The sequence below is a fragment of the Mycolicibacterium sp. XJ1819 genome (assembly GCF_053483675.1).
On record NZ_JBEFST010000007.1, the window covers coordinates 57189 to 111842 of the forward strand.

At 69.6% G+C, this 54654-nt stretch carries 60 protein-coding genes (2 of these 60 running past the window's edge); 27 read left to right on the top strand and 33 right to left on the bottom strand.

The genetic code is table 11. The features are described 5' to 3' along the window. The 4 genes in view from hrpA to ABQE89_RS09155 are tightly spaced (at most 28 nt apart) and all read left to right on the top strand, a layout consistent with a single transcriptional unit that may run on beyond the window. Positions 1-1332, top strand: partial view of an ATP-dependent RNA helicase HrpA gene (hrpA, locus tag ABQE89_RS09140; protein WP_448415999.1) — the 3' portion only. 2589 nt of this gene lie to the left of the window's left edge; only the last 1332 of its 3921 coding nucleotides appear in the window; the start codon falls outside the window, past its left edge; its stop codon occupies positions 1330-1332. Positions 1333-1353: 21 nt separating this feature from the next. Next, a complete protein-coding gene (locus ABQE89_RS09145; RefSeq protein WP_448416000.1) occupies positions 1354-2139 on the top strand; it encodes a glutaminyl-peptide cyclotransferase in 786 nt (261 codons plus the stop codon). A 28-nt stretch (positions 2140-2167) separates the two neighbouring features. After that, the gene (locus ABQE89_RS09150; RefSeq protein ID WP_448416001.1) at positions 2168-2368 is read left to right on the top strand and encodes a pyridoxamine 5'-phosphate oxidase family protein; all 201 of its coding nucleotides are present in this window, start codon (positions 2168-2170) and stop codon (positions 2366-2368) included. Positions 2369-2373: 5 nt separating this feature from the next. After that, positions 2374-3489: an FAD-dependent oxidoreductase gene (locus ABQE89_RS09155; protein WP_448416002.1), complete on the top strand. Its 1116-nt coding sequence runs from the start codon at positions 2374-2376 to the stop codon at positions 3487-3489. On the opposite strand, the gene lipE is transcribed toward ABQE89_RS09155, so the two are convergent. The 4 genes from lipE to ABQE89_RS09175 all read right to left on the bottom strand — a co-directional run bounded on the left by lipE (position 3486) and on the right by ABQE89_RS09175 (position 6168). After that, the gene (gene lipE, locus ABQE89_RS09160; RefSeq protein WP_448416003.1) at positions 3486-4733 is read right to left on the bottom strand and encodes a lipase LipE; all 1248 of its coding nucleotides are present in this window, start codon (positions 4731-4733) and stop codon (positions 3486-3488) included. The genes ABQE89_RS09155 and lipE overlap by 4 nt on opposite strands. Beyond that, positions 4730-5215: a peroxynitrite isomerase gene (locus tag ABQE89_RS09165; protein ID WP_448416004.1), complete on the bottom strand. Its 486-nt coding sequence runs from the start codon at positions 5213-5215 to the stop codon at positions 4730-4732. Before ABQE89_RS09165 ends, lipE begins: the two co-directional genes overlap by 4 nt. A 37-nt stretch (positions 5216-5252) precedes the next feature. Next, positions 5253-5687 carry an Rv1352/Rv1906c domain-containing protein gene (locus tag ABQE89_RS09170; protein WP_448416006.1) on the bottom strand — a complete coding sequence of 145 codons (435 nt, stop codon included), beginning with the start codon at positions 5685-5687 and terminating at the stop codon, positions 5253-5255. 82 nt (positions 5688-5769) lie between these two features. Then, complete coding sequence (locus ABQE89_RS09175; RefSeq protein WP_448416007.1) at positions 5770-6168, bottom strand: heme-binding protein; 399 nt, start codon at positions 6166-6168, stop codon at positions 5770-5772. 327 nt (positions 6169-6495) lie between these two features. Here ABQE89_RS09175 and ABQE89_RS09180 point away from each other — a divergent pair, with 327 nt between their 5' ends. Continuing rightward, complete coding sequence (locus ABQE89_RS09180) at positions 6496-7341, top strand: rhomboid family intramembrane serine protease (RefSeq protein WP_448416008.1); 846 nt, start codon at positions 6496-6498, stop codon at positions 7339-7341. Positions 7342-7343: 2 nt separating this feature from the next. On the opposite strand, the gene ABQE89_RS09185 is transcribed toward ABQE89_RS09180, so the two are convergent. After that, positions 7344-9221, bottom strand: coding sequence for a potassium transporter Kup (locus tag ABQE89_RS09185; RefSeq protein ID WP_448416009.1), 1878 nt, complete (start codon positions 9219-9221; stop codon positions 7344-7346). A gap of 94 nt (positions 9222-9315) precedes the next feature. Here ABQE89_RS09185 and ABQE89_RS09190 point away from each other — a divergent pair, with 94 nt between their 5' ends. Next, positions 9316-10095 carry a hypothetical protein gene (locus tag ABQE89_RS09190; protein ID WP_448416010.1) on the top strand — a complete coding sequence of 260 codons (780 nt, stop codon included), beginning with the start codon at positions 9316-9318 and terminating at the stop codon, positions 10093-10095. On the opposite strand, the gene ABQE89_RS09195 is transcribed toward ABQE89_RS09190, so the two are convergent. Further along, complete coding sequence (locus tag ABQE89_RS09195) at positions 10092-10751, bottom strand: O-methyltransferase (protein WP_448416011.1); 660 nt, start codon at positions 10749-10751, stop codon at positions 10092-10094. The genes ABQE89_RS09190 and ABQE89_RS09195 overlap by 4 nt on opposite strands. A gap of 66 nt (positions 10752-10817) precedes the next feature. On the opposite strand from ABQE89_RS09195, the gene ABQE89_RS09200 reads away from it, so the two are divergent. The 7 genes from ABQE89_RS09200 to ABQE89_RS09230 all read left to right on the top strand — a co-directional run bounded on the left by ABQE89_RS09200 (position 10818) and on the right by ABQE89_RS09230 (position 16589). Then, complete coding sequence (locus ABQE89_RS09200; protein ID WP_448416012.1) at positions 10818-11774, top strand: DUF4129 domain-containing protein; 957 nt, start codon at positions 10818-10820, stop codon at positions 11772-11774. Beyond that, positions 11771-12256, top strand: a complete 486-nt coding sequence (locus tag ABQE89_RS09205; protein WP_448416014.1) for a hypothetical protein — start codon at positions 11771-11773, stop codon at positions 12254-12256. The genes ABQE89_RS09200 and ABQE89_RS09205 overlap by 4 nt, the downstream gene beginning before the upstream one ends. Positions 12257-12270: 14 nt before the next feature. After that, positions 12271-13233, top strand: coding sequence for an AAA family ATPase (locus tag ABQE89_RS09210; protein ID WP_448416160.1), 963 nt, complete (start codon positions 12271-12273; stop codon positions 13231-13233). A 6-nt stretch (positions 13234-13239) separates the two neighbouring features. Beyond that, positions 13240-14487, top strand: a complete 1248-nt coding sequence (locus tag ABQE89_RS09215; RefSeq protein ID WP_448416016.1) for a DUF58 domain-containing protein — start codon at positions 13240-13242, stop codon at positions 14485-14487. Then, complete coding sequence (locus ABQE89_RS09220; protein ID WP_448416017.1) at positions 14484-14912, top strand: hypothetical protein; 429 nt, start codon at positions 14484-14486, stop codon at positions 14910-14912. The genes ABQE89_RS09215 and ABQE89_RS09220 overlap by 4 nt, the downstream gene beginning before the upstream one ends. A 94-nt stretch (positions 14913-15006) precedes the next feature. Then, complete coding sequence (locus tag ABQE89_RS09225; protein ID WP_448416019.1) at positions 15007-16302, top strand: MFS transporter; 1296 nt, start codon at positions 15007-15009, stop codon at positions 16300-16302. After that, the gene (locus tag ABQE89_RS09230) at positions 16299-16589 is read left to right on the top strand and encodes a hypothetical protein (protein WP_448416020.1); all 291 of its coding nucleotides are present in this window, start codon (positions 16299-16301) and stop codon (positions 16587-16589) included. The genes ABQE89_RS09225 and ABQE89_RS09230 overlap by 4 nt, the downstream gene beginning before the upstream one ends. A 4-nt stretch (positions 16590-16593) precedes the next feature. On the opposite strand, the gene ABQE89_RS09235 is transcribed toward ABQE89_RS09230, so the two are convergent. After that, positions 16594-16929, bottom strand: a complete 336-nt coding sequence (locus ABQE89_RS09235; RefSeq protein WP_448416022.1) for an aminopeptidase — start codon at positions 16927-16929, stop codon at positions 16594-16596. A gap of 134 nt (positions 16930-17063) precedes the next feature. Here ABQE89_RS09235 and ABQE89_RS09240 point away from each other — a divergent pair, with 134 nt between their 5' ends. Then, positions 17064-17963, top strand: coding sequence for a DMT family transporter (locus ABQE89_RS09240; RefSeq protein ID WP_448416161.1), 900 nt, complete (start codon positions 17064-17066; stop codon positions 17961-17963). Positions 17964-17969: 6 nt separating this feature from the next. Here ABQE89_RS09240 and ABQE89_RS09245 read toward each other — a convergent pair whose 3' ends face one another. The 7 genes from ABQE89_RS09245 to ABQE89_RS09275 form a co-directional block, all read right to left on the bottom strand. Then, positions 17970-18779, bottom strand: a complete 810-nt coding sequence (locus ABQE89_RS09245) for an ANTAR domain-containing protein (RefSeq protein WP_448416023.1) — start codon at positions 18777-18779, stop codon at positions 17970-17972. A 10-nt stretch (positions 18780-18789) separates the two neighbouring features. Continuing rightward, positions 18790-19101: an STAS domain-containing protein gene (locus ABQE89_RS09250; RefSeq protein ID WP_448416024.1), complete on the bottom strand. Its 312-nt coding sequence runs from the start codon at positions 19099-19101 to the stop codon at positions 18790-18792. Positions 19102-19211: 110 nt separating this feature from the next. Continuing rightward, positions 19212-21443: a SpoIIE family protein phosphatase gene (locus ABQE89_RS09255; RefSeq protein WP_448416025.1), complete on the bottom strand. Its 2232-nt coding sequence runs from the start codon at positions 21441-21443 to the stop codon at positions 19212-19214. Further along, a complete protein-coding gene (locus ABQE89_RS09260) occupies positions 21440-22036 on the bottom strand; it encodes a SpoIIE family protein phosphatase (protein ID WP_448416026.1) in 597 nt (198 codons plus the stop codon). The genes ABQE89_RS09255 and ABQE89_RS09260 overlap by 4 nt, the downstream gene beginning before the upstream one ends. A gap of 19 nt (positions 22037-22055) precedes the next feature. Continuing rightward, positions 22056-22466 carry an ATP-binding protein gene (locus tag ABQE89_RS09265; RefSeq protein ID WP_448416027.1) on the bottom strand — a complete coding sequence of 137 codons (411 nt, stop codon included), beginning with the start codon at positions 22464-22466 and terminating at the stop codon, positions 22056-22058. Continuing rightward, complete coding sequence (locus ABQE89_RS09270) at positions 22456-22830, bottom strand: STAS domain-containing protein (protein ID WP_448416028.1); 375 nt, start codon at positions 22828-22830, stop codon at positions 22456-22458. The genes ABQE89_RS09265 and ABQE89_RS09270 overlap by 11 nt, the downstream gene beginning before the upstream one ends. A gap of 32 nt (positions 22831-22862) precedes the next feature. Then, positions 22863-23780, bottom strand: a complete 918-nt coding sequence (locus ABQE89_RS09275) for an STAS domain-containing protein (protein WP_448416029.1) — start codon at positions 23778-23780, stop codon at positions 22863-22865. A gap of 146 nt (positions 23781-23926) precedes the next feature. Here ABQE89_RS09275 and ABQE89_RS09280 point away from each other — a divergent pair, with 146 nt between their 5' ends. From ABQE89_RS09280 to ABQE89_RS09300, 5 genes are all read left to right on the top strand, one after another. Then, the gene (locus ABQE89_RS09280; protein ID WP_448416030.1) at positions 23927-24298 is read left to right on the top strand and encodes an STAS domain-containing protein; all 372 of its coding nucleotides are present in this window, start codon (positions 23927-23929) and stop codon (positions 24296-24298) included. Between the two features lie 85 nt (positions 24299-24383). Next, positions 24384-24650, top strand: a complete 267-nt coding sequence (locus tag ABQE89_RS09285) for a hypothetical protein (RefSeq protein ID WP_448416031.1) — start codon at positions 24384-24386, stop codon at positions 24648-24650. Between the two features lie 37 nt (positions 24651-24687). Further along, on the top strand, positions 24688-26286 hold the full coding sequence (locus ABQE89_RS09290; protein ID WP_448416032.1) for a S53 family peptidase: 1599 nt from the start codon (positions 24688-24690) through the stop codon (positions 26284-26286). Further along, positions 26283-27479, top strand: a complete 1197-nt coding sequence (locus ABQE89_RS09295; RefSeq protein WP_448416033.1) for a zinc ribbon domain-containing protein — start codon at positions 26283-26285, stop codon at positions 27477-27479. The genes ABQE89_RS09290 and ABQE89_RS09295 overlap by 4 nt, the downstream gene beginning before the upstream one ends. After that, complete coding sequence (locus ABQE89_RS09300) at positions 27476-28180, top strand: hypothetical protein (protein WP_448416034.1); 705 nt, start codon at positions 27476-27478, stop codon at positions 28178-28180. Before ABQE89_RS09295 ends, ABQE89_RS09300 begins: the two co-directional genes overlap by 4 nt. 55 nt (positions 28181-28235) lie before the next feature. Here ABQE89_RS09300 and ABQE89_RS09305 read toward each other — a convergent pair whose 3' ends face one another. The 6 genes from ABQE89_RS09305 to ABQE89_RS09330 form a co-directional block, all read right to left on the bottom strand. Next, a complete protein-coding gene (locus ABQE89_RS09305; protein WP_448416035.1) occupies positions 28236-30377 on the bottom strand; it encodes an elongation factor G-like protein EF-G2 in 2142 nt (713 codons plus the stop codon). Between the two features lie 97 nt (positions 30378-30474). Continuing rightward, a complete protein-coding gene (locus ABQE89_RS09310; RefSeq protein ID WP_448416036.1) occupies positions 30475-30894 on the bottom strand; it encodes a TIGR03668 family PPOX class F420-dependent oxidoreductase in 420 nt (139 codons plus the stop codon). 22 nt (positions 30895-30916) lie between these two features. Further along, positions 30917-31480 carry a hypothetical protein gene (locus ABQE89_RS09315; RefSeq protein ID WP_448416037.1) on the bottom strand — a complete coding sequence of 188 codons (564 nt, stop codon included), beginning with the start codon at positions 31478-31480 and terminating at the stop codon, positions 30917-30919. Between the two features lie 40 nt (positions 31481-31520). Next, the gene (gene pyrE / locus ABQE89_RS09320; RefSeq protein WP_448416038.1) at positions 31521-32099 is read right to left on the bottom strand and encodes an orotate phosphoribosyltransferase; all 579 of its coding nucleotides are present in this window, start codon (positions 32097-32099) and stop codon (positions 31521-31523) included. A gap of 15 nt (positions 32100-32114) precedes the next feature. Further along, entirely contained in the window at positions 32115-32915 is an 801-nt protein-coding gene (locus tag ABQE89_RS09325) for a HugZ family pyridoxamine 5'-phosphate oxidase (protein WP_448416039.1), read from the bottom strand. Positions 32916-32970: 55 nt separating this feature from the next. After that, positions 32971-33360, bottom strand: coding sequence for a hypothetical protein (locus ABQE89_RS09330; protein ID WP_448416162.1), 390 nt, complete (start codon positions 33358-33360; stop codon positions 32971-32973). A 189-nt stretch (positions 33361-33549) separates the two neighbouring features. On the opposite strand from ABQE89_RS09330, the gene treS reads away from it, so the two are divergent. Beyond that, positions 33550-35367, top strand: coding sequence for a maltose alpha-D-glucosyltransferase (gene treS, locus ABQE89_RS09335; protein ID WP_448416040.1), 1818 nt, complete (start codon positions 33550-33552; stop codon positions 35365-35367). Then, a complete protein-coding gene (locus ABQE89_RS09340; RefSeq protein WP_448416041.1) occupies positions 35364-36758 on the top strand; it encodes a maltokinase N-terminal cap-like domain-containing protein in 1395 nt (464 codons plus the stop codon). Before treS ends, ABQE89_RS09340 begins: the two co-directional genes overlap by 4 nt. 8 nt (positions 36759-36766) lie before the next feature. On the opposite strand, the gene ABQE89_RS09345 is transcribed toward ABQE89_RS09340, so the two are convergent. Continuing rightward, positions 36767-37327: a TetR/AcrR family transcriptional regulator gene (locus tag ABQE89_RS09345; RefSeq protein ID WP_448416042.1), complete on the bottom strand. Its 561-nt coding sequence runs from the start codon at positions 37325-37327 to the stop codon at positions 36767-36769. 476 nt (positions 37328-37803) lie between these two features. Between ABQE89_RS09345 and ABQE89_RS09350 the strand changes: the two genes are divergently transcribed. Then, positions 37804-38088, top strand: a complete 285-nt coding sequence (locus ABQE89_RS09350; RefSeq protein WP_448416163.1) for a hypothetical protein — start codon at positions 37804-37806, stop codon at positions 38086-38088. Positions 38089-38092: 4 nt separating this feature from the next. Here the strand turns inward: ABQE89_RS09350 and glgX are convergent, their stop codons facing one another. The 7 genes from glgX to ABQE89_RS09385 all read right to left on the bottom strand — a co-directional run bounded on the left by glgX (position 38093) and on the right by ABQE89_RS09385 (position 45892). Continuing rightward, on the bottom strand, positions 38093-40201 hold the full coding sequence (gene glgX, locus ABQE89_RS09355) for a glycogen debranching protein GlgX (protein WP_448416164.1): 2109 nt from the start codon (positions 40199-40201) through the stop codon (positions 38093-38095). Between the two features lie 133 nt (positions 40202-40334). Further along, a complete protein-coding gene (locus ABQE89_RS09360; protein ID WP_448416043.1) occupies positions 40335-40886 on the bottom strand; it encodes an isochorismatase family protein in 552 nt (183 codons plus the stop codon). Positions 40887-40912: 26 nt separating this feature from the next. Beyond that, positions 40913-42199, bottom strand: a complete 1287-nt coding sequence (locus ABQE89_RS09365) for a hypothetical protein (protein ID WP_448416044.1) — start codon at positions 42197-42199, stop codon at positions 40913-40915. Next, entirely contained in the window at positions 42196-42591 is a 396-nt protein-coding gene (locus tag ABQE89_RS09370) for a hypothetical protein (RefSeq protein WP_448416045.1), read from the bottom strand. Before ABQE89_RS09370 ends, ABQE89_RS09365 begins: the two co-directional genes overlap by 4 nt. Before the next feature lie 13 nt (positions 42592-42604). Beyond that, entirely contained in the window at positions 42605-42790 is a 186-nt protein-coding gene (locus tag ABQE89_RS09375; RefSeq protein WP_448416046.1) for a hypothetical protein, read from the bottom strand. After that, complete coding sequence (locus ABQE89_RS09380) at positions 42787-44628, bottom strand: hypothetical protein (RefSeq protein ID WP_448416047.1); 1842 nt, start codon at positions 44626-44628, stop codon at positions 42787-42789. The genes ABQE89_RS09375 and ABQE89_RS09380 overlap by 4 nt, the downstream gene beginning before the upstream one ends. An 85-nt stretch (positions 44629-44713) precedes the next feature. After that, the gene (locus tag ABQE89_RS09385; RefSeq protein ID WP_448416048.1) at positions 44714-45892 is read right to left on the bottom strand and encodes a zinc-dependent alcohol dehydrogenase; all 1179 of its coding nucleotides are present in this window, start codon (positions 45890-45892) and stop codon (positions 44714-44716) included. Positions 45893-45972: 80 nt separating this feature from the next. Between ABQE89_RS09385 and ABQE89_RS09390 the strand changes: the two genes are divergently transcribed. Continuing rightward, the gene (locus tag ABQE89_RS09390) at positions 45973-48369 is read left to right on the top strand and encodes a hypothetical protein (protein WP_448416049.1); all 2397 of its coding nucleotides are present in this window, start codon (positions 45973-45975) and stop codon (positions 48367-48369) included. A 6-nt stretch (positions 48370-48375) separates the two neighbouring features. Here the strand turns inward: ABQE89_RS09390 and ABQE89_RS09395 are convergent, their stop codons facing one another. From ABQE89_RS09395 to ABQE89_RS09405, 3 genes are all read right to left on the bottom strand, one after another. Continuing rightward, positions 48376-49206 carry a DUF427 domain-containing protein gene (locus ABQE89_RS09395; RefSeq protein WP_448416050.1) on the bottom strand — a complete coding sequence of 277 codons (831 nt, stop codon included), beginning with the start codon at positions 49204-49206 and terminating at the stop codon, positions 48376-48378. Positions 49207-49230: 24 nt separating this feature from the next. Beyond that, on the bottom strand, positions 49231-50625 hold the full coding sequence (locus ABQE89_RS09400) for an acyl-CoA dehydrogenase family protein (RefSeq protein ID WP_448416051.1): 1395 nt from the start codon (positions 50623-50625) through the stop codon (positions 49231-49233). Between the two features lie 132 nt (positions 50626-50757). Beyond that, entirely contained in the window at positions 50758-51057 is a 300-nt protein-coding gene (locus tag ABQE89_RS09405) for a hypothetical protein (protein ID WP_448416052.1), read from the bottom strand. Positions 51058-51227: 170 nt separating this feature from the next. Here ABQE89_RS09405 and ABQE89_RS09410 point away from each other — a divergent pair, with 170 nt between their 5' ends. Together ABQE89_RS09410 and ABQE89_RS09415 are read left to right on the top strand one after the other, a co-directional pair. Beyond that, entirely contained in the window at positions 51228-51758 is a 531-nt protein-coding gene (locus ABQE89_RS09410; protein WP_448416053.1) for a hypothetical protein, read from the top strand. A 7-nt stretch (positions 51759-51765) separates the two neighbouring features. Beyond that, positions 51766-52077: a hypothetical protein gene (locus tag ABQE89_RS09415; protein WP_448416054.1), complete on the top strand. Its 312-nt coding sequence runs from the start codon at positions 51766-51768 to the stop codon at positions 52075-52077. Between the two features lie 4 nt (positions 52078-52081). On the opposite strand, the gene ABQE89_RS09420 is transcribed toward ABQE89_RS09415, so the two are convergent. Further along, a complete protein-coding gene (locus tag ABQE89_RS09420; protein ID WP_448416055.1) occupies positions 52082-52297 on the bottom strand; it encodes a hypothetical protein in 216 nt (71 codons plus the stop codon). 69 nt (positions 52298-52366) lie between these two features. Between ABQE89_RS09420 and ABQE89_RS09425 the strand changes: the two genes are divergently transcribed. Then, positions 52367-52822 carry a PPOX class F420-dependent oxidoreductase gene (locus ABQE89_RS09425; RefSeq protein WP_448416056.1) on the top strand — a complete coding sequence of 152 codons (456 nt, stop codon included), beginning with the start codon at positions 52367-52369 and terminating at the stop codon, positions 52820-52822. Here ABQE89_RS09425 and ABQE89_RS09430 read toward each other — a convergent pair. Further along, a complete protein-coding gene (locus tag ABQE89_RS09430) occupies positions 52797-53213 on the bottom strand; it encodes a DUF3224 domain-containing protein (RefSeq protein WP_448416057.1) in 417 nt (138 codons plus the stop codon). The genes ABQE89_RS09425 and ABQE89_RS09430 overlap by 26 nt on opposite strands. Before the next feature lie 220 nt (positions 53214-53433). On the opposite strand from ABQE89_RS09430, the gene ABQE89_RS09435 reads away from it, so the two are divergent. Then, a protein-coding gene (locus ABQE89_RS09435; protein ID WP_448416058.1) for an MMP alpha-(1->4)-mannosyltransferase crosses the window boundary here: on the top strand, positions 53434-54654 show its 5' portion. Its footprint extends 15 nt past the window's final position; 1221 of the gene's 1236 nt are visible here — the first part of the coding sequence; it begins with the start codon at positions 53434-53436; its stop codon lies beyond the right edge, outside the window.

Sequence of the window (54654 nt, forward strand, 5' to 3'; positions counted from 1 at the left end):
CTGGCGTTGCCGCTGTCGTACCGATTCGAACCCGGCGCGGCCGACGACGGTGTCACGGTGCACGTGCCCGTCGAGGTGCTGGCCCGGCTCGGCGGCGACGAGTTCGCCTGGCAGGTGCCGGCGTTGCGGGAGGAGCTCGTCACCGCGCTGATCCGCTCGCTGCCGAAAGACCTGCGCCGTAACTTCGTTCCCGCGCCGGACACCGCGCGGGCAGTGCTGTCCGCCATCGACCCGGACGGCGAGCCGCTGCTGGTCGCGGTGCAACGCGAACTGCACCGCCGCACCCGGGTATTGGTGCCGCTCGACGCGTTCGACCTCGACAAGCTGCCGCCACACCTGCGCGTCACGTTCGCCGTCGAGGGCCCCGACGGCGGCGAGGTCGCCCGCGGGAAGGACCTGCAGGCGCTGCAGGCCCGCCTCGCCGCGCCGGTGCGCCGCGCCGTGGCCGATGCGGTGGCGGGCGAGCTGGAACGGACGGGCCTGCGCGCCTGGCCCGACGACCTCGACGAACTGCCCCGCACTGTCGAACAGGCCAGCGGCGCGCACCGGGTGCGCGGCTACCCCGCGCTGGTGGACGCGGGCGCCGGGGTGGACATCCGCATCTATCCCACCGAGGCCGAACAGGCCGACGCGATGCCCCGCGGGCTGCGACGGCTACTGCGGGTTGCCACCCCCTCGCCGATCAAAGACGTTGAACGACAACTTGATCCACGAACACGACTGGTGCTCGGCAACAACCCGGATGGCTCGCTGCAGGCGCTGCTGGAGGATTGCGCCGACGCGGCGACCGACGCGCTGACGACCGGTGTCGTCTGGACCCGTGATGAGTTCGCCGGACTGCGCGAGCGGGTCGCCGGTGATCTGGCGGCCACCACGTCCGGCGTCGTCACCCGGGTGGCGAAGGTGCTCGCCGCCGCCCACGACGTCCGGGTCGCGCTGCCGGCCGCACCCCCGCCCGCGCAGGCCGACGCGATCGTCGACATCGAGACGCAGTTGGCCGGGCTGCTGCCCGAGGGGTTCGTCACCGCCACCGGGGCCGCCCACCTGGGCGACCTGGCCCGCTACGTCACCGCCATCGGCCGGCGCCTGCAGCGGCTGCCGCAGGCCGTCGGCGCGGACCGGGACCGGATGGCACGGGTGCACGCCGTGCAGGACGCCTTCGACGAGTTGCTCGCGGCCTTGTCCCCGGCGCGCGCCGGCGCCGCCGACGTGCGCGACATCGCCCGCCAGATCGAGGAACTGCGGGTCAGCCTGTGGGCGCAGCAACTCGGCACCGCCCGCCCGGTCAGCGAGAAACGCATCTACCGCGCGATCGACGCCATCCGGCCCTGAGATCGGGTACCAATAGGGCGTATGAACACACGGGTGGGCGTGGTGCTCGGCGCGGCGCTGGTCGCGGTGCTGGTGGTGCCAAGTTGCGGGGGCGCGGGGCCCGCGGGCGGCGACGTGCCGGTGATCACGCCCGAGGTGCTCGGCGAGATCCCGCACGACACCTCGGCGTTCACCCAGGGGCTGGAGTTCGACGGGGCCACGCTCTACGAGAGCACCGGGCTGGTGGGCAGGTCGCAGGTGCGCGAACTCGATCCGGTCACCGGCGATGTGCGCCGGTCCGCCGCCGCCCCGCCGCAGTACTTCGGCGAGGGCATCACCGTCGTCGGCGACCGGATCTGGGAACTCACCTGGCAGGACGGCGTCGCGATCGAGTGGGACAAGCACACCCTGACCCCGCTGCGCGAAGTACCCGTCGACGGCGAGGGCTGGGGGCTGTGCCGCGACGGCGACCGGCTGATCCGCAGCGACGGCACCGACCGCCTTCGCTTCCACGACCCGACGAGCTTCGCCGAGGACGGCTCGGTCGAGGTGACCCGCGACGGCGAACCGGTGCGCAACCTCAACGAACTCGAATGCGTCGACGGCCAGGTGTGGGCCAACGTCTGGAAGACCGACCACATCGTGCGCATCGACCCGGCCACCGGAACCGTCAACGCGGTCATCGACGCCTCCGCCCTCGTCGATGCGCAGGGCCGCATCACCGAGAACGTGCTCAACGGCATCGCCCACATCGACAGTGACGAGTACCTGCTGACCGGGAAGAATTGGCCGACGGCGTATCGCGTCCGCATCGACGCGCCGGAATAGGCACAGGCGGTGGAAAGTTGCGCCACACATGACCTTTGACCCCCGGACTCTGCTCGCGCAGAGCCGCCTCGGTGTACTCGCCGCGATCAAGGCCGACGGTATGCCCCAGCTGTCGCCGGTCACCCCCTACTACGACCGCGACGCCGACAACCGGACGGTGATGGTCGCCGACCGCCGGGTGCTGATGACGATGGCCGTGCGGCACGTGTACGGCGAGAAGCTCCGCTGACCGCGATGATCCGGCGCCGGGTCGTCATCGCCGGATTCGGCGACAGCGGGGTACTCACCGCGATCCGGTTGGCGCGGCACGCCGAGGTCGTCGGGATCTCGGCCAAGCCCGGTCTGGTCAGCGGCCAGGAGTTGGGCATGCGGCTGTCCCGGCCGCGGGACTGGGCCCGCGACTACTGGATTCCGTTTCACCGGTTCCGGGCGCTGGACGGGGTGCGCACCGTGCACGGCACGCTGACCGGCGTCGACCTCGCCCACAAGACCGTCCTTGTGGACCGTGCGGACGGCGCTGCGCACGCCGAACCCTTTGACGCGCTGGTCATCTCGACCGGGGTGACCAACGGGTTCTGGCGCAGGCCCAGCCTGCAATGCGAGGACGACGTCAGCGCGGACCTCGTGGGCGCGCACGAGCAGTTGGCGGCGGCCGGGTCGGTCATCGTGGTCGGCGGCGGCGCGGCGGCCGTCAGCGCCGCGGCCAACCTGGCGGTGACGTGGCCCGCCAAGAGGATCGACCTGTACTTCCCCGGCGAGCGCGCGCTCGTGCACCACCACCGCAGAGTCTGGGACCGGGTGCGACACCGGTTGACCGCCGCGGGGGTCGGGCTGCACGGCGGACACCGCGCGGCGCTTCCCGAGGGCTTCGGCTGCGACCGGATCACCAGCGGGCCGGTCGTTTTCAGCACGGGCCAACCTCCGGCGCGTGCCGACGCCGTCATCTGGGCAATCGGGCGCGTGCGCCCGAACACCGGATGGCTGCCCGCCGAACTGCTCGACGAGCAGGGATTCGTCCGGGTGCTGCCGACCCTTGAAGTGCCCGGCTTCCCGGGGGTGTTCGCGATCGGGGACGTCGCGGCCACCGATCCGCTGCGCACCTCGGCCCGCAACCGTGCCGACGGTCTGCTGGCCCACAACATTCGCGCCGAGTTCGCCGGCCGTCGCCTGCGCACCTACCGCCCGCCGGACCGGCGATGGGGATCGGTGCTCGGCGCCCAACCCGACGGGCTGCAGGTGTTCGCCCCCAACGGGCGGGCGTTCCTGTTCCCGGCGTGGTCGGTGGACAGGTTGCTGCAGCCGTGGATCGTCAAGCGAGGCATCTACCGCGGTGTGCGGGAGAAGCCCTAATTCTGCCGCAGCGTCGGCGGAAACTCGGCGGTGATGCGGTCGAGCAGCGCCGGATACCGGTTGGCCTCGCGGTGTCTGCCGGGCTTACCGCTGCTGATCAGCCCGACCGCCAGTGCGCGCTGCGGGTCGGCCCACACCGCGATGTTGGTCAGCCCGGTGTGGCCGAACGCCAACGGAGCATTGCGGCCGAACGGCCCGAACCTGTTGGAGCCCAGCATGTATCCGGTGCCCCATCGCAGTGGGACCAAACCCGTGGCCACGTCGGGCCGAAGGCGGCGGCACTCGCGTACCGCCGCGTGCAGCGTATCGGGTCGCAGTATCCGCACGCCGTCGAGTTCGCCGCCGCGGCGCAGCAATTCGGCGAACCGCGACAACTCGTCGGCGGTCGACACGGTGTTGGACGACGGCAGCACACTGGTCAGGTACTGCGGGCTGTTGGAGAACGGGATGATCCGCTGCATCGATCCGCCGACGGCCAGCGCGAACACCCGCTCCAGCGGGGCGGCCGCGGGCCTGCCGGTGGCGTGGCTGGGCGCCACCTTCGAGACGTCTTGGGCGGCAACGCCGTAATTGGTCCAGCGGAACCCCAGCGGTTCGAGGATCTCGGTGGCCAGGATCTCGCGGATGTTGCGCCCGGTGGCCGCCGCCACGATCTCGCGCATCAACGGGCCCCACGTCAGCCCGTGGTAGATGTGCACGAGGCCGGGCCGGTGCAACGGGCGGATCTCGCCGAGCATCTGACGGGTGTACTCGCTGTCGTCCATCCGCTTGAGATCCGGGCGGGGACCGGTGTAGATCGGGATGCCCGCGCTGTGGGTCATCACATGCCGGATGGTGGTGCGGTCCTTGCCGTGGCTGGTGTAGCCCGGCAGATAGTCACACACCCGGTCGTCCAGCGAGAACTGGCCCCGCTCGACGAGCATGTGCACGACCGTGGACGTGACGGCCTTGGCTGCCGAGTACGCACAGAACGGGGTATCCGTGGTGACAACCACCTTTTCGGCATCCGGTGGATCGGCGGGCGCATTACCCCACGCGTGTCCGATCGCCCGGTTGAGCACCACCTTGCCGTGGTGGCGCACGCACAGCTGGATCGCCGGGTGCATGCCCGCGGCATACCAGTGCCGAGCCGCCTGCCAAATCCTTTCCACGGCAGCGGAATCGACGCCGCAGTGGTCTTCGGCGCCCACCGCGGTGACGGTGTCGAGTTCGGCGGGAACCGTGATCCTGCCGTCCGAGCTCACCGGTGGCTCCGGCGAAGGGTCGCGGCCAGGTGGTGCTGCAGCGGTTGGCCGACGGCGGCCATTCCAAGCCGATAGGTGAGCTGGTCACCGTCGACGCGCAGTGAACGGCTCAGCGCGGTCACCTGTTTGGCGGTCGCGGTCAGCCCGACGCTTGTCGTGTGCAACTCCATCTCGACGGCACCGTCACCGCTGCTCAGTGTGCCCTCCAGCACCTCGCTGATCCCGGTGGGATGGGCCAGCACCCACTCGACACGGCCGGCCGACGGTGCGCGCAGGTACCCGACCTCGGAGTGCAGCGGGCGCCCGTCGTCGGTTGCCGCGGTGCGCTGACGATAGGTCAGAAACGGCTTGCCCACGTGGTCGAAGACGACTTCCTCGGTGTAGCAGAACGGCTCGATCGTCGGATACTCACCCGCGCCGTCGCCCGTCCAGGTGCCCAGCAGCGGGGCCAGCGCGGCGAGGTCGGGGTGCAGGTCAGCCATGTCCGACAGGGTACGGCGCGATCAGCGAGCGCCGCGATCAGCGCGGGGCGCCGCCGAGAATGCCCTTGCCGATGAACGTCCCGAGCTGCCCGAGCAGATCCTGCGGTGCGGTCTGCGGCGGGGGTTTCGCGTTGGTCAACGTCCAGGGCTGGCAGTCGTTGGTGACGAACGCGGTGTCGCCGGGTTCGATCTTGACCACCTGTGACTTCTTGGTCAGCGCGTTGGCGACCAGCTTGTCGCCGTTGACCCGCTTCCAGTAGCACACCCCGTCGGGGATGGGGCCCGCGCTGGAGTAGGTGCCCGGCACGATGTCGGTGCCCACCGCGTAGGTGCCGTCGGCGTCGATCGTGGTCTTGGGGGCCGGCGGGGGCGCGGGGTCGGGTTCGGCGGCGGCGTGACCGACCGAGGCGGCCACGGGGACAACCATCGCGACGAGGGCCGCCGCGATCGCGCGTGGTCTCGTCGGCCTCATAGGAAGCCAGTCTAAGGGCCTACCCGGCGCAGAGAAAACCCGCCGCCGCAGCGGACTGCGGCGGCGGGTTCGGTGGAGTTGCTCAGCCGGCCATGAACTCGGCGTAGGCCGAGGCCAACTCCGGCGGCAACGCCGTGATGTTGCACTTGCTCTGGACGTCACCGATCGGCGCGAGGATGCCCCGCAGGTCGTAGTACTCCTGCGGATTGGCGTTGAAGTACCCGCGCAGCATGGCGGCGGCCTCCGGACGCGGCTGGCTGAACGCCGTCGTCACCGCCTGGTTGGCGCCCGGATGGCTGTCCAGGTACGCGCGCGCCGAACCGGTCACCGTGCTGACGGTCCCCGAGACCTCGCTCGCGCTGCAGTCGGGGGTCGCCGCGGCCGACGGCGCGGCGATGATCGCCCCCGCCAACCCGCCGAGCAGTCCGCTTGCACAGGCGCCGGCGATTCCCCGGCGCGTCTTGATACCACTGAGATTCATATACCTGTTCTTCCTGGTTTCTCGAATTTGCGAATGTCTCGCTTGCATCCCCCGTTCCCGAAATCCAAAGTAGCGAAACGAAAACCGCTACCCCGGGCCGCGGAAAAGGCCCTCTGGCCAGCGGTGACGGCGTTACATCCGGACGCCGTGATATTCGTCGCAATTTCGGCGGAATTCGGTAAGTCGCCAACCAGATCGGGCCGCAGATCTTGATAATTCTCAGAGTCGCGGCGGTCTCCTTAATTGATCGTGATTTCGATGGTGACCGAATCGTTACTCGGCTTCGCGCCGATCGACCGCCCGATCGGCCGCCTTAAGGTGGTGAGCGTGACGAGCCCGCCGCAGACGCCGACCTGTTACCGGCATCCCGACCGCGCCACCTACGTCCGTTGCACCCGCTGCAACCGGTTCATCTGCGGTGAGTGCATGCGTGCCGCCGCCGTCGGGCACCAGTGCGCGGACTGCGTCGCCGCGGGCGCGCAGACCGTTCGTCAGCCCCGCGCCGCGCGTTCGTCCACCCCGATCGTCACCTTTGTGCTGATCGGCCTCAACGTGGTGATGTTCGTGCTGCAGACCATGTCACCGGCGTTGCAGAACGCGCTGGTGCTGTGGTCGCCCGGCGTCGCCGACGGTCAGCTGTATCGCCTGCTGACCTCGGCGTTCCTGCACTACGGCCTGACCCACATCCTGTTCAACATGTGGGCGCTGTATGTGGTGGGCCCGCCGTTGGAGGCCGCGCTGGGCCGGCTGCGGTTCACCGCGCTGTACTTCATCAGCGCGTTGGGCGGGTCGGTGCTGGTGTATCTGCTGTCGTCGTTGGGGGCGCTGACCGCGGGCGCATCGGGTGCGGTGTTCGGGCTGTTCGGTGCGACGTTCGTGGTGGGCAGGCGGCTCAACCTCGACGTGCGGTGGGTGGTGGCGATCATCGCGATCAACCTGGTGTTCACGTTTTTGATCCCGCTGATCAGCTCGCACAACATCAGCTGGCAGGGCCACATCGGCGGGCTGATCACCGGCGCGGCGATCGCCGCGGCATATGCCTACGCGGCCCAAGCTCCGCGGAACTCGCGCCTTCTCGTCCAGGGCGGTGCCACCGCCGCGGTGCTGGTGTTGTTCGCGTTGCTGATTTTCTGGCGCACCGAAACCCTGCGCGCCTATTTCGGCATGGCCTGACGCTATAGCGCGATCCGCGCCCCGATGACCACGGTGCGGCTCAGCGGCAGCCCGAAGTGGGCGGCGGCGTCGGCGGTGATGTGGGAGGTCGCGATGAACAGCCGTTTGCGCCACGGCGCCATCGTGTCGGCGTCGCCCACACACAGTTCGAGCTTGGACAAGAAATACGAGGCGTGCTCGAGGTCGATGCGTCCCTCGGTGTCCGCGGGATCCAGCAAGGCCAGGGCGCGCGGCACGTCGGGCGTCTCCAAGTAGCCGAATCGCGCTGTCACACCGACGATTCCGTCGTCGGTGTAGCCGAGGCTGTCGTGGCTGATCCGCTCGTCGTCGGGTATCCGCGGCACCGGCTCGGTCTGCACCGCCATGATGATGACGTGCTGGGCCAGCACGTGGTTGTGTTCGACATTGGCGCGCATGGCCAGCGGTGCGGTGCTGCTCACCCGGTTGAGGAACACCGCCGTGCCCGGTATCCGGATCACCGGGGGATCGTTGTGCACCAGACCGTCGACGAACTCCCGCAGCGGACCCTCGGCCTGGTCCCGGGCCGCCGTGACGAGGTGGCGCCCGCGCTGCCACGTCGTCATCACCGTGAACGTGGCGACGGCGATGGTCAGCGGCAGCCACGCGCCGTGCACCAGCTTGGTCAGGTTGGCCGCGAAGAACACCAGATCCACCGTCAGCAGCCCGCCGCCGCCGAGCAGCACGACCCACAGCGGCCACCGCCACCGGGTTCGCGCGTAGTAGAAGAACAGCGCGGTGGTGATGGTGATGGTTCCGGTGACCGCCATCCCGAACGCGTACGCGAGGGCGGCCGAACTGCGGAACGCGAAGACCAGGATCAGCACCCCCATCATCAACGCGCCGTTGATCCACGGCACGTATATCTGCCCGACCGTCGACGCCGAGGTGTGCGCGATGCGCAGCCGGGGCAGGTACCCCAACCGGGCGGCCTGCGAGGCCACCGAGAACGCTCCGGTGATCACGGCCTGCGGCGCGATCACCGTGGCCGCGGTCGCCAACAGCACCATCGGCACCCGCGCCCACGCCGGGGCGAGCAGGAAGAACGGCGCGGCCACCGTCGCCTCGTCGTGCAGCACCAGCGCACCCTGGCCGAAGTAGTTCAGCGTGCAGGCGGGCAGCACCAGACCCAGCCAGCCGTAGGTGATCGCCCGCCTGCCGAAATGGCCCATGTCGGCGTAGAGCGCCTCCGCGCCGGTGACCGCCAGCACGATCGCGGCCAGCGCGAAGAATGCGACGTGGAACCGGCCGGAGAGGAACTCCAGCGCATAGGTCGGCGACATCGCCTTGAGGATCTCCGGGTTGGCGACGATGCCGTTCACGCCGCAGGCCCCGATCGCGGTGAACCACAGCACCATCACCGGTCCGAAGAACCGGCCGACCGCCGCGGTGCCGCGGCTCTGTACGGAGAACAGCGCGACGATGATGACCGCGGTGATCGGCACGACGAAACCGCTCAGGTCCGGGTCGATGATCTTGAGGCCCTCGACGGCCGACAGCACGGAGATGGCCGGGGTGATCATGCTGTCGCCGAAGAACAACGCGGCGCCGAACACTCCGGCGGCGGCCAGCGCCGCCGCGGTCCGCCGGCCCCCGGTGCCGGACCATCGGCGCAGCAGCGTGATCAGCGCCATGATGCCGCCTTCGCCGTGGTTGTCGGCGCGCATCACCAGGGTGATGTAGGTGAGGGTGACGATGATCGTCACCGACCAGAAGATCAGAGACACCACGCCGTAGACGTGGCTGTCGCTCACCGGCACCGGGTGCGGGTCGCGGGGGTTGAAGACGGTCTGCACCGTGTAGATGGGGCTGGTGCCGATATCGCCGAACACCACCCCCAGCGCGGCGATCACCACGGCCATGCGCACTCGATGATCATCGTCGAGTGAAGGGTTGTGCGCGACGCTTCTCGACCGATACGTACAACAACCGAACACCCGGCGCGATGATGGCCCTATGTCCGACGATCCGCTCGACACCCTGTACGCCGCCACCCCGCAGGAGTTCACCGCGCTGCGTACCGAGTTGGCGGGCGCGGCCAAGAAACGCGGCGACACCGAGGCCGCCAAGCAGATCTCGGGTGCGCGCAAGCCCACCACGGCGGCCTACGTCGTCAACGTGCTCGTGCACCGTGACGGCGAGGCCCGCCCCCGGCTCACCGCGCTGGGCGAACGGCTTCGCGCCGCGCACTCCGAGATGGACGGCGGCACGATCCGGGAACTGACCGCCGAACAACGCCGGCTCATCGACGGCCTTTCGCGCGCGGCCTTCGCGGCGGCCGAGATCACCGACCCCAGCGCCGCGCTGCGCGACGACGTCACCGCGACCCTGCAGGCCGCGGTCGCCGATCCGGACGTCGCGGCCCGGCTGGGCCGGCTGACCAAGGCCGAGCAGTGGTCCGGGTTCGGCGAATTCGGCAGCTCGGCAATCGTTTTCAAACCGTCGCGGAGCCGCAAGGCCAAACCCGAACCGGTGATTCAGAAACCGGCCGAGGACCACTCCGAGGCGCGCGCCGCGCTGGCGGCCGCCGAACGGGCCAAGGCCGAGGCCGACGCTGCACTGCAGGAACTGCAGTCCGACCTCGCGACCGCGCGGTTACGCCGCGACGACGCCCGAAGGAGACTCACCGACGCCGAGACCGCGCTCACCGCGGCCGAGGAGGCCTACGACGCGGGCAAACGGGCCAGCCGGGAGGCGGCAGCGGAAGTCAAGAAGGCCAAGACGCGCAAGCGTTAACTTCCTGCGCGGCAGCTGATCTCCATGCTGTCGGTGCCGCGGGCGCCGAAGCTGACGCTGACATAGCCGTTCGCCGGATCGCGGACATGGTCGACGTAGGATGCCAGCTCGGGCATGGACGTGTTGTCGGCGACGACGAGCGCGCCGGGCGTCAGGCGTGGCTCGAGCAGGTCCAGGACGGGCCGGTACAGCTCCTTCCAGCCGTCCAGCAGCACGAAACCCACGGCGCCGTCGAGACTTTGCAGTGTGGTCAGCGCGTCGCCTTCGAGCACCGTGATGACGTCGGCGAGCCCGGTCTGGGCGAACGTCGACTTCGCCGTCGCAACTTTGGCCGCGCTGAGTTCAGTGGTGACGACCCGGCCGTGCCCGTTGTCGCGCACCGCCGCCGCGAGGTGGATCGCGGAGATGCCCAGCGACATGCCGAACTCGACGACCGTCTCCGGTCTGGCCGCACGTATGAGCGCGTACAGCAGCCTGCCCGCCTCCGGCGTCACCGGCAGATAGAAGTCGCTGAGCGCGTCGGCGCGTTCCTGGGGGCTGGCGTCGCCGGACAGTTGGTCCGCCATGCGGCGCAACGCCGCCATCTGGTCGTCGGCCTCCGCGTACATGCGCTCGAGCGCGGCGGCGACCCGTGGATCCTGCAGTGTGGTGGTCACGGGTCGAAGGTAGCGGTCGATCCGGACATGGCGGGGCGCCGGGCGTGCCAGGATGGCAGCAGCGCCATGGCCGGTACGGACAAGTCGACACAGCGCGTGATCGCGGTGATCGCGCTGCTGGTGGCGGCCGCTTGGGCGTTGCGCGGACACGTGCCGGGCAGCGAGCGGATCGTCGAGCGTGAACCCACCACGGAGAGCCCGGCGGCGCTGGCGGCCGTCGTCGCGATCCTCTGCGCGGCGGTGGCGATCATCGGGTACGCGATCGTGGTGCGGATGCGCGCAGGCCGAACCCGGCGCGCTCCGTCGGCGGCGTTGCCGCGCAGCCCGGGCGCGGTCGGCAGGCCCACCTGGCGGTTCTCACTGATCGCGCTGGGTGCGATCGTCATCTGGCTGCTGCTGACGGCGCTGCTGGCCCGCATCGACGGGCTCAAACCGCCCGGGCGGCCCGCGGCGGTGCCGCCCGCGGCGCCGGAGGCCGGCACCGCGCCGTCGGGTTCGCTCGAACCTGCGCGGCCGCCCGTCGATCCGGGCCAGGGCACCGACATGATCGACTACCTGATTCCGCCGATGCTGGTGTTGATGACGTTGATCGTGGTCGTGACGGCGATCGCTTCGCATCGGCAGCGCAGGGCCGAACCGCAACCTCTCGGCGCCGTCGGGCCGGACGACGCGTGCGCGCCCGGTCAGGGCGCGGACTCGCTGGCCCGCGCCGCCGAGATCGGGCTGGCTGAGATCGGCGACCTCAGCCGCGAGCCCCGAGAAGCCATCATCGCGTGCTACGCGGCGATGGAAACCGAGCTGACGCGGGTCCCCGGCGCCGTCCCACAGGATTTCGACACACCCAGCGAAGTGTTGGCGCGGGCCGTGCACCGCGGGGCGCTGCGCGCCGACAGCGCCACCGAACTCGTCGAACTGTTCGAGGAGGCGAGGTTCTCCCCGCATGTGATGACCGAGGCGCATCGCGATTCGGCGGTGCGGGTGCTGCGACGCGTGCTCGCCGAGATACCGCAGGCGGTCACATGAAACGGTTTGTGGCAGCGTCTGTTCTGCTGGTGGCGGGCGCACAACTGATCGCGCTGGCATCGCCGGACCGCCGATTGGTCCTGACCATGTCGGGCGTCGCGCTGGGTTTTGCGTTGCTGGCCATGCGGTGGATGCTGGTGCGGGAGTCGCTGCCGGCCGCGGGTGATCAATACGCCGACGACGCCGCGAAGGCCTTGCGTCGGTGGCGTTCTCGCACCGAGACCCTGATCAGCAGGTCGGACACCACCCGCACCGATTGGGACCGGCATCTGCGGCCGATGCTGGCGCGCCAGTACGAATTGGCCACCGGCCAGAAGCGGATCAGGGATCGCGCGGCCTATCAGTCCACCGGCGAGATGCTGTTCGGAACGGAGCTGTGGGCGTGGGTCGACCCGGAGAACGTGTCGCGCACCGGCGCCACCGAACCCGGCCCGGGCCGCGCCGCGCTGGACGAGATACTGCAACGGTTGGAGCAGGTATGACGACAGGGGCGGGGATGCGAGGCGAACCCGCCGCGACCACGACCGCGAACTGCGAGGCGGTGCTCGCCCAGATCGGCCGGGTGGTGGTCGGCAAACACGACGCCCTCACTCTGATTCTCACCACCGTGCTCGCGGGCGGGCACGTGCTCATCGAAGACCTTCCGGGGCTCGGAAAGACCTTGATAGCAAGGTCTTTCGCTGCAGCGCTGGGCCTGGACTTCAAACGCGTTCAGTTCACCCCCGACTTGCTGCCCGCCGATCTGCTCGGGTCGACCGTGTACGACATGCAGTCGGGACGGTTCGAGTTCCGGTCCGGCCCGATCTTCACCAACCTGCTGCTGGCCGACGAGATCAACCGCACCCCACCGAAGACCCAGGCCGCCCTGCTCGAGGCGATGGCCGAAAGTCAGGTGAGCATCGACGGTGTCACGCACCGACTGCCTGCTCCGTTCGTCGTGCTGGCGACCGACAACCCGATCGAGTACGAGGGCACCTATCCGCTGCCCGAGGCGCAACTCGACCGGTTCACGATCCGCCTCGAACTGCGCTACCTATCCGAGCAGGAGGAGGCCTCGATGCTGCGCAGGCGCGTCGAACGCGGTTCGACGGAACCGACCGTGCACCAGGTGGTCGACGCGCGCGAGGTGGTCGCCATGCGCGAGTCGGTCGAGCAGGTGACCGTGCACGACGACGTGCTGCGTTATGTGGTGTCGCTGGCCGCCGCCACCCGGCAGCATCCGCAGATCGCGGTCGGCGCGAGCCCGCGAGCCGAACTCGACCTCGTCCAACTCGCCCGCGCGCGTGCGCTGCTGCTGGGCCGTGACTACGTGATACCCGAGGACGTCAAATCCCTTGCGGTGCCGGCGATGGCACACCGGGTCAGCCTCCGCCCGGAGATGTGGGTGAGGCGGGTGCAGGGCAGCGACGTGGTGGAGGAACTGCTGCGACGGCTGCCGGTACCGCGGACCAAGGCGTGATCCGATGTGACCGAGGCCCGCACCACCGAGGCGCGATGTCACTGGCGCCCATCACCTCTGACGGCCGCGCTGGTGACGTGTTCGGCGGTCGTGCTCACCGCGGCGGTGATCGGATCACTTTGGCAGTTGGTGGTTTTCGTCGCCCCGTTGCTCGGTGTGCTGTGCTCGGCAGGCTGGCAGCGCCCGCCACCGGCGGTGCGGGTTCATGCCGAGCCCGCCGTGCACCGCTGTTTCGAATCCGAACGGGCCCGTCTGACGGTAAGTGTCGAAACCGACGCGGACACCGTGGCGCTCGCGGTGTCGGCGCCGGAGGCGATGGAGCTCGAGGTGGGCGACGACCGCACCCGCCGGCCCGTGGTGGCGTGCGCCAACCGGTGGGGCCGCTACCCGATCCGGGCCGAGGTTCGGGTGGGGGCGCGCGGCGGACTGCTCGAGGGGACGGCGGTGGTGGAGGCCGCCGATGTCTACGTGTTTCCGACCGCACCTCCGCAGTCGACGGCGCTGCCCCGCACCGAGTTGCTCGACCGGTTGGGCACCCACCTCACCCGCCACGTCGGCCCGGGGGTGGAATACGCCGACGTCCGCCGCTACGTGCCGGGAGATCAACTGCGGACGGTGAACTGGCCGGTCAGCGCCCGCCGCGGCAGCCTGCACGTCACCGAGCGTTTGACCGATCGCGCCGCCGACGTGGTGGTGCTGGTGGACAACTATCCGCAGCCCGCGGGCCCGGCGACGCTGACCACCGAACGGGCCGTACGCGGCGCCGTGCAGGTGGTGCAGAGCGCACTTCGCGGAGGGGACCGCGCCGGTGTGGTGGCATTGGGGGATCGTCGGCCACGCTGGCTGGGCGCCGACATCGGACGCCGACAGTTCTATCGGGTGCTCGACGCCGTGCTCGGTGTCGACGCGAGCTACGAGACCACGTCGGGCACGTTGGCCCCGCGCGCCGCGGTTCCGCCGGGAGCGATCGTCATCGCGTTCTCCACGCTGTTGGACACCGACTTCGCGCTGGCGCTCATCGACCTGCGTAAACGTGGGCACACCGTGGTGGCCGTCGACGTGCTGCAGGGGGCGCCGTTCGACGACGACTTCGACCCTCTGCTCGAGCGGATGTGGGCGCTGCAACGATCGTTCATGTATCGCGACATGGGCACGGTCGGTGTCGACGTGGTGGCATGGCGCGATGTCGACACGCTGGACATGGCGATGCACCTGGTGCCCGACCACCGTCGAACCGTGCGGACACGGCGATGAATCGGGCCCTGTCGGCGGCGTTCGGGCTGTTGATGGTGGCGGCAGCCGCCGTCGACGCCGACGACGCGGCGCTGGTGACGGCCGCGCTGGCGGTGCTCGCGGTGTTGGCGGGCATTGTCTTTCGTCCGGCGGCGACGCTGGCGGTGGTGCTGACCGCCGCGGCGCTCGCGCTCGACGACACGTCCGCGATGCTGGCGGCGACCTCCGGAGTGTGCGCGGTGGGCTATCTGGTGCTGCGGTATACGACAGCGGTGCCCGCGCCGACAATGATTGGCGCCGTGGCCTTTACCTGTGCGGCATTGGCGGCCGTGTCGATCCCGTGGCAGCTACCATGGGTGCCGCTGCTGGCGCCCCTGGTGGTGCTGTCGATCGTCGTCGTCGCCACCCGTCCGTTCTGGGCCGACCGGCTGCCCACCACCAGCTAGTGCGACACCGGCGCCGCACACGCTATCTTTCATGGGTACCAGCGGGGCCCGGTAAGCGAAATGCTCAGCGGGCCGCTTAGTTTCGGGAGATCGCATGCCGTCGGATGTGCGCAAGGCAATCACGGGTGCCTCCATCGGCAACGCCGTCGAATGGTTCGATTTCGCCATCTACGGCTTCCTGGCCGTGTTCATCGCCGCGAACTTCTTCCCGGAGGGCGACCAGACCGCCGCGCTGCTCAAGACATTCGCCATCTTCGCGGCGGCCTTCTTCATGCGGCCGCTGGGCGGCTTCGTGTTCGGGCCACTGGGCGACAAGATCGGCCGGCAGCGGGTGCTCGCACTGGTGATCCTGTTGATGTCCGGCGCGACCGTGGCGATCGGGCTGCTGCCGACCTACGCCTCGATCGGTGTCGCTGCGCCGCTGCTGCTGTTCTTTCTGCGTTGCCTGCAGGGCTTCTCGGCGGGCGGCGAGTACGGCGGCGGCGCGGTCTATCTCGCGGAGTTCGCAACCGACAAGCGCCGCGGCCTCACGGTCACCTTCATGGCGTGGTCGGGCGTGGTCGGCTTTCTGGTCGGCTCGGTCACCGTGACGCTGCTGCAGGCGCTGCTGCCCACCGACGCGATGGAGAGCTACGGCTGGCGTATCCCGTTCTTGATCGCCGGGCCGCTGGGCCTTGTCGGCCTCTACATCCGGTTGCGCCTGGACGACACCCCGCACTTCGCCGAACTCAGCGAACAAGAGCAAGTGGCCAAGTCGCCGCTGCGGGAGGCGGTGACCACGTCATGGCGACCCATCCTGCAGGTGATCGGCCTGTTCATCGTCTTCAACGTCGGCTACTACGTGGTGTTCACGTTCCTGCAGGCCTACCTGATCACCACGCTGGAGTACACCAAGACCGAGGCGTTCGTCTCGATGACGCTGGCCACCACCGTCGCGTTGGTGCTCATCCTTCCGCTGGCAGCGCTGTCGGACCGCGTCGGTCGCAAACCGATGCTCATCGCCGGATCGGTGGCGTTCGCGGTGTTGGCCTATCCGCTGTTTCTGCTGCTGAACTCCGGCTCACTGGCCGCGGCGATCACCGCCCACTGTGCGCTGGCGGCCATCGAGTCCGTCTACGTGTCCACCGCGGTGTCTGCAGGCGTCGAGTTGTTCGCCACCACCGTGCGCTACAGCGGTTTCTCCATCGGCTACAACATCTGCGTCGCCGGCTTCGGCGGCACCACGCCCTACATCGTCACCTGGCTGACCGCCGAGACGTCGAACAACCTCGCGCCCGCGTTCTATCTCACCGTCGCGGCCGTCATCTCGCTGACCGCCGTGATGACGCTGCGGGAGAACGCCGGCCGACCCCTGCCGCAGACCCCGAGCGCGGCTAGTGTGGGCGCATGAAGGTTCGGGTGACGCCCTACATCACCGTCGAGGTCGACGATCGCCTTCGCCGCCGGCTGCGTAAGTCCGGCGAGCGGCTCCGCCTCAACCTGCGGGCCTATCTGCGCAGTGCGGCCGACGACGTGGACGTGGCCAGCGACAAGGTCCGCGGGCTGTGCGACCGTGCCGTGCAGCGCGTCGACGACGCGGTCGCGACCGTCAACGACCGGATCGCCCCCGCCGAGACCGTCGAGGCCGTCGAGAAGCCGCCGCGGCTGCGTGTGGTGTCCGACCGCGAAGCCAGTTAGCGGGTCAGCCGGCTCGGGCGCGTCCGGGGACGAAGAACGATGCGGCGACAACCACCGCACCGATGATCGCCACCGGGATCGACCAGCTGCGACGGCTCGACACCGCCGACTCGCACTGGGCCGCGTAGTCGGTGTGCGGGATCACCTCGTCAAGGATCGGCAGGTTGACCGGGTTGCGGTTGTCCACCTCGCGTGCACCGGAGTAGTCGGCGGCGATGGCGTTGCCGCAGCCGATGTCCTGATTGTCCGGGCCGGCCACCGACACCGGCATCAGCAGTCCTCCGAGCCCCACGATCAGCACGATCGCACCCACCAGCAGAACCAACCATCGCAAATTCATGATCACTCAATGCCCACTGACCGGCTCGTCAAAACCTGGTGGGGGGCGACCGAAGACGGCCGCTGCCCGGTGTGCTGTTCTTGTGCGGTGAACTGGCCGTGGTCGGAGAGGAGCTTGGCGCGTTGGGAGGCCCTGTGATCGAGCACGGCCTTGCCGTGCTGCTGGCGTTGCTGGCGGCCCTGTTCCTGGCGATCGGCATCGTGGTTCGGCAACGCGCGACCATGGACGTCCCGCCCGAGCACGGCGTGAGCACCGTCATGGTGTCGACGCTGGTGCGCAGCCGGCTGTGGTGGGCGGGCACCGTGGCGGCGCTTGCCGGCTACGGATTCCAGGCGCTGGCCCTGGTCTTCGGCTCGCTGCTGCTGGTGCAGCCGATCCTGGTGTCCGCCCTGCTGTTCGCGCTTCCGCTGAGCGCGCGCCTGGCCGACCGTCGCGTCACCCGCGCCGAATGGCTGTGGGCGCTGCTGCTCACCACGGCGCTGGCGGTGTTCGTGGTGTTGGCCAAGACCCGTCCCGGCGACTACGAGGCGTCGGTGCAGCTGACCGCCATCGTCGCGGTGGTGTGCACCGCGGCGGTGATGGCCTGTGTGGTGGTCGCGGTCCGCAACGTCGGCTGGCGGCGGGCGGTGTTGCTCGCCGTCGCGGTCGGCGTGCTGTTCGGCGTCGTCGCCGTGCTCACCAAGATCGTCGTGCACATGCTCACCCACGCCGGGCCGGTCGCGGTGCTGACCACCCCGGTGCCCTACCTGCTTGTCGTGCTCGGCGTCGTCGCCGTGCTCCTGCAACAGTCCGCCTTTCACGCGGGCTCGCTGCAGACCTCGGTGCCGACGATGTTGGTGCTCGAACCCGTCGTCGCCGTCGCGCTCGGTGCCGTCGTGCTCGGTGAGCACCTCACGGTCGGCGGCGTGAAAGCCGTCGCGATCACCCTCGCCGTCGCGGTGATGACGGCGGCCACCATCGCTCTCGGCCGCGACGAGGGCGCGCTCGAGGAACAACTCGAGTCCGCCGCCGCAGGCCGCAGCCCCTCGCCCTGACCCGGTTCAGTGCGACTGGTGCTGTGACGCCGGGTCTTTCAATGCCGCCCACAGCATCGCGGCGGCCCTGCGGGTCGCCGTGTCGGGCGCGATGTGCTCGGCGGTGTTGGGCTGCTCGGCGGGAGCGCCGCTGACGTGTTCGAGAAGCGCCACCGCGAGGTCGCGCAGCTTGACGTTGAACTCCTGGCTGGCGCGACGCAACATGTTCCACGCGGTCTCCGCGTCGCAGCCCATCAGTCCCATCAGCGCGCCCTTGGCCTGTTCGATCGCGCCGCGGGATTGCAGCACGGTGAGCAGGTCCTCGAAGGCCGTCGCGCTCTCCGCGGCGGCGGTCACCAGCGCTGCCGACACCAGATGCTCGTAGCTGATCAGGGTGCTGACGGTGGCGGCGTCGGCCGGTTCGGTCAGCGTGGCCGAGATGACGACCGCGGATTCGTCCTGCCAGAACCCCGGGACCGCCGCCGCGCCGTGCACCTGCTCCCACTCCGAACGGTGCCCCGGCGCGTGCGCGGTGACGGCGTCCAGGGTCAGCTTCGGCCATCGCTCGTCTGTCCACATGTCCAGGGAGATCACCGGAAGCTGGTGGGTCAGCGCGTCGACCACCGGGCCGCCGAGGCCGGACAACTGCGCGTCGACCATGTCGGCGCCGGCCCCCAGAGAGGCGATCACCGACGGTTCCTCGACATAGCGCCGGTCGCTGACGGTGACGGTCAACCCGACCGTGCCCCGCAGGTCGTCGCTGACCCGTTCCAGGATGCGCCGCAGCAGCGACACCAGTTGCGGGTGTTGGCGTGGATGAAACTCGGGTCCTGGCACAGCGGTCCCGTCAGTCCCCGATGGTCACGGTTGCGACGCGGTCGAGTCCAGAGATGCCGAGCAGGGTGGTGATCGGTCCCTTGTCAGGAATCACGAGGGACAGCTTCGTCGACGCCGCGATCGAGAACAACGCGCGCACCGCCGCGCTGTCGCAGTAGGACACCCGCGTCAGGTCGACGGTGATGGTCGTGCTGTCGGCCGCGGCGCGGGCCAGAACCGCGGCGAACTCATCGACGTTGGCCAGATCGACGTCCCCGGTGACGCACACGACGGGTGGCTGCTCGGCGTTCGCGGCGATGAGCCGGAACTGTTGCTCAGTCATGGCTGCACCTCCTCCCGCGCTCGTTCTCGCGGTGCCTGTCTCTCCCCAAACAGCCTGGATTGCAGGATGTTGTCATATCACGCCGGCGGCCTCCCCGGTACGGGCACGGGTCAATCGGACGGCTCCGACACCCGAAAGTTCAGTTCGACAGTGGTTCCCGTCGAGGTGCCGGCCAGGTCGACGTGGTCGCTGACCGTGCGCATCAGCAGCAGTCCCCGGCCGCGGGTGCCGGGATCGGCAGGCGGCGGCTTCCACGATCCCGAATCGGCCACCTGGACGCGCACCACCCCGTCGGCCAGCGAGGCGTCCACCCGCATCCGCCCGGCAGGACGGTCGCGGTAGGCGTGTTCGACGCAGTTCGAGCAGGCCTCGTTGACCACCAGGACGATGTCGCCCGCCACGTGGTCGGAAACACCGTTGGCGCGAAGCCATTCGGCCAGTCGGTGCCGGATACCGCTCAACCGCGGGGCGGTCGCCTCGTAGTCGATGACCAGCGGCGCGCGGGGCCCCCGGTACAGCACGGCGGCCACGTCGTCGTCGAAACCACCCTCGGGTGCGAGCCTGCCCAGCACCTCGTCCAGCGCGGCTTCGATCGGCAGATCGACGGTGGCGGTGACGAGATCGGCGACCCTGCTGATCTGGTCGTCGATGGCCCTGTCGCGCCGTTCGACCAGACCGTCGGTGTAGAGCAGCAGCGTCGAGCCCGGCGCCAGCGGACGTTCGGCCTGCGGCCTGGGCTCGTCGCGTTGCACCGCCAGCGGCACCGAATGTCCGTCGGTCAGCAACTCCCGCCCCGCGGATTCGGTCACCAGAACGGGCGGCACGTGTCCGGCGCTGCTGTAGCACACCGTCTGCGCGCGGGTGTCGACGAGCGCGACGATCACCGTGGTGCAGAACGCCTCGGGGATGTACTCCGCGACGGCGTCGAGTTGTTCGAGGAGCCTCGCGGGTTCGACGCCGGTCAGCAGCAGCGCCCTGGTGGAGGCGCGCAGTTGGCCCATCACCGCGGCCGCGGACAGCCCGCGGCCCACGCAGTCACCGACCACGACGCCGATGCGATGCTCCCCGACCGGCAGCACGTCGTAGAAGTCGCCACCGATCTCCAGGGGCGCCACGGCGGGCTCGTAGCGGACGGCGAACCCGGCCGGCATCGTGCGCGGCGGACGCATCGAACGCTGCAGTGTCAGTGAGGTTTCCCGGGCGATCTCGAACTGACGGACATGCTGCATCGCCAGGCTCAGATGACCGACCAGGGCGGCGGCGAAGCGCCGGTCCTCCGCGCTGAGCGTGCGCGGCACCCGGTGTTCCAGACACACCAGCACGTCCCGGGATCCGGACAGCACCGCGACGAAACCGCGCGTCGTGCCCGCGCTCGGTGCGGCCCCCACCGGCGTCACGGTCAACGGCAGCCAGTCGCGCGCGTCCTCGAAGGTACGGCGCCAATCATCGTCGAGTTCATACCAACTCGACACCGAGGGTTCACCGGCCACATGGATCGCGGGATCGCCGTCGCCGGTCGGCCAGGTGACCGTCATCAGGCGCTGGGCGTCCAGCATGGAGCGGCACTGGTCAAGGGTGATGGTGAGCACCTCGTCGACGTTCTTGGCGACGCTGACCGCGGTCGCCAACCGGGCCATCGCCCGGTCTCGCAGGGCCGCCGCGCGCGGGGCGGTGATGTCGCGGATGCTTCCGACGAAGGCCTGGCGCTGCGCACCGTGTGACGGCACCGCGTTGATGGCGATCGCCACCCACCGGATGCGGCCGTCGAGGTGGCGGATCTCGGTTTCGATGGAGATGTGACCGTTTCGCCGCAGCGCGGCCAGTCGGTCGCCGCTGACCGATGCGTCGCCCACCCACGGATACGGCGAGTGGTAGGGAAGACCGTCGGTGCCGTATCCGGTGATCTCGGTGAAGGCGTCGTTGATCTCGACGATCGCCCCCTCGTGGTCGGCGACGAAGAAGCCCTCCTGCAGCGAGTTCACCAACGCGTTGCGGAACTCGTCACGGCCCTCGAGGTCTTCGGTGCGGGCCCGTTGCTGTTCGTAACGCTTTGTGCCGTCGAGGAATCCGCGTGTCGCGACGTCCAGTGCGGCCACTGCCTGCAGCAGGAACGGCAGCGCCTCGGCGGTGACGGCCGGACCGTCCGCGGCGATCTGCTCGACGAGGCGGGCGTGGTGCTCGATGATCTCGAGCACGCTCATCCGGTCCCGCAGCGCGCGTCTGCCCAGGTCGTGGCCGACCGACAGGCTGGCCTGGTCTCCGGTGCGCAGGTAGGCGTAGAGCGCCTCGGCGTAGTGCCGGTAGAAGTCGCGTGCGGACAAGCTCGGCGGGCCCTCGGTCATGGCGATCCCCGGTGGCGTGCGGCGAGCACCAGCGCGTCGTCAGTGTCCCGACCGTAACGCCCCACGAGCTGTTCGGCGATGGTTGTTGCGGGCGCGGCGAAGTCGATGTCGTCCAGATGATCCCGGCTGATCCCGTCACTGGACATGAGCAGGAGGTCGCCCGGATGCAGGCCCACCTGGTGGGTGGACAGTGTCTGCGGCATGCGGTAGCCGATGATGCCCGCGGCGAGCAGCGCCGAGGACCGCACCTCCGCGCCGGCCGGGTGTTTGGCCACCAAATCGGCGGCGACGTTGCCGATGCCGATCCAGCTCAACGTGTCGGTCTCGAAGTCGACGCGCGCCAAAGTCATGGTGACACCGCGGGTATCGGTCAACGCACGGTGGCACAGTTGCGCGACGACATCGAGCGGTTCGGCGCGGCTGTCCTCGACCGCCGCCACGGCACGCAGCGCGGCGTCGGCCGCGGCCTCGCCGTGACCGAGTCCGTCGACCACCCCGAACAGCGCGGCGCCGTCGTCGACCTCGAGCGCGATCGGATGATCCCCGCAGATCCGCTCACCCGGGCGAGGGCGGCGCACCGCCGCCCACTCCATCGGCCCGAACCTGCCATGTCTAAACACTGTCGGGAATCCATTTCCACATCTCGACGACCGTCCCGTGGCCCGGTTGGGATTCCACGATCAGCCGGTCCATCAGCCGGCGCGCACCGGGCAACCCGAGACCCAGCCCACGGCCGGTGGAGTAACCGTCCTCCAGCGCGCGCTCGACATCGGCGATGCCGGGCCCGTCGTCGGCGGCCCGTACCACGAGGGCCTGCCTGCCGTCACGGTACTGCACCCCCACCCGCACCTCGCCGTGTCCCGCGTAACTCGTTATGTTGCGGGCGATTTCGGAGATGGCGGTGGCGATCATGGTCACGTCGGTCAACGAGAAGCCGAGCTGGTGGGCGAGTTCGTGACCGGCCTGGCGGGCGGTGACGATGTCATCGGAGCCGTTGATGTCGACGACGAAGTCAGTCCGCACCGTCGCGTCCCGTCGTCGGCTTGCGGTTCAGCAGCGCCAGGCCTTCTTCCAGATCCAGCGCGGTCTGCATACCGTCGAACGCCAGCCCCAGCTGAACCATCGCGAACGCCACCTCGGGCTGCAACCCGACGATCACCGTGTCGGCGCCGCGTAGCGCGGTCATGTGCACGATGGTCCGCAACGACCGGGCGGCAAAGGAATCCATCACGTCGATCGCGGTGACGTCGACGATGATGCCGCGCGCGCGAAACCGGCTGACTTGTTCCATCAGATCGCGTTGCAGCCGTTCGGTGTCGGAGTCCGACAGCGCCGCCTGCACGGTGGCGATCAGGATGGTGCCCTGCTTGAGGATGGGTACTGGCATGTGCGTGTGGCGGTGTCGCTGGTGGCTCCCGGTCAGGCGTTCGGCTCGCCCGTGCGGGTCACCTCGTAGCCGAGTAGGCGTTCGGCTTCCTCGATGCCGCCCTGCAGATCGCCGACCGCGTTCATCTTCGACAGGTCCAGCCCGATGGTGACCAGCGTCAGCGCGATATCCGACGAGAGTCCGGTGATGATGACGTTCGCGCCCATCAGCCCGGACGCGTCGACGGTCTGCACCAGGTGGTTGGCGACAGTCGAGTCGATGGTCGGCACACCGGTGATGTCGATGACGACGACCTTCGCGCGGTTGGCCCGGATCGCCCGCAGCAACTGCTCGGTGAGCTGCCGGGCGCGCTGGCTGTCGAGGACGCCGATGATCGGCAGGATCAGCAGCTGCTCGCGGACCTGCAGCACCGGGGTGGACAGCTCGCGGATGGCCTCCTGCTGCTGACGGATGATGCGCTCGCGCTCCTGGACGAAGCTGACTGCCACCGTGTTGGCGATGCGATTGGCCGCCGGTTCGTACGCGTCGAGCACCCGGTTGAGCAAGGTGAAATCGGACTGGTACTTCTCGAACAGCGAGCGGGCCAGCACATCGCGCAGCAGCAGCACGATGCCGACCACCTCGTCGGTCTCCACGCCCCGGGGGATGATGCGCTCGGACAGGTCGCGCGCGTAGGCCTGCAGCGCTTCCACGCTGCCGGTCTCGAGCACCTCGACGTAGTTGTCGTAGACCGCCGTCGCCTCGCCGAACAGCTCCTCCGGCGACATCGCGGTCAACAGCTGGGCCTCGTTGATGCGGCGCGCCCACTCCTCACGCAACGCCGTGCGGTTGCGCCTGAGGTGCTGAACGAGTTGCGGCAGCAAACCTTCGGTCGAGATGTTCGCCGGACCGGCGGGAGCCACCGGGGCGGAACCCACGCCGGAACTGATCATGTCTATCGGATCCGACATTCGTCCTCCCCGCTGCGGCTGCTGAGTTGACACTAACGTGTGGGCCTGCGGTTGATCCCGCGAAGCGGGCATGTCCGTTCGGCGCCAAGGCGTTAAGCTCTGGCCACTGCCGTCGCGATGGGGGCGGCCCGACCGAAGGATTCCCGTTGCCAGGTAGAGATCCGATCACCACCTCGGTGTCGCACCGAGATGAGATCGCCGTGGTCGCGGTCGGCGGCGACATCGACCTGGCCACCATCCCGGCCTTGGAGGGTGCCCTCGCCGATGCGGAGGCGCGCGGTCCGGCGGTGCTGATCGTCGACCTGTCCGACGTGGACTTTCTGGCCTCGGCGGGGCTACAGGCCCTGGTCGCGGCGCACGAACGGATCGGCAGGTCGGCGCGGTTCGCGGTGGTGGCCGACGGGCCGTCGACGTCTCGGCCGATCCAGCTGACCGGTCTGGACCAGGTGCTTTCGCTCTACCCGACGATCTCCGACGCGATCGCGGCGGAGAATGGGGGTTCCCCGCCGCAGAATTGAGCGCTGCGATGGCCGCGACATTGGAATAGAGTTCGATCGCCGGACGATCTTGTTTGCAGCTGATCACCGAACGTGAGGACTCGTCATGAGGTCAGGTCTTTGGAGCAGGCGTGCCGCGGCGGTCGCCGGCGGCGCCGCTGTCATCGCGATGGTCGCGCTCACCGCGTCCTGCGGCCAGCAGGAGGAGGCGCCGGGCGAGACCACCGAAACCACCACCACGACCACGACCACCACGGCGCCGCCGCCCGCCGCGCCCACGGAGAAGGCGCCGCGCATCGATCCCGGGCCCAATCCGTTCTCGCCGACGGTGTTCGCCCCGCCCGCGCCGACGGCAATCCCCGGGGACCACTGACCGCAGGTCCGACTCGGACATCCGGACGCTGGCGACCGTGGGCGCGCGCCGACTCGGGGTGCCGGCGCTGATCGCCGCGTGCGCCCTGGTACTCGTCTGCGACCTGGGGCCGACGCCGTCGCGCGCCGGTGCCCAGACCATCGCCGGTCCGTACTCCCATCTGCTGGCCGCCGCGACCGACCTGGGGCCGTCGCGCGACGGCGGCGCGCAACTGACCCTCGCGCTCACCGCCGCCGACCGTCCCGGCGCGGTGTTCGACTGGGCCGCGATCCACGGCCTGTCGGTGCGGTGGTGGCCGGGGCGGGCGTGGGCCGTCGTCGAGGGTCCCGCGACGAATTTGGCCGCGGCGGTCGGCGTCGAGATCCGCGACTACCTCGGCAGCCGCGGTCAGGCGGCCGGCCGGGTGTTCTACGCCTCCCCGCAGCAGCCCGCGGTGCCCGAGGCGCTGCGCGGCGAGGTCGCCGAACTCGGCCGCATCCTGGGCTACACGCCGCACCACATGTCCGGCCCGGTTGTTCCGCTCGACGTCCCGGACAAGGGCCTGGCCCCCGCCGCGCTGCTGACCACCTATGACGCCGACGGGTTGGCGGCCGATGGCTACACCGGCAGGGGCAGCACGATCGTTTTCTTCGCGTTCGACGGCTTCGACCAGGCCGACCTCGACACTTTCACTGCCACCTACGGGTTGCCGCCGTTGACCCCGGAGGTGGTCGGCGGCGAACTCGACGACCCGCGCGGTGAGACCGCGATGGATCTGCAGGTGGCCCACGCCGTGGCGCCCGATGCCCGCAAGGTGGTGTTCAGCGCGCAGCGCACCGTGCGGGGCGACGGGGCCTACGAGAAGATCGGTGAGATGTTCGAGGAGGCCGACCGGCGGTTCCCCGGTGCGGTCTGGAGCTTCTCGATCGGCTGGGGCTGCGACAAGATGATCACCGCCGCCGACCTCGCGCCGGTGCGGTCCGCGCTGGCCGCCGCGCAGGCCCGCGGCACGTCGGCGTTCAACGCCAGCGGCGACCTCGCCGGCCTGGAATGCAAAGGCGGCGACGCCTGGTCGTCGCCGCCCGGCGAGGCCGACGTCGGGCTCGACTCGGTCGCGTCGCTGCCCGAGATCACCGACGTCGGTGGCACCACCCTGTCCACCGACGGCGACGGCCGGTGGCTGGCCGAGCAGGCCTGGTTCGACGTACCGCTGTCGGTGGGCACCGGCGGCGGGGTGTCCGCGCTGTTCGACCGCCCGGACTGGCAGCGCGCGGTGCTGCCCGACCGCGACGCCGACCGCAGGCTGACCCCCGACGTCGCCGCGGTGGCCGACCCGTTCACCGGGGTGCGCATCGTGTTCAAGGGCCAGCACCTGGTCGGCGGCGGCACCTCACAGTCGGCGCCGATCTGGGCCGGGCTGGCCGCGGTGATGAACCAGTACCTGGTGGCCAACGGCGGACGGCTGATCGGCGACCTCAACCCGATGCTGTACCGCATCGCGGCGGGCGCCCCGCTGCCCGCGTTTCGTGACGTGACGCTGGGCGCCAACGCGGTGGCCACCGCCGGGCCGGGCTATGACCTGGTCACCGGGCTGGGCACGCCACGCGTCGACAATCTGGTGCGCAATCTGCTGATCCTGCAGGAGGCCGACGCATGACCGGAGCCGAGGAGGCCGTCCCGACCGCGGTGTGCCGGGTCTGCCAGACCGACGTCCCCGCGGGCGAGTACTGCGGGCTGTGCGGATGCCACCTCACCCCGCGCCGCGCCGAGGGACCGGACTGGCTGCGCATGCGCGACTTCGGCGCCGCACCCCACGAACATCTGCTGCAGCCGGCGCTGGCCAGTTCGCTGTTTCCGCACCTGCCCCAGCACTCGCGCACCGCGTTCCGGCTGGGGCTGCTGGTCCTGCTCGCGGCGCTGATCGCGTTCACCCTGCTGCGCCTGCCCGCCGCGCTGATCACCGTCGCCGCGCTGGGGCTGCCGCTGCTCTATGTGTTGTATCTGCGTGAGTCGGATGCCTTCCGCGACTTCCCCGTCGGCACCCTGGCGGCCACGGTGGGCCTGGGGGCGGTCTTCGGGGCGGGCTGGGCGCTGCTGACCGGAGCGATGGTGGCCCACGCCTATGGCGTCGCGCTGGCCGGCGGGTTGGCCGGCGCGCGTCTGCTTCGCGACGGGATCGGCGTCCCACTCGGTGGGGTGCTGCTGATGCTGGCCCCCGCGGTGATCGTCCGGCTGGTGCGGCCGCCCAGCCGAGAAGCGTTGGACGGCTTCATGATCGGCGCGCTCGGGGCGCTGACATTCACCGCCGCGGCCACCCTGACGCGGCTGGCGCCGCAGTTCGGCACCGGCGTGATCAGCAGGCGCCCGATGGCCAGCTTGCTGGTCGAGGCGGGCATCCGCGGGGTGGCGGTGCCGCTGATCGCCGCGGCCGCCGGCGGTCTGGTCGGTGCGGCGCTGTGGTTTCAGCGGCCGCCGAGCAAACAGCATCAGCATCCGGGCGTGGTGCGGTTGGTGCTGGTCGGGTTCGCGGCCGCGGTGCTGGTGGTGTATCTGGCCCTGGGCCTGATCGACGTCGCCCGGCTTCCGCAGTGGCTGATGCTGGGGTGCTATCTGGTGTTGGCCGCGGTGGCACTGGTGGCGCTGCGGGTGGGCTTGCACCTGGCGCTGCTGCACGAGGCGCACGACGAGATCCGGTCCGACGAACCGCTGCTGTGCCCGCACTGCGGACACGTGGTGCCCGACATGGCGTTCTGCCCGGCGTGTGGGGTGGCCACCAGGGCGTCGTCGCGGTCGTCGCGCCGGTCGCGCCGCGAGTCGCGCCCCGCACGCGGTGCGCCCGAGGAGCCATGACGACGAACTTCTTTCCCGGTTACACGGCCGCCGCGGCGCCGCGGCGCACCTCACGGGTGTGGCTGGTGGCGACGTTGGCGGTGGCGGTGGCCGTGGTGGCCGTGGCGCTGGTCGGCCTGTCGGCGATGATCAGCAAGCCGCCCGCGCGGTATGTGTGCCCGCCGGATTGCGGACGGCCGCCCACCGGCACACCCGTCACGGTCAATCCGCGGTTCGGCGCCGCCGACGGGACGTTCTCGGTGTCCTATCCCGCGCCGGGTTCGGCCTACCGGGTCACCACCACCGACACCGGCGTCACCGCGGAGTTCCAGGCCGGTGACGGCGGTACCCTGCGGCTGTTCGGTGAGCCCGCAGTCGGAAGATCCGCCGAGCAGATCGCAAAAGAGTTGGTGGCCAAGACGTTTCCGGACAGCCGGGTCGCCTACGAGTTGCCCAATGCGATGGTCGGCTATCAGCCGGGCTACGGGGAGGTCGTCGACTGCTGGCCCCAGGGGTCCAACAGCAGCTATCTGCGGATGCGGGTGCTGGTGATGGTCGCGGTCAAGGACGGGTTGGCGTTGGTGGCCGCCGCGACGGGCCCCTACCGTGAGTACGGTCCGGACTTCGGGTTCGGCAAGCCGTCGGGCGCCAACACCCAGATCGCTTTGGACATGGGCAAGTACGTCAACAGCTTCAGTTGGCGCGGTGACCCGCCTCGGTGAAGCGATTTGTGTGCGTTTTGTTGCGTTGAGCGCTCCTGAACGCACACAAACCGGATCAGATCTTGGCCGCGGCGTGTTCGGGCATCGGGTCGTAGCGGGCGAACGAGCGGGTGAACGATCCAGCGCCGTGGGCGATCGAGCGCAGATCGATGGCATACCGGGCCAGTTCGACCTGAGGGATCTCGGCCTTGACGACGGTGCGGTCCTCGCCGACCTTGTCGGTGCCGAGCACCCGGCCGCGCCTGCCCGCCAGATCGCTCATCACCGCGCCGACGAAGTCGTCGGGGATCACCACCGCGACCTCGTCGACCGGTTCGAGCAGGTTGATCCTGGTCGCCGCGGCCGCCTCGCGCAGCGCCAGCGCGCCGGCCATCTGGAACGCGAAATCCGACGAGTCGACACTGTGCGCCTTGCCGTCGAACAGCGTGACCCTGATGTCGACGACCGGATAGCCCGGTCCGACGCCCTTCTCCATCTGCGCGCGCACCCCCTTCTCCACGCTGGGGATGAACTGGCGTGGCACCGCGCCGCCGACCACCTTGTCGACGAACTCGAAGCCGGAGCCCTCCGGCAGCGGTTCGACCTCGATGTCGCACACCGCGTACTGGCCGTGGCCACCGGACTGTTTGACGTGCCGGCCGTGGCCTTTGGCCTTGCCGCCGAACGTTTCTCGCAGCGGTACGCGTAGTTCGACGGTGTCCACGGCCACGCCGTAACGCCGGGACAGTGCGTCGAGCACCACCGACGCGTGGGCCTCACCCATCGTCCACAGCACGATCTGATGGGTTTCGGGGTTCTGCTCGATGCGCAGCGTCGGGTCCTCGGCGGCCAACCGCTGCAACCCGACCGACAGCTTGTCCTCGTCGGTCTTGGCGCGCGGTTCCACCGCCACCGGCAGCAGCGGTTCGGGCATGCCCCATGGTTTGAGCACCAGCGGGTCGGCCTTGTCCGACAAGGTGTCTCCGGTCTCGGCGCGGGTGAGCCTGCCGATCGCGCAGATGTCACCGGCGACCACAGCGGGCGCCGGGCGCTGCTGCTTGCCCAGCGGGAACGACAGCGCGCCGATGCGTTCGTCCTCGTCGTGGTCCTGGTGGCCGGCCGATCCGCCGTTGGCGCCGAAGAACGAGTTGAAGTGGCCCGAGACGTGCACGGTGGCGTCGGGCCGGATGGTCCCGGAGAACACCCGCACCAGGCTGACCCGCCCGAGGTAGGGGTCCGATGTGGTCTTGACGACCTCGGCCAGCAGCGGGCCCTTCGGCTCGCACGCCACGGCGTCGCGGGGCTTGCCCTGCGGCGTGAACACCTCGGGCAGTTGGTGTTCGGGCGGGGAGGGGAAGGCGCTGGTGATGATCTCCAGCAGTTCCATGGTGCCGACGCCGGTGCTGCTGCACGCCGGGATGGCCGGGAAGAACGACGCGCGTGCGACGGCCTTCTCCAGATCGTCGATGAGCACGCCCTGGTCGATCTGCTCGCCGCCGAGATAACGCTCCATCAGCGTCTCGTCCTCGGACTCCTCGATGATGCCCTCGATGAGGCTGCCGCGCATCTGCTCGATCGCGTCGGCGTAGGCGTCGGCAGGCTCGTGGGTGGCGGTGCGTTTCCCGTCGGCGTACTCGTAGTGGGTCTGCGACAGCAGCCCGATCAGCCCGGTGCAGGGTGCGTCGGCGGGCAGGTAGAGCGGCAGCACCTTGTCGCCGAACACCTGCTGCGCGCGGGACAGCGCATTGTCGTAGTTGGCGCGGGCGTGGTCGAGTTTGGTGATCACCACCGCGCGCGGCATGCCGACCTGGCTGCACTCCAGCCACAGCGCCTTCGTCGGCTCGTCGATGTCTTCGTTGGCCGCGACCACGAACAGCGCGCAGTCCGCCGCGCGCAACCCGGCGCGCAACTCACCGACGAAGTCCACGTAGCCGGGGGTGTCGATGAGGTTGACCTTGACCCCGTCGTGCGAGAGCGACGCCAGCGCCAACCCGACCGAGCGCTGCTGGCTGACCTCGGCGTCGTCGCTGTCGCACACCGTGGTGCCGTCGGTGACCGAGCCCGGCCGGTTCAGCACGCCTGCGGCCACCAGCAGCGCCTCGACGAGCGTGGTCTTGCCGCCACCCGACGGGCCCACCAGGACCACGTTGCGGATGGCGGCCGGACTGTCCGCGGTGGGAGCGGCTCCGGCCTGAGAAGTTGTCGTCCTGTCCGCCATGACGTGCCTCCGACACTCGACTTCCGCCTGCATCCACCTTTCTCCGATGTGACTCAGAGCACAAGCGATTCGACGAGTTTGGCCCGCCCCGCCCGGGTCAGGCCCGCCAGGACGACCAGCGGGCGACGGCGACGGTGATCACCGGCCCGTCCAGCGCGATCCGCTGATACTGAACGTATTTGCGGCGCAGCAGCGCATAACCGTTGGCGACGTCCTCGCCGCTGTAGTGGACCGCGGCCTCGCCGTCGGCGCGCACCCACCACAGCCGCGACCAGTCGTCGTCGTAGTGGTCGACGAGCAGGCTCACTCGCGGGTTGGCCTCGATGTTGGCCAGCCTGCGCAGCCGCCGGGTCGACTTTCGCTTGGCGTCGACGGCGGTGTACACGGTGGCGTCGTCACCGTGGCGGTGCACGGCGAATACCACCGGCACCACGTGCGGCGCGCCGTCGGAGGAGACCGTGGCCAGCATCGCGACCGGCGATTCGGCGAACGCGGCCGCGGCGTCGAATTCGGCCATGGCGCCAGTATCACCCCGCGCCTCAGCGCCCGGGCGCGCCGCCGGGCAGTTGCGGTGCGACGCTGATCGGCGAGCGGGTCACCGGCGTGCGGGTCACCCCGATCTCCGGTTCCTTGGTGGTCCTCGTCGGGGCGCTTCGCCGGACCGTCTGCGCGGGCGCGGGCGCCAGGGTCTCGGCGGGAGCGTCGACCGGGGCCTCGGCCGACTCCTCGGCGGGCGGTGCGGGCGGTGGGGCCTCGGCGGGGGCGGCGGGCGCCGGCGGGGGCGGTTCGGGATCGGTCGCGCGGGCGCTCGACGCGATCGTGGTCGGCGCGGCGGTGCTGTCGGGCACCGACTCGTCGACCGTGCCCGCCGGGCCGCGCAGCACCAGCAGCACCCCGGACACCACGATCGCGGCCGCGGCCACCGCGGTGGCGGTCAGCGCCGTCATCGCCGGCTTGGTGCGGTACCAGGGCGGCGGCGCGGGTTCGAAATACCAGGTGTGCGGATCGAACGCGTCGAAGGTCGGCGATGACGGCGCCGGTGCCCCGTCGGCCTCGGTGCCGGGCAGATAGTCGAAGTCCCCCGGGGCTTCGCGGTCAGCCACACGGAGATGCTAACGCCCCGCAACGCCCGCGATGGCCGGCTCAGACGTCAAGAACCGGGTCGATCCCCAGGTCGCGATAGGTCACCAGGGCGACGAACGGCACGTCGCGCGCCGCGAATCGCTTGGCGGCCGCATCTCCGCGGTCGACCATCGGGATCACCCCGGTGACCACCGCGCCGACCGCGGTCACCCGGTCGAAGGCGATCTCGGTCGAACCGCCGGTGCTGATCACGTCGTCGACGAGCATCACCCGGGTGCCGGGCTGCAGGCGGGTGCCCTCGATCCACTGCTCGCGGCCGCGCTGCTTCTGCTCCTTGCGGACCGAGAACCAGGCCTTGCCGGTGACCATCGCCACGCCATGGGCCAGCGGGTCGGCGCCCATCGTCAGCCCGCCGACGGCGTCGAACTCGATACCGTTCATGGCGGCCAGGTCGGCGACGGCGCGGCTGACGACGGTCAGCCGCTCGCCGGTGTCGATGGCGTACTTGCCGTCGATGTAATCGTGGGACAGCTGGCCGCTGGCCAGTTTGAACGGCTCGTCGCGACGTTCGTGACCGCGGGTGCGGATCAGGTCGAACGCCGCCTGCCAGGTGGCCGGGCGCCCCGACGGTGCAGACATGTCGATGATGGTATTTCAGCCCTGCCGCGCCCGGCGGGCCAACTCCACGGTCGCCGAACGCAATTCGTCGAACGAACCGATCGGCGTGGCGTAGCCGACCCGGGTGTAGGCGATCCCGCGCTCGGTGGTCACCCGCAGGTCCAGGCCGTACCGGTCGGCGCCGGTGCACACCGCCGCGGTGGTGTCGGGGTAGCCGCCGAGGGTCTTGGCCATCGCCAGCAGCGAGTCGGCGTGGTCGGCGTTGAGGTGGGCGATCGCGCCCGCCGCCCCCGGCTGCACCGGATCGGGTTCGGCCGCGGCGTAGGCCTCGCCGGTGGCCGAGTCCATCCGCCCGTAGCCGCCGACCCAGCGCACCCGCCGGACCCGCAGCACCCACAACGTGAAGTCGCTGTAGTCGATGTAGTACTTCGCCGAGGCGACGGCCGACAGATGCGCCTCGCGCGCGGCCGCCGACTCCGCGCCCTGCGGAGCTTCCACCACACCCGCCAGCGTGACGCGGCCGCCGGCCAGCGGATCGGCGTCGGAGTCCGGCCCGACGATCGCGATGCTGGCCCGCGGATCGTTGGCCAGGTTGCGGCCGTGTTCGGCCAGGTTCGACACGCACAGCACCGGATCCCCGCCGAGAAGGCCGTAGGTGACGAACGACGCCCACGGATCGCCGTCGACGGTCAGCGTCGCGAGGGTGCCCGCGTTGGTCGACGCCCCGATCGTGCGGGCTTCTTCGGCCGCGGTCGGGCGGGCCGGATTGGACACCGCGGTCAGCGGCGGGGGAACCGAGGGGGCGTCACCGGGGTCGCCATGGTCTCGCAGCGTCATGTCGGCTCGATCCTAGGCCACCGCACGTGCGCGGTTGCGGCCCGACGGCGCGGACTCAGCCGCCGAGCGCGGCGATCAGATCCTTGATGCGCGCGGACTCGTCCTCGGTGGCGGGCTCGCCCGTCTCCACGGCCTCGATGAGGTCGCGGCGCAGACCCACCCCGTTGCCGGCCTCCTTGGCCGACAGCTTCGCCCGCGTCCGGCAGACGTAGAGGCGCTGACCGAGCGTGGCGTTGGGCCCCGCACCCGCGGTCTCCATCAGGTCGTCATAGCGCCTGCGGATACCGCTCAGCGCGACGATCACCGACGGGGTGGTGCGGCTGCGGCCGGCCGCCTCGGTCAGCGAGGTCAGCAGCTTGCGCAGCCCGGCGAGGATGACTCCGGCGCGTTCGGGGAACTCGGGGTCGGCCGGGTCGGGAAGGGCCCCGATCGCGACGTCGTACATGTGCGTCGCCGCGTCGGCCATGCCGACAATGACTTGAGCTTCGCCGTCGTTCGGGGTCTCAGCCACAGCCACTCGATTCTGTTGCGCATCGCCGGAAAAAAGACACCGAACCGTAACGCAGCTTCCTTGCGGTTTCAACCAGTCGCCGGCGGTTCGATTCCGGCCGACATGGGTAGGTTTGAAGTCTGTATGGATCAGCGAAGTGGTGGCAGCGAAATCGGGGACGGCGCCGGGGAAATGGTGCACGACCCGTCCGAGGGCAGCCACGTCGAGGAGGGCCCCGAGGGCCGGACCGTCGAGCACCCGACCGCCGAGGACTTCGGCCAGGCCCGGGTGCTGCCCGAGGATCGGACCTGGTTCAAGCGCGCGGTCTTCTACGAGGTGCTGGTGCGCGCGTTCTACGACTCGAACGCCGACGGGGTCGGTGACCTGCCCGGGCTGACCGAACAACTCGACTACCTCAAGTGGCTTGGCGTCGACTGTCTTTGGCTGCCGCCGTTCTACGACTCGCCGCTGCGCGACGGCGGCTACGACATCCGCGACTTCTACCGGGTGCTGCCCGAGTTCGGCACCGTCGACGACTTCGTCGGGTTGTTGGACGCCGCGCACCGCCGGGGCATCCGCGTCATCACCGACCTGGTGATGAACCACACCTCCGACCAGCACGCGTGGTTTCAGGAATCCCGCCGTGACCCCGACGGTCCGTACGGCGACTTCTACGTGTGGAGCGACACCAGCGAACGCTATCCAGACGCCCGGATCATCTTCGTCGACACCGAGGAGTCCAACTGGACGTTCGACCCGGTGCGCAGGCAGTTCTACTGGCACCGGTTCTTCTCGCACCAGCCGGATCTCAACTACGACAACCCGGCCGTGCAGGACGCGATGCTCGACGTGCTGCGGTTCTGGCTGGATCTGGGCATCGACGGGTTCCGGCTCGACGCGGTGCCCTACCTGTTCGAGCGGGAGGGCACCAACTGCGAGAACCTGCCCGAGACCCACGCGTTCCTCAAGCACTGCCGCAAGGTGATCGACGACGAGTATCCCGGCAGGGTGTTGTTGGCCGAGGCCAACCAGTGGCCCGCCGACGTCGTCGAGTACTTCGGTGACCCGAACACCGGCGGCGACGAATGCCACATGGCGTTCCACTTCCCGCTGATGCCGCGCATCTTCATGGCGGTGCGGCGCGAGTCGCGGTTTCCGATCAGCGAAATCCTCGCCCAGACCCCCGAGATCCCGGAGATGGCGCAGTGGGCGATCTTCCTGCGCAACCACGACGAGTTGACGTTGGAGATGGTCACCGACGAAGAGCGTGACTACATGTACGCCGAATACGCCAAGGATCCGCGGATGAAGGCCAACGTCGGCATCCGGCGCCGGCTGGCTCCACTGCTGGACAACGACCGCAACCAGATCGAACTGTTCACCGCGCTGCTGCTGTCGCTGCCGGGCTCGCCGATGCTGTACTACGGCGACGAGATCGGCATGGGCGACATCATCTGGCTCGGCGACCGCGACGGCGTGCGCACACCGATGCAGTGGACCCCCGACCGCAACGCGGGGTTCTCCACCGCCAACCCGGGCCGGCTCTACCTGCCGCCCAACCAGGATCCGATCTACGGCTACCAGTCGGTGAACGTCGAAGCGCAGCGCGACAGCTCCACGTCGCTGCTGAACTGGACGCGCACGATGCTGGCCGTGCGGCGCCGCCACGACGCGTTCGCGATCGGCACGTTCCGCGAACTGGGCGGCTCGAACCCGTCGGTGCTGACCTATGTGCGCGATCTGGACGGCGACACCGTGCTGTGCGTCAACAATCTGTCGCGGTTTCCGCAGCCCATCGAACTGAACCTGCAACACTGGAACGGCTACACGCCGGTGGAGATGACCGGCCACGTCGAGTTTCCCCGCATCGGCCAACTGCCCTATCTGCTGACGCTGCCCGGCCACGGGTTCTACTGGTTCCAGTTGCGGGCGCCGGAAGCCGAGCCTGGAGATGAGTCATGAACCTGCCGTTCGCCGAGTGGCTGCCGCAGCAGCGGTGGTACGCCGGGCGCGGCCGCGAACTGGCAGCCGTCGAACCCGCGGTCGTCGTCGCGCTTCGCGACCACCTGGACCTGGTGTTGCTGGACGCCGTCTACACCGAGGGTCCCGCCGAGCGTTATCAGGTGCTGGTGCAGTGGAACTCCGGGCCGACGGACCCGGCGTCGGGCACCGGCCTGATCGACGAGTACGTCAACGTCGCGACCATCGGCGCCGAGGACGACCGCACCGCCTACGACGCGTTGTACGACCCGGCCGCGGCCGCGTTCCTGCTGTCGTTGATCGACGCGTCGGCGACCGTCGGCCCGCCCGGGCACACCGTGCGCTTCGTCAAGGAACCCGGCGCCGAGTTGCCGCTGGACTCCGCGCCGCGGGTGTCGGCCGCCGAGCAGAGCAACACCAGCGTGGTGTTCGAAGAAGCGGCCATTCTCAAGGTGTTTCGTCGCATCACACCCGGCGTCCACCCCGACATCGAACTCAACCGGGTGCTGGCCGCGGCGGGCAACCCGCACGTGGCCCGCCTGTTGGGGTCGTTCGAGACGACCTGGGATGTCGAGGGTCCCGAAGACGGGGGCGCCGAACCGTGCGCGCTGGGCATGGTCACCGAGTTCGCGGCCAACTCCGCGGAGGGCTGGGACATGGCCACCGCGAGCACCCGCGACCTGTTCGCCGAGGGCGACCTGTACGCCGACGAGGTGGGCGGGGACTTCGCGGGCGAATCCAGCAGGCTGGGCGAGGCGGTGGCCTCCGTGCACGCCGCGCTGGCCGAACACCTGCCGACCTCGAGCGTGGCGTTCCCGGTCGACACCATGCTCGAACGGCTCTGGTCGGCGGCCGCGGCGGTACCGCAACTGCAGCAGCACGTCCCGCTGATCGAGGAGCGCTACCGCAAACTCGGCGAGGAGACGGTCAGCGTGCAACGAGTGCACGGCGATCTGCACCTGGGCCAGGTGCTGCGCACCCCGGAGGGTTGGCTGCTGATCGACTTCGAGGGGGAGCCGGGGCAGCCACTCGACGATCGGCGACGGCCCGACTCGCCGCTGCGTGATGTGGCCGGGATGCTGCGGTCCTACGACTACGCCGCCTACCACCGGCTGACCGAGCAGGCCAGCGACCTGCGGGTCGACGAACGCGAACGGATGCTCGCGGCCAGGGCCAGGGAATGGGTGGAGCGCAACGCGGCGGCGTTCTGCGAGGGTTATGCGGTGGTGTCCGGCGCCGACCCCCGCGACTCCGGGCAGCTGCTCAGCGCCTACGAACTGGACAAGGCGGTGTACGAGGCGGCCTACGAGGCCAGGCACCGGCCGAGTTGGCTACCGATACCGCTGAAGTCGATCGAGCGCATCTTGGGATAACCCGGCCACTACGGGCGCAGGATGAAGTCCACCACGTGCTCGCGGATCACGACGGGCACGTCCTTGGCCGAGGTGGACCGGTACAGCAGGCCCACGCCCGCGGCGAACAGCACCTCGGAGCGCAGGTCGGCCTCGTCGTCGTCGAACCCGTAGTCACGCAGGGCCTGTCTGACCGCGCACAGCACCCGTTGGTCGCTTCGCTGCACACTGGCCAGTGCGCCGTCGTCGGTCATCGCCCACGCCCGCATCGCACGTTCGAGCGCCCAGTAGTCGGGCCGCACCAGCGTCTGCATCAGCACCTCCAGGCGGGTGCGGGGTTCGGCGTGCCCGAACGCCTCGCAGCGCCGCCGGCGCTCGTCGTGCAGGCTGCCCCACGCCGCCGCCAGCGCCGACCGATACTCGCCGATATCGGTGAAGTGCCAGTAGAAACTGCCCTTGGTGACGTCGAGCTTTTCGCACAGCCGACCGATCTTGAGCGCGTCCGGTCCGCCGTCGGCCAGCAACGTGAAGCCGGCCTCGATCCAATCTTCGGCGGTCAACTGGCGCCCGGAACCGCTCGGCGGCGTCATGGTAGGCAGCATACGGCAGTTACTGACACTGGCGAAAATATTTTCGGCAACTGTAGCCGGCGCGTTGGCAAACAATTTCCGGATTGCCCAGAGCCTGATTCCGCGAGACGTCGAAGCGATGTTGGCAACCGCGGCCGCCTGGTAGAGGCCGCCGCTCTTCGGCATCTACTCCGGCCCGCCCGGCCGGCGGCACAACAGACGAGTGCCCTGGCGCGGCGGCCACGGTTGCTACCGCGGCACCGTACCATACGACCTGGTACGGGAGGTGCAACTTAACGGCAAGCACGCTGCGGCGCAACGGTTCCCAGCGCCGAATTTGCGATTTCGGCGTGGTTTGCTGTGCTGAGCGCAGGTTTTCACGCCCAAGTCGGTTAGGCCGGCGCCGGAGCGGGCAACCGAGGGACGTGAACCCCGAAAGCCATGAAGACGCCGGTTCGGCGAACGACACCGGCGGGCCCGGCGACACCCTGCGCCCGATGGAGGCCCTGGATCCCGACGACGTCCGCAACGACGACGACGACGACGTCGTCGACCCGCCGGACTCGTGGACCGCGGCCGACCAGATCGCCGAGGAACCCGACGGCGAGACGCTCGAGGACAAGTTGGCGGCCGAGGAACCCGATGAGACCGAGACGCGTCCGGCCGACGATCAGGGCGCGGCGGCCGTCGAGACCGTCGACCCCGGTCGGCACGGCAGCACCGAGGGACAGATCAGCGGCGCGCCGGAGGACGGCGACTCGATCTTCCCGGTGGTCGAATAGCCGCTCACTCGCCGCCTGCGGCCTGCAGGATCACCACCGCGCGGGCGGCCACCTGCACCTTCTCGCCGGCGGCGACCTCGGTGGGCTCGGCGTCCGGCGCTTCCGCGGTGTCGATCACGGGCAGCCACGCCGGGCCGAATTTGCCTGGCGGCATGACGAATTCGATCGGCTCGTGGTGGGCGTTGAAGCACAGCATGAACGAGTCGTCGACGATGCGCTGGCCGCGCACATCCAGGTGCGGGATGCCCTGACCGTTGAGGTACACCCCGACGGATTTGGCGTAGCCGGTCTCCCAGTCTTCGTCGCTCATCTCGGCCCCGTTCGGGGCGAACCACTCGATGTCGGGCACACCGTCGGTGCCGCGATGGCGCACCGGCTGGCCGGAGAAGAACCGCCGCCGGCGGAACACCGGATGGGCGGCGCGTAGTTCGGCCACCGACCGGGTGAACTCGATCAGGTCGGTGTCGGCGGAGGCCCAGTCGATCCAGGACAGCTCGTTGTCCTGGCAGTAGACGTTGTTGTTGCCCTGCTGGGTGCGGCCCAGTTCGTCGCCGTGACTGATCATCGGCACGCCCTGCGACAGCAGCAGGGTGGTGAGGAAGTTGCGTTGCTGGCGGGCCCGCAGCGCGTTGATCTCCTCGTCGTCGGTCGGACCTTCCGCCCCGCAGTTCCACGACCGGTTGTGGCTCTCGCCGTCGTTGTTGTCCTCGCCGTTGGCCTCGTTGTGTTTCTCGTTGTAGGACACCAGGTCTCGCAGCGTGAACCCGTCGTGAGCGGTGACGAAGTTGATCGAGGCGACCGGACGCCTGCCGGTGTGCTCGTAGAGGTCGGCCGATCCGGTCAACCGGTAGGCGAACTCGTCGAGGGTGGCGGGCTCGCCGCGCCAGTAGTCGCGAACCGTGTCGCGGTACTTGCCGTTCCACTCCGTCCACTGCGGCGGGAAGTTACCCACCTGGTAGCCGCCGGGGCCGACGTCCCACGGTTCGGCGATCAGCTTGACCTGGCTGACCGTCGGATCCTGTTGCACGAGTTCGAAGAACGTCGACAACCGGTCGACGTCGTAGAACTCCCGGGCCAGCGTCGAGGCGAGGTCGAACCGGAACCCGTCGACGTGCATCTCGGTGACCCAGTACCGCAACGAATCCATGATCAGTTGCAGTGAGTGCGGGTGTCCGACGTTGAGGCTGTTGCCGGTGCCGGTGTAGTCCATGTAGTAGCGCTTGTCGTCCTCGACGAGCCGGTAGTAGGCGGCGTTGTCGATGCCGCGGAACGACAGCGTCGGCCCCAGGTGGTTGCCCTCGGCGGTGTGGTTGTAGACCACGTCGAGGATCACCTCGATGTCGGCTTCGTGCAGCGCGCGCACCATGGCCTTGAACTCCTGCACCTGACCGCCCGGGTTGGGACTGGAGCTGTACTTGGAGTCGGGGGCGAGAAAACCGATGGTGTTGTAGCCCCAGTAGTTGGTCAGCCCCTTGTCGATCAGCGTCGAGTCGTTGGCGAAGTGGTGCACCGGCATCAACTCCAACGCGTTGACGCCCAGGGCGCTGAGGTGCTCGATGATTGCCGGATGGGACACCGCGGCATAGGTGCCGCGGATCTGCTCGGGGATGTCGGGGTGGGTCTGGGTCAGCCCCTTGACGTGGGCCTCGTAGATGACGGTGTCGGCGTATTCGTGGCCGGGCGGCCGGTCGACGCCCCAGTCGAAGAACGGGCTGACGACGGTGGCCTTGGGCATCGCCGGGGCGGAGTCCTCGTCGTTGCGACTGTCCGGGTCGCCGAAGTTGTACCCGAACAGCGACTGGTTCCAGTCGAAGTTGCCGTCGATGGCCTTGGCGTAGGGGTCGAGCAGCAACTTGTTCGGGTTGCACCGGTGGCCGGCCGCCGGGTCGTAGGGCCCGTGCACGCGGTAGCCGTAGCGCTGGCCGGGCTCGATGTTGGGGATGAAGCCGTGCCAGACGAACCCGTCGACCTCGGGCAGCCGCAGCCGGGTCTCGGTGCCGTCCGCGTCGAACAGGCACAGTTCCACCATGTCGGCCGCCTCGCTGAACAGCGCGAAGTTGGTGCCGAAGCCGTCATAGGTGGCGCCCAGCGGGTAGGCCTTGCCCGGCCACATCTCCAGCGGGGCGGTTGGTGGGTTGGCGGCTTGGGTCAAGTTGGCACGCTCCAGTTAAAGGTTGACGAGACGACTAGGGGAGTGCCCAAACCGGGCAGATCGCAACCAACCGCCGATGCCGCCGGTTGACGGCCTAGCCGACCTGGACGCCGGCGGCGCGCATGTTGTCCACGGCCTCGGCCGTCGACTCCGGCGCGACGCCGGCCGTCAGGTCGAGCAGTACCCGGGTCGCAAAGCCCGCTTTCGCCGCGTCGGACGCGGTGGCCGCCACGCAGTAGTCGGTGGCGATGCCGACCACGTCCACCGCGTCGACGCCGCGCTCACGCAACCAGTCGGCCAGCGGGGTGCCGTCCTCGTCGATGCCTTCGAAACCGCTGTAGGCCGCCGAGTGGTGGCCCTTGTGGAAGACGGCCTGTACCGCGCTCGGATCGAACTGCGGGTGAAACTCCGCGCCGGGCGTGCCGACCACGCAGTGCCGCGGCCAGGACGCCCGGTAGTCGGGTGCGTCGGAGAAGTGCTCGCCGGGGTCGATGTGAAAGTCCTTGGTGGCCACCACGTACGCGTAGTCGTGGCGGCCGGCCAGCAGTTCGCTCACCCCGCGGGCCACGTCGGCCCCGCCCGTCACGGCCAGCGAACCGCCCTCGCAGAAGTCGTTCTGCACGTCGACGATGATCAGTGCCCGCATGCCTCGACCGTAGCGCGGCCGCGGTCCTACCCGCCGAACAGCAGGTACAGCCCGGTGAACGTGTAGCCCACCATCACCAGCATCATCGCGAGCTGACCGGTCACCTGATGCCCGGCGGGCAGCAGGCGCAGGGCGCGGTCGTGCGCGGCGATCACCGCGGCGACATGACCGGCCACCACGGCGCCGACCTTGACGGTCGCCAGTAGCGTCGGGTGAGACGACAGCACGTAGTTCACCTCGGCGTCGAGGTGGAACAAATCGATCACGGTCTGTTGTCCGCGCTCCACCAGATACGTCAGATAGTGGGCGATCACATAGCCGATCACGATCGGGATCAGCGAGTGGGCCATCTGCCCTGGCAGCGCCCGCCGGGCCGAGCGGTCCACCCCGCCGGTCGCCCTGGCCGCCGCCCAGAAGGTGCCCGCGACGACACCGACGAACACCAGCAGACCCGCGGTGCGGATCAGCGTGGCCGAGACGGCCTGCGCGTCGACGAAGTTCCGCCACCACGGCATCGCCGAGAAGCTGTCGTAAGCGGTCGATCCCAGCAGCACCGCCAGCATCGCGACGGTGCCGGAGCGCACCGGAAGCGACGGCAGATGGTCGAACGGGTTTCCGATCGCGATGCGCCCGTCGCGGTTGCGGCGCAGCGCCGACAGTCGCGACGCCACCATGCTGTACACCTCGAACGGGTCGGCGCGGGCCGGCCAGCGGCTACCGCACCACAGCGTGCCCGCGAGCGTGACGGCCAGGTAGATCAGCAGCCAATTACGTATCGCGGCAAGCGATCCGGGGTCGGGGCTGGCCAACTCCAGCCATACGAACGCGAACAGGCCCACGACCGCGGGCCAGTACCCCAGGCGCGCCGGGTACACGTCGCGCACCGACCGGCCGCCGAGCAACCGGTGCACGGTACGCACCGGGGAGAGCACCCGCCACACCGGCCCGATCGCCAGCGACAGGGCCACCAGCCCGATCCACAGCAGCACGTAGAACACCCCGGGCAGCGGATTGGTCGCATCCTGCGGGCCGAAGAAGGCCTGCAACGCCACCCACCCGGTCAGCGCCAGCGCCGCGATGCCGACCGTCCAGCGGGTCAGCGGCGCGTCGACGGTGCGCGTCACCCACAGCGGCAGCGCGCGGCCGGGCTTGTCCGGGTCGAACCGCGGCCGCCGCCACGCCAGCGCCACCACCGCGAACGTGAACGTCAACGCCCACGCCGCGCCGATCAGCGCATAGGTGAACGGAATCGGCAGATCCGTGGAGCCGCCGAGGCCGTGCGCCAGAACGGTGACGGCCGGATCCGGGGTCACTGCACCGCGACGGTGGCGATCGTGCGTTGCAGTTCGTGCAGTTCGATCTCGACGGTGCCGGGCACATCGACGGTGAACTGGAAGATCTGGCCCGCCCTCGGCTCGATGGCGAACGTGTGCTCAGGGTTGGAGTGCACGTGCAACTCGTCGGCGGCGTCGCTGTTGACGCGAATGATGATGGGCTCGTCGACCCGCGCCTGCAGCCGCTCGTTGGTGGGGGTCACCTCGCCCGCCTCGATCGTGACGTCGATCATCAATCGGTCGGCGGGTGCCTGCTGGGCGGGCATCTGCGATGGCTGCGAGGCTGCGGGGCTCTGTGGGGTCGACTCGGTGTCCGACGAGGTGCCGCAGCCGGCGGTGATCAGGGCCGCAGAGCTCAGGACGGCGGTCATGGCGAGGACTGTTCTATGAAGTGTCACGGTGCTCATCCTTGCTTGTCACGCCGCTACCTTTCGCGGTACCCGGGGTGCGCCGGTTTCTCACCGCGATGTAGACCACCACCCCGGCCACCACGATCGCGGGAGCGAAGGCGGGCACGGCCAGCCAAACCGAGTGGTCGGCCAGGACGGCGACGTCGGGTCGGGCCGTCATGCCTGTGCCGTGGGACGCAGTTCGGCCTGGCGGTCGGTCGGTTCGCTGTTGTCGATGCGCCCGGCGCCCCAGGTGACTCCCGCCACCATGGCCAGCGTGCAAAACAGCACCACCAGACAGCCGATCAGCCACAGCGACTGCGGAATGTCCGGGCTGCGTTCGCGTTGCAGGATCGTGATCTCGGAGACCAGCGGCCGCGTCATCGACGCCTCGGCGGGCACCTCCTCTGCGCCGATGCCCGGATCACCCGCCAGGTAGATCGGCACCGCGGCCAGGGTCTTGCCGTCGTGCACGCGCAGCAGCGTCTTCCAGGTGCCCGACACCGGCATCGGTTCCGTAGACCGGAAGTGGCCGGGACCGACGTTCTCCAGGTGGTCGATGAAGATGCCGCTCTGATTGGCCAGGCCGCCCTGCCAGCCCAGCACCGACACCCAGTTGGGATCGTCGCTGATCACGTCGGCCGGCTGGAACTGCACGTCGGCGGTGACCATCCGCTGCCCGCCGATACTGGGCGCCTCGGTGAGAGTGACTGTGGCGTCGACGTTTTCGGGCACCTGGTAGCGCAGGCCGTTGGCGGCGGCGCCGCCGATGACCAACACGGTGAGTGCGACAAGACCGACGCCGAGCGCGCGACTCGGTAGCCGCGCACCGGTCAGCACCATGCCGATCATCGCGCCGCACGCGCCGGTGAGGATCGCCACCGGCACCGCCATCGCGAGCGCCTCCGGCCACAGGCTGGCGGGCCACGGATGCGGGTAGACGGCGTTGATCCACAGCGATTCCAGCCAGAGGCCGACCGTGCCGACACCGAGGCCGGCGACCGCCCCGAACAGCACCGGGCGCTTGAACAGCGGGGTCAGCGCGATCAGTTCGACCACGACGGCGGCCCCGAGGTACAGCGGGAACCAGTTGGCCGGGGCATCGAGGACCGGGGCCACCAACAGGGCGACGATGCCGCGCAGGCCGATGGCGATCAGCGCGGCCAGCAGTGCCGCGCCTCGGCCGAGGAAGATCCTGGCCGCGACGAGCGCCAGTGCGCCCGCGGCGGCGATCAGCATCGGCTGGAACGCCTGCCGGAACTGGGGCACGCCGAAGTCGAACTCGATCTGGTAGACCGACATGCCGATCAGAACGCCTGCGAACGCCAGGTACTGGACGAACTTGAGGAAGACACCGTCGCGCGGCGCGTCCGGAGGCGCTGCCCGCTTGCCCTCCAATTCCAGGTAGGCGGCCGCCAGCGTGGAGAACCCGGCACCGCCGATCATCATCAGATGAGTTGGCCCCCAAAGGGTCACGTCCTGACCGAAGATGCGGTGCCAGATGTCGTCGAGCGGGAAGCCCATCAGCGCGTACAGCCCGCACCCCGCCATCACGATGCCGCCGACCGGGGCGTACCAGTTGTCGGTGATGCGCACCGCAGCGGGCCCGGGCCGTTCTGCTTCGCCTCGGGGCAGCACCATCGCGGTGCCGCCCGCGACGAAGATGCCGAACAACCCGATGAGGATGAAGTAGTGCGCCGGGTTGGCCAGCGCGCCGTCGTCGCGGCCGTTGCCGATGTGCAGGCTCACGTCCCAGATGAAGCCGAACAGGGCGCAGATGATCGAGGCGATGAAGACCGCGATCGGCAACGCCACCCACGCCGGACGCTTGAACCTGCGCCCCGACCAGTCGGCCAGTGCGGCCAGCCAGTCGATCTTGTGGCTGCGGTGCAGCCAACCGATCCACAACAGCAGGACGCTGACGATCACCGCGACGACCGAAAGGCCGATGATCTCGTTGAGCGCGGCGCCGCCGCCCTCGTCCTGTGCCAGCAGCGTTACGTCTCGAGTACCGGTCATCTGCTCCACCTGCGAGGTCGGGAGGGACGTTTCTTACTCGGAAGTAATGTAGCCACAACGGCTCGGCGCGAAACAGGTTTCACCATTACGGGGTCAACACCACCTTGACCATGCCGTCCTGCTTCTTCTGGAACTTCTCGTAAGCCTCGGGCGCGGCCTGCAACGGCAGCCGGTGGGTGGCGAAACCCTGCACGCCGAGCGGGTCCTCGGCGGTCAGCAGCGGCATGATGTCGGATACCCACCGCTTGACGTTGGCCTGACCCATCCGCAGCTGAATCTGCTTGTCGAACAGCGTCATCAGGTTGATCGGGTCGGCCGCGCCGCCGTACACACCCGACAGCGAGATGGTGCCGCCCCTGCGCACCAGCGAGATCGCGGAGTTCAACGCCGCCAGCCGGTCCACCCCCGCCTGCTTCATCACCAGCCGGCCCACCGGCGACGGCAGGAAGCCGGCGGCGGTCTGGGCGGCTTCGGCGATCGGCGACCCGTGCGCCTCCATCCCGACCGCGTCGATCACCGCGTCGGCGCCGCGACCGTCGGTGTGGCCGCGCACCACCTCGTCGGCGTCCTCGTGGCGCAGGTCGATGACCTCGGTGCACCAGTCCCGGGCGAGGGTGAGCCGTTCGTCGACCAGGTCCACCCCGATCACCCGGCACCCCTTGCGGTGCGAGGCGATGCGACAGGCCATCGCGCCGATCGGGCCCAGACCCAACACCACCAGCGTGCCGCCGTCGGGCACCTCGGCGTACTCGACGGCCTGCCACGCGGTGGGCAGCACGTCGGACAGGTAGACGTAGCGATCGTCGGGCCCGTCCTCGGGCACCTTGATGTGGGTGTAGGAGGCGTGCGGCACCCGCAGGTACTCCGCCTGACCACCGGCGACCTCACCGTAGAGCTTGGAATAGCCGAACAGTGCGGCGCCCGTGCCCTGGTCGCGGTTCTGCGTCGTCTCGCACTGGCTCTGCAGTCCCTGCCCGCACATGAAGCACTGCCCACAAGAGATGTTGAACGGAATCACCACGCGGTCGCCGACTTTCAGGCCGTCGACCTCGCGGCCGACTTCTTCGACGACGCCCATCGCCTCGTGGCCGAGGATGTCGCCGGGACTCATGAACGCGCCGAGCACCTCGTACAGGTGAAGATCCGATCCGCAGATGTTGGTGCTCGTGACGCGGATGATGGCGTCGCCGGGTTCCTTGATGATCGGGTCGGGCACGTTGTCTACGGAGACATTTCGTCGGCCCTGCCAGGTCACGGCGCGCATCGGTGTCCTCCTCGAAGTTTCGTGGTCTGTTGTGGCGTGCCCACTGCGGCGATCGCCAAACCTGGGGTGACCATTGGCAGATGGCCGACATGCAAACCGCGGGGACCGTCGTCGAATTGCGGGTGCACGGGGTGTCGGGGACACCGCCCGAAGCGCTGCTGGGCTGTCCCGCCGAATTCCTCACGCAGGTCGCAGGCGACAAGTCCGCGGGTTTCTTCCGGCGCCAGCAGTGGCTCGAGGACGCGTCGGGGGCGTCCGCGTCGCCCGGTGGGCCGCGGTCGGCATGGCGACGGGTGACGGAGGCCTATTCCTGGGGTGGGTTGACGTCTGGGCAGGCCAGTCGCGCGGTGTGGCTGCTGTTCCTGCCGTTCATCCTGGTCAACCTCGCGCACTGGATGCTTCCGCCCGCGGGGCGCCGGCGGCGTTCCTGCGCGGTGGCGGTGGCGCTGCTGAGGCTGATCGCGCTGTCGTTCACGTTGACCCTGATGCTGGCAGCCGCCGTCGCGGTGATGGACCTGATGGTGTGGCAGTGCGCGGGTCTGGACCAGTGCGCGTCGCGGTGGGCGCCGCTGTCGTTCCTCGCGTCGTTGCCGCGCGGCACCCAGGTGGCGCTCGGCGCGGTGCCGCTTGTGGTGATGATCGCGGTGCTGTGGCGGCTGGGGCAGGAGAACACCCGCGTCGTCGGACGGCCGCCGGACCCCGCGGTGACCGCCGACGAGGTGCCGCTGGAGTCGGACACGTTCTGGTGCGCGGACCCGTCGGTGGCGCGGTTGCGGACCTGTCACGTGATGGCGTGGACCGCGGGGCTGGCGGCGCTGACGGTCGCGGCGCCGGTGCGCTCCGCCTCGACGGCCGCCGACCGCATGACCGGCGTGACCCTGTTGGTGGCCGACGTCGTGTTGCTGGCCGTCGCCGTGGCGACCACGGCGTGGAACCGGGCGACCGCGCGCGGCGGAACCGGTGCGGACTGGCTGACCCGTCCGCTGCTGCTGTTGCGCTGGCTTTCGGTGGGGCTGCTGATCGCCTCGCTGGTCTGGGTGGTCTGCGCGACGGTCGACTATCCCGCCGCGCCCTCGCACCTGCCCGCGCTGCGCGGCGCCATCTACGTGGTGCTCGGCGCGCAGGTGGCGTTGTTGGGGCTGCTGTTCGGGTGCGTCGCGGTGGTGAGGTGCGCGGCGCCGGGCGCTGAGCGGCCGGCCCCGGCGTGGCGTCCGACGCTCGGTGGGTTCACCGCCCCGTTCGTGGCGTTGATGGCCTGGCTGCTCGGCGGCGCGTTCAGCGTGGGCGTGGGGTTGTTGACGGCGCAGGTGCTCGGGGACGCGGTGGTGTCGACGGCCGAGGCGCGAGGCGAGCTCGAGAACCGCGCCGCGGTGCTCGGCAGCGGCACCGCGAGCTTCGAGGCCAAGGCGGAGGCGTTGGCCGCGGGCGCCCCGCTGATCGTGCCGCCGCCGTACCTGTGGGTGGCCCTGGCGGTGGTGGTGATGATCGTGGTCGCGGTCGCGGCCGGGTTGTTGGTGTGGCGGCGGGTGCTTCCGAAAAGGTCCAAGGCGCAACTGCACTCGGTGCTCGTCGACTATCCCGGCGCCGGCACCGACACGGCCGATGCGCGGGCGCGCCAGGTCGCGAGGGCTCGTGCGCTGGCCTCGCTGACCGATCTCGCGGTGGGCGCGGTCGGCGCGCTGGCCGCGACGACGGTGGTGGTCATCGGGGTGCTGGCGTCCTGGTATCTGTCGGGCTTGGAGGCGCTGCCGGAATACTCGCCGACTATCACCAGGGCGAGCGTGTTCATCACCCTGTCGCTGGCCACCGCGCTGGTGCTGGTTGCCGTGCAGGCGTATCGGGACCGGCAGATGCGCCGGGTGGTGGCGGTGCTGTGGGACGTCATGACGTTCTGGCCGCGCGCCAACCACCCGTTGACCCCGCCCTGCTACGCCGAGCGCACGGTGCCCGAACTGCTCGACCGGTTGCGTGAGCTGGCCGCCGACCCGGACACCCGGGTGGTGATCGCCGCCCACAGCCAGGGCACGGTGATCGCCGCCGCGACCATGCTGCAGTACGACGACGTCGCCACCCGCGCGCGGATCGCGTTGCTGACGTTCGGTTCACCGCTGCGGCGGCTGTACGCCCGAAACTTCCCGGCCTACTTCGGCACCGGCGCGTTGCCACGGCTGGCCGGCCGCGAGCAGCACCGGTGGATCAACCTGTGGGCGCGTACGGATCCGATCGGGTCGTGGGTGTGCGACGACACCGACCGCGCCATCGGTGCGGCAGTGCACGGCGTGGACGTCCGGTTGCTCGACGTCGAGTCGCTGGCCCGTCGACCGGACGGCACCTACAGCCCGATATGCGGCCACTCCGGGTTCTGGGTGCGGGCCGAATACCGCGATGCGGTAACCGAATTGGAGGCCGCGCTGCTGCCGGCGGGCACCGAGACCGACACCGCGGGCGCACAACCGCCGACCGAGAAGGCGCTGTGAGCGGGATCAGTCACTCCACAGCGTCGCGGGCCGCTGCCTGCGCTCACCGTCGACGACGACGTCGACGCGCTCGTCGAAGAAACACACCCGGCCCCGCACGAGCAGCGCGTCGTGCAGTGGCTCGTGGTAGGTCCACGCCACGTCGCGCGGACCGTCGGGTAGCGAGTAGTAGGACGCGCGGCCCTTGTAGGCGCAGAACGTGGTGGTGTCGCTGCGCTCCAGCGGGGCGACGACGTCGTCGCGCGGCAGATAGAACCGCACCGGCAGCTTGGTCTCGAACAGCAACATCGGCCGCGACGACTCGGCCAGCAGCACGCCGTCCAGTTCGATGCGCACGTGGCGGCTGCTGCGCAGCACGTCGATGCGGCTGAACGGGTCGCGCGGATGGCTGACGATCGGTTCGTCCTCCTCGCGCCACTCGAAGGCGTCGAACTCGAGCACCACGTAGTCGGCGAGGTCGGGGTCGTCGGGCCGGAACGCCGCGGCGGGCCCGGTGTCCTCGCCGGTGATCACGTCGTAGGAGGTGCCCGGGCACGAGTGCGCCGCGAACGGCACGGTCGGATCGAGGATGCGCGCGGTGCCGATGTCGGGCATCGCGGTGCCGAGTTCGGCATCGCCGGCGAATGATTCCGCGCCGGCCGGAATGAGCTGCGCGGTCAGCGCCGCCAGTGGGACCGCGTAGGTGGGCACGATGCGCCGCGGCTCCCAGACCAGCAGCGCATCGCAGGTCAGGGCGACCGGTTCACCGCCGAGCGTGACCCGGATCCGTTTGGCCGTGGGCTCCCACCGCAGGGCGTCGAGACTGCCGCTGAGCAGGTCCATCATCCTGACGCCCATCGCGGACCTCTTTCAGTTGCGGGTTCACTTGCGGGGCGGACGCAACACGTTCATCGCCATTCGCATTATGGGTGCCGGAACGCGATCCTTGGCCGAAAGCGCCGCCTCGGCCGCCCGGCTGCGCAGCGGCGTGCCGCGGCCGAACATGCGGTTGAAGGGCCCGCCGGTCGGTTCGAGTTCGATGTGCAGCGGCGGCTTGCCCTCGGCGGCGCCCAGGGCGTTGGAGATCACGATCCGCTGGATTTCGCTCGTGCCCTCGAAAATGGTGTACAGCTTGGCATCTCGATACCACTTCTCGACCGGATGGTCGGTGATGTAGCCCCAGCCGCCCATGGTCTGGATGGCCCGTTCGGTGGTGCGCACGGCCACCTCGCTGGCGGCCAGCTTCGCCATCGAGCCCTCTCCGCGCTCGAACCGCACGCCGGTGGCCGCCATCCAGGAAGCGCGCCAGGTCAACAGCCGTGCGGCGTCGAGCGCGGTGGCCAGATCGGCGAGCGGGAAGGCCACCCCCTGATGGTCGATGATCGGCGCGCCGAACGCCTCCCGCCGGGTGGCGTACTCGGTGGCGTATTCCATGGCGGCCCTGGCGATTCCGAGCGCCTGAGCGGCCACCATCGGCCGGGTCTGCTCGAAGGTGCCCAGCGTCGCCGAACCCGAACGGCCACCGCTCGCCATCGCTTCGCGGGTCCTGGCGAGCTTGTGCTCGAGCTTGTCCTGGCCGCCGAGCAGATGGTCGGCGGGTACCCGCACGCCGTGGAACTTCAACTCCGCGGTGTGCGAGGCGCGGCAGCCCAGTTTGTCGAGTTTGCGCACCATCTGCAGGCCGGGGGTGCCGCCGGGCACGATGAACAGCGCCTGCCCCCGATGCCCGAGTTCCTCGTCGACGACGGCGTTGACCACATGCACATCGGCGATGCCGCCATTGCCGATCCACATCTTGTGACCGTCGATGATCCAGTCCGCGTCCGCCCCGGGGCCGGTGCGGCGGGCGCGGGTGCGCAGGTTGCGCACGTCGCTGCCGCCCTCGGGCTCGGAGATCGCCAGCGCGGCAAGCTTGAGATCGCCTGGTGTGCCGAAGCATTCCGGGGCCCACTGCAGCATCTGTTCGGGTGTGGCGGCCTGCCCGATCGCCGACAGCGCCAGTGCGGGCATCACCACCGCCAGGCCGATGCCTGCGCACCCCCAGAACAGCTCCTCCATGAACATCGGCAGCGACAGCCCGGTGGGATCGCCGATCAGGTCGCGGTAGAACAGCGGACTGTAGAACCCCTGGGTGGCGGCCTCTTCGAGGACCGGCCACGGAAACTCCTGGCGCCGGTCGTACTCGGCGGCCACCGGGCGCACCACGTCGGCGGCGAACTCGTGAGTGCGCCGGGCGAGGTCGTGCTGGGCGGCGGTCGGGGTGATGTCGAAGGTCATCGCCCAGTTGAATTAGCCGCCCACGGCCGTTGTGAAACCGACTTCTGGCCCCAAACTCGACAGGCCCTCGCGATGCGTGCGGGGGGAGGACATCGCGAGGGCCTGTCTATTCCGGGAGTTGGTTGCCGGGCGCTACTTCACGTCGACGTAGACCGTCCGGTTGAGCACCTTGGTGTAAGGGTCGTCGCCCGGACCGCTGCGGTCGGTGCGGGAGTAGGTCTGGCCTGACCGCACCGCGACCACGCTGGCCTGAGCCAGCGGGGTGTCGCCGATGCGGTTGACCACCACGTTGTAGCCCTGCGACTCCAGGTCGCTAATGGTGTCCTGGGCGTTGCCGGGGCCGCCGGGGGCGGCGAAGGCGGGGGCGGCCAGCCCGATGGCAACGGCGACCAGTGCACTCGCGGCGACGGGGGCGAATCCAAACTTCCTCATCATCGTGCCTCTTCTTTTCTTCGTCTTTCGAGCCGTGGCTTGCGTCGCGGTTCGTGTGCAGATGATCTGGTAAACCCGGAGGTCAGCCGGTTTAATTCCGTTGGCAGAAATTGGTTGACAGGTGGCAGGAATTTGGCGCTTGGCCCACGACAGGGCGGTGGAATTGGCTGATGGATCTCGCTCGGCTGGACTTCGCTCGGCGGCGGTTGCGCCAGCGCGACGGCGTCACGTGCGGCCCGACGGTCGCGGTGGTGGCCGGCGCGCTGCTCGACCCGACCCGGCGCGCGCTGCTGGATGAACCGGACCGGTTCGCGGCCGAGCAGGCCCGGGTGCACGCCGAGGTGAACTGCGTCTGGCCGCGTCGGCTCGGCACCACCCCGCCGGGACTGGCGCGGGCCGTCACCGCGCTGGCATCCGCCGTGGGGGTGCCCTACCGATGGCGGCTGTTCCGGGGCAGGCACGACACGCTGGCCGACGTGGTGGCCGCGGTGTCGGCGGGGCGTCCGGTCGCCATGCTCGTCGGGGGAGCCATTCCCCGGCACTGGGTGCTGATCGGCGGGGCCGCCGACGCGCTGCAGTGCTATGAACCGTCGTCGGGAGCGGTGCGCCGACTCGACCTGGCGGCGGTGCGCGAGGCCCGGCTGCGGGGGCTGGGTTTTCCGCGCCCCTTCGCGTTGGTGCTGCCCTTTTCGAACGTATGATCGATTCATGGGGGAGCTGCAGTCCATCGGATACCACGGGCAGCCCGTGCAGCAGCCATTTCGCCGGGTCGACCCGCCGATCACGGTGCTCGTCGACCTCGCCGTGGTGTTTCCCCGCGAACCGCACCGCGCCGGCGGCTACCACCCGGCCGGCCTGCAGATGCACGCGGTCGTCGAGGGCCGGCTCACCTGCTGGGGCCTCTGCGAGCAGGGCTACTGGTGGGGTCTGGTCACCTACGAGATCGCCTACGCCGCCCGCCGCAAGGCGGTGACGCACTGGATTCCGGCCTGGACGCTTCGGCGCAAAGCGGACCGGTGAGCCACTACGCGGGCATTCGGCGCTCCCGGGTCACGGCGATCAACCGGCCGCTCAGTCGTCTGCGCAGCAGGCCCGCCTTCTGCTCCAGTTTGTCCAGCCGGGTCAGCAGCGCGTGGCCCTCGGTGCGGGACAGGGTCTCCACCGGATACCCGGCGACGGCGGCGTAGCCGGCGTCGATGGCGTCGAGCGCTTCGATCAGCGCCTCTCTAGGGGAACTCATGTTCGAAACGCTAGCGCGTGCCACCGACATCGGCGTCACGTGACGAAAGACATCGATACGGTTGGTCCCATGGCCCGCAAGTACGCCACCGCCGACGTGGTCGACCTGGCCCAGCTGCTCGAATTCATCCGGCCGCGACATCGCATGGTGCTCACCACTTTTCGCGCCGACGGGTCGCTGCAGAGCTCACCGGTGACCGGCGGCGTCGACGACGCCGGGCGCATCGTGATCGCCAGCTATCCGCAGCGGGCCAAGTCGGTGAACATCCGCCGTCGTCAACGCGCCGGCCTCGTCGTGCTCTCCGATGAGTTCCACGGCCCCTATGTGCAGATCGACGGCGACGGCGAGGTGATCGACGTGCCGGATGCGGTCGAACCGCTGGTCGACTACTTCCGCAGCGTGTCCGGCGAACATCCGGACTGGGCCGAGTATCGACAGGCGATGGTCGACCAGAACAAATGCCTGATCCGGGTCACGCCGAGGCACTGGGGACCGGTCGCTACCGGCGGCTTCCCTCCGCGATAGCGGTATCGACACCGTCGAGCTCGAGCGTCAGCGACCCGGACGGATCGGCGCGGAACTGCCCGGTGCCCGCGGCGTCGCGGAGGTCGCCGGTGCCGGCCGCGATGCGCAGGTCGGCGCGGGCGACGCCGTCGCGAAATGAACCGTCGTGCAGCAGCACCAACCCGCCGGTCATCCCGGCGACCGTCCCCGTCAGGTGCTCGATGCCGACGTAGAGCGCCGACTTGTCGGCTTGGTAGGCCAACAACCACTTGGTGGTCGAGGTGCCCGAGATGTCGCCCTCGTAGCGTTTGGTCACCAGGGCCTCGGTCATTCTGGTGGCCTCGTCACCGTCCTCGAATGGCGTTTCGTCCCAGCTGGCGATTTCGAATCTGGCCTCGATGTGTCTGCTCATGAAGGGCGGTTACCCCGGTTCGGGTGGGTGGGAACCGGCAGGCCCGGGCGCTTCGGCCCGCGGCGAATGTGGTAGTCAGGGCAGTAGGCCGCGTTGCGTCCGATAGCACGTCAAACTATAGTCTGGACACATGTCCAGAGGGTTCGGAGTCTTTGCGTGACACGTCTTGTCCAGCTCGCCGGCCCTGGACCTGTCCACCCATGCGCGATGTGAGCTGAGCATGCGCATCGCACTCCTGTCATATCGGAGCAAGACCCACTGCGGCGGGCAGGGCGTCTATGTCCGGCATCTGTCCCGCGGACTCGTCGAGCTCGGTCACCAGGTCGAGGTGTTCTCCGGACAGCCCTACCCCGACCGTCTGGACCCGCGGGTGCGGCTGACCAAGGTGCCCAGCCTGGACCTCTACCGCGAGCCGGATCCGTTCCGCATCCCGTGGCCCCACGAGATCAAGACCCGGATCGACCTGCTCGAGCTGCTGACCACCTGGACCGCCGGATTCCCCGAACCGCGCACGTTCAGCCTGCGCGCGGCGCGGCTGCTCGCCGAACGGCTCGAGGACTTCGACGTGGTTCACGACAACCAGTGTCTGGGCACCGGTCTGCTCCAGATCGCCGAACTCGGCCTGCCCGTCGTGGCGACCGTGCATCACCCGATCACCCGCGACCGGGTCCTCGACGTGGCGGCCGCGCCCTGGTGGCGTAAACCGTTGGTGCGCCGATGGTACGGCTTCGCCGAGATGCAGAAGCAGGTCGCCCGCCAGATTCCCGAACTGCTGACCGTCTCGTCGACCTCGGGGGCCGACATCGAAGAAGACTTCGCGGTGTCACCGGATCAGTTGCACGTCGTCCCGCTCGGGGTGGACACCGAGCTGTTCAAGCCCGCGGAGAACCGGGTGCGCAACCGCATCATCGCGATCGCCAGCGCCGACGTGCCGCTGAAGGGGGTCAGCCACCTGTTGCACGCGGTCGCACGGCTGCGGGTCGAACGCGACCTCGAACTGCAATTGGTCGCCAAGCTCGAACCCAACGGTCCCACCGAGAAACTGGTGGCCGAACTCGGCATCTCCGATATCGTGCACAGCTCCAGCGGGTTGTCCGACTCCGAGCTGGCCGATCTGCTGGCGTCGGCCGAAGTCGCTTGCATTCCTTCGCTGTACGAGGGGTTCTCGCTGCCGGCCGTCGAGGCGATGGCCAGCGGGACACCGATCGTCGCCAGCCGGGCGGGTGCGCTGCCGGAGGTGGTCGGTCAGGACGGCGACTGTGCGCGGCTGGTCCGGCCCGCCGACGTCGACGAACTGACCAGGGTGCTCGGCGAACTCCTGGACTCACCACTTGAACTGCGTCGCCTCGGGGCCAACGGCAGGCGGCGTGCGCTGGACGTCTTCAGCTGGGAATCCGTTGCGGCGCAGACCGTTGCGGTTTACGAACGCGCACGCGCCCGG

Bases quoted from the DNA above. Each gene is read 5' to 3' on its own strand.
- ABQE89_RS09345 (WP_448416042.1), bottom strand. From the start codon at position 37,327: ATGACGCCGCCGAGCGGTTCCGGGCGCCAGTTGACCGCCGAAGATTGG.
- ABQE89_RS09285 (WP_448416031.1), top strand. From the start codon at position 24,384: ATGAGGTCAGGTCTTTGGAGCAGGCGTGCCGCGGCGGTCGCCGGCGGC.
- ABQE89_RS09390 (WP_448416049.1), top strand. From the start codon at position 45,973: ATGGCCGACATGCAAACCGCGGGGACCGTCGTCGAATTGCGGGTGCAC.
- ABQE89_RS09340 (WP_448416041.1), top strand. From the start codon at position 35,364: ATGAACCTGCCGTTCGCCGAGTGGCTGCCGCAGCAGCGGTGGTACGCC.
- ABQE89_RS09405 (WP_448416052.1), bottom strand. From the start codon at position 51,057: ATGAGGAAGTTTGGATTCGCCCCCGTCGCCGCGAGTGCACTGGTCGCC.
- glgX (WP_448416164.1), bottom strand. From the start codon at position 40,201: ATGTGGCCGGGCAAGGCCTACCCGCTGGGCGCCACCTATGACGGCTTC.
- ABQE89_RS09175 (WP_448416007.1), bottom strand. From the start codon at position 6,168: ATGAATCTCAGTGGTATCAAGACGCGCCGGGGAATCGCCGGCGCCTGT.
- ABQE89_RS09170 (WP_448416006.1), bottom strand. From the start codon at position 5,687: ATGAGGCCGACGAGACCACGCGCGATCGCGGCGGCCCTCGTCGCGATG.
- ABQE89_RS09210 (WP_448416160.1), top strand. From the start codon at position 12,271: ATGCGAGGCGAACCCGCCGCGACCACGACCGCGAACTGCGAGGCGGTG.
- ABQE89_RS09220 (WP_448416017.1), top strand. From the start codon at position 14,484: ATGAATCGGGCCCTGTCGGCGGCGTTCGGGCTGTTGATGGTGGCGGCA.
- ABQE89_RS09310 (WP_448416036.1), bottom strand. From the start codon at position 30,894: ATGGCCGAATTCGACGCCGCGGCCGCGTTCGCCGAATCGCCGGTCGCG.
- ABQE89_RS09430 (WP_448416057.1), bottom strand. From the start codon at position 53,213: ATGAGCAGACACATCGAGGCCAGATTCGAAATCGCCAGCTGGGACGAA.
- ABQE89_RS09370 (WP_448416045.1), bottom strand. From the start codon at position 42,591: ATGACCGCCGTCCTGAGCTCTGCGGCCCTGATCACCGCCGGCTGCGGC.
- ABQE89_RS09260 (WP_448416026.1), bottom strand. From the start codon at position 22,036: ATGGAGTGGGCGGCGGTGCGCCGCCCTCGCCCGGGTGAGCGGATCTGC.
- ABQE89_RS09330 (WP_448416162.1), bottom strand. From the start codon at position 33,360: ATGTACGACGTCGCGATCGGGGCCCTTCCCGACCCGGCCGACCCCGAG.
- ABQE89_RS09400 (WP_448416051.1), bottom strand. From the start codon at position 50,625: ATGACCTTCGACATCACCCCGACCGCCGCCCAGCACGACCTCGCCCGG.
- ABQE89_RS09425 (WP_448416056.1), top strand. From the start codon at position 52,367: ATGGCCCGCAAGTACGCCACCGCCGACGTGGTCGACCTGGCCCAGCTG.
- ABQE89_RS09270 (WP_448416028.1), bottom strand. From the start codon at position 22,830: ATGCCAGTACCCATCCTCAAGCAGGGCACCATCCTGATCGCCACCGTG.
- ABQE89_RS09300 (WP_448416034.1), top strand. From the start codon at position 27,476: ATGACGACGAACTTCTTTCCCGGTTACACGGCCGCCGCGGCGCCGCGG.
- ABQE89_RS09190 (WP_448416010.1), top strand. From the start codon at position 9,316: ATGTCCGACGATCCGCTCGACACCCTGTACGCCGCCACCCCGCAGGAG.
- ABQE89_RS09380 (WP_448416047.1), bottom strand. From the start codon at position 44,628: ATGACCGGTACTCGAGACGTAACGCTGCTGGCACAGGACGAGGGCGGC.
- ABQE89_RS09235 (WP_448416022.1), bottom strand. From the start codon at position 16,929: ATGAATTTGCGATGGTTGGTTCTGCTGGTGGGTGCGATCGTGCTGATC.
- ABQE89_RS09145 (WP_448416000.1), top strand. From the start codon at position 1,354: ATGAACACACGGGTGGGCGTGGTGCTCGGCGCGGCGCTGGTCGCGGTG.
- ABQE89_RS09415 (WP_448416054.1), top strand. From the start codon at position 51,766: ATGGGGGAGCTGCAGTCCATCGGATACCACGGGCAGCCCGTGCAGCAG.
- treS (WP_448416040.1), top strand. From the start codon at position 33,550: ATGGATCAGCGAAGTGGTGGCAGCGAAATCGGGGACGGCGCCGGGGAA.
- ABQE89_RS09205 (WP_448416014.1), top strand. From the start codon at position 11,771: ATGAAACGGTTTGTGGCAGCGTCTGTTCTGCTGGTGGCGGGCGCACAA.
- ABQE89_RS09305 (WP_448416035.1), bottom strand. From the start codon at position 30,377: ATGGCGGACAGGACGACAACTTCTCAGGCCGGAGCCGCTCCCACCGCG.
- ABQE89_RS09250 (WP_448416024.1), bottom strand. From the start codon at position 19,101: ATGACTGAGCAACAGTTCCGGCTCATCGCCGCGAACGCCGAGCAGCCA.
- ABQE89_RS09275 (WP_448416029.1), bottom strand. From the start codon at position 23,780: ATGTCGGATCCGATAGACATGATCAGTTCCGGCGTGGGTTCCGCCCCG.
- ABQE89_RS09200 (WP_448416012.1), top strand. From the start codon at position 10,818: ATGGCCGGTACGGACAAGTCGACACAGCGCGTGATCGCGGTGATCGCG.
- ABQE89_RS09165 (WP_448416004.1), bottom strand. From the start codon at position 5,215: ATGGCTGACCTGCACCCCGACCTCGCCGCGCTGGCCCCGCTGCTGGGC.
- ABQE89_RS09155 (WP_448416002.1), top strand. From the start codon at position 2,374: ATGATCCGGCGCCGGGTCGTCATCGCCGGATTCGGCGACAGCGGGGTA.
- ABQE89_RS09185 (WP_448416009.1), bottom strand. From the start codon at position 9,221: ATGGCCGTGGTGATCGCCGCGCTGGGGGTGGTGTTCGGCGATATCGGC.
- ABQE89_RS09410 (WP_448416053.1), top strand. From the start codon at position 51,228: ATGGATCTCGCTCGGCTGGACTTCGCTCGGCGGCGGTTGCGCCAGCGC.
- ABQE89_RS09325 (WP_448416039.1), bottom strand. From the start codon at position 32,915: ATGACGCTGCGAGACCATGGCGACCCCGGTGACGCCCCCTCGGTTCCC.
- ABQE89_RS09420 (WP_448416055.1), bottom strand. From the start codon at position 52,297: ATGAGTTCCCCTAGAGAGGCGCTGATCGAAGCGCTCGACGCCATCGAC.
- ABQE89_RS09385 (WP_448416048.1), bottom strand. From the start codon at position 45,892: ATGCGCGCCGTGACCTGGCAGGGCCGACGAAATGTCTCCGTAGACAAC.
- ABQE89_RS09225 (WP_448416019.1), top strand. From the start codon at position 15,007: ATGCCGTCGGATGTGCGCAAGGCAATCACGGGTGCCTCCATCGGCAAC.
- ABQE89_RS09350 (WP_448416163.1), top strand. From the start codon at position 37,804: ATGGAGGCCCTGGATCCCGACGACGTCCGCAACGACGACGACGACGAC.
- ABQE89_RS09150 (WP_448416001.1), top strand. From the start codon at position 2,168: ATGACCTTTGACCCCCGGACTCTGCTCGCGCAGAGCCGCCTCGGTGTA.
- ABQE89_RS09360 (WP_448416043.1), bottom strand. From the start codon at position 40,886: ATGCGGGCACTGATCATCGTCGACGTGCAGAACGACTTCTGCGAGGGC.
- pyrE (WP_448416038.1), bottom strand. From the start codon at position 32,099: ATGTCTGCACCGTCGGGGCGCCCGGCCACCTGGCAGGCGGCGTTCGAC.
- ABQE89_RS09375 (WP_448416046.1), bottom strand. From the start codon at position 42,790: ATGACGGCCCGACCCGACGTCGCCGTCCTGGCCGACCACTCGGTTTGG.
- ABQE89_RS09255 (WP_448416025.1), bottom strand. From the start codon at position 21,443: ATGACCGAGGGCCCGCCGAGCTTGTCCGCACGCGACTTCTACCGGCAC.
- ABQE89_RS09395 (WP_448416050.1), bottom strand. From the start codon at position 49,206: ATGGGCGTCAGGATGATGGACCTGCTCAGCGGCAGTCTCGACGCCCTG.
- ABQE89_RS09230 (WP_448416020.1), top strand. From the start codon at position 16,299: ATGAAGGTTCGGGTGACGCCCTACATCACCGTCGAGGTCGACGATCGC.
- ABQE89_RS09295 (WP_448416033.1), top strand. From the start codon at position 26,283: ATGACCGGAGCCGAGGAGGCCGTCCCGACCGCGGTGTGCCGGGTCTGC.